Origin of the sequence: Thermus sediminis, assembly GCF_003426945.1 — a bacterium.
Classification (GTDB): domain Bacteria; phylum Deinococcota; class Deinococci; order Deinococcales; family Thermaceae; genus Thermus; species Thermus sediminis.
The window spans coordinates 605129-659692 of sequence record NZ_QURO01000004.1; the positions used below are offsets into that span (position 1 = coordinate 605129).

General features: G+C 68.8%; 54 protein-coding genes, 1 tRNA gene, 1 pseudogene and 1 riboswitch (2 of these 57 only partly in view). Of the genes and pseudogenes, 33 read left to right on the forward strand and 23 right to left on the reverse strand.

The features are described from left to right. From ATI37_RS03810 to ATI37_RS12560, 6 genes are all read right to left on the reverse strand, one after another. Positions 1 to 432: the 5' portion of a hypothetical protein gene (locus ATI37_RS03810; protein WP_117237182.1), read on the reverse strand. 93 nt of this gene lie to the left of the window's left edge; 432 of the gene's 525 nt are visible here — the first part of the coding sequence; the start codon lies at positions 430 to 432; its stop codon lies beyond the left edge, outside the window. A gap of 52 nt (positions 433 to 484) precedes the next feature. Beyond that, positions 485 to 1270: a pyrroline-5-carboxylate reductase gene (gene proC, locus ATI37_RS03815; protein WP_117237183.1), complete on the reverse strand. Its 786-nt coding sequence runs from the start codon at positions 1268 to 1270 to the stop codon at positions 485 to 487. Continuing rightward, the gene (locus ATI37_RS03820; RefSeq protein ID WP_117237184.1) at positions 1267 to 2463 is read right to left on the reverse strand and encodes an RsmB/NOP family class I SAM-dependent RNA methyltransferase; all 1197 of its coding nucleotides are present in this window, start codon (positions 2461 to 2463) and stop codon (positions 1267 to 1269) included. Before ATI37_RS03820 ends, proC begins: the two co-directional genes overlap by 4 nt. Beyond that, positions 2460 to 2732 (reverse strand): stage V sporulation protein S, encoded by a 273-nt coding sequence (locus ATI37_RS03825; protein WP_117237185.1) that lies wholly within the window; start codon positions 2730 to 2732, stop codon positions 2460 to 2462. The genes ATI37_RS03820 and ATI37_RS03825 overlap by 4 nt, the downstream gene beginning before the upstream one ends. A 90-nt stretch (positions 2733 to 2822) precedes the next feature. Beyond that, positions 2823 to 3260 (reverse strand): type II toxin-antitoxin system RatA family toxin, encoded by a 438-nt coding sequence (locus ATI37_RS03830; protein WP_117237186.1) that lies wholly within the window; start codon positions 3258 to 3260, stop codon positions 2823 to 2825. A 96-nt stretch (positions 3261 to 3356) separates the two neighbouring features. Next, on the reverse strand, positions 3357 to 3554 hold the full coding sequence (locus ATI37_RS12560) for a regulatory protein RecX (RefSeq protein ID WP_332871151.1): 198 nt from the start codon (positions 3552 to 3554) through the stop codon (positions 3357 to 3359). A 145-nt stretch (positions 3555 to 3699) separates the two neighbouring features. On the opposite strand from ATI37_RS12560, the gene ATI37_RS03840 reads away from it, so the two are divergent. The 6 genes from ATI37_RS03840 (at position 3700) to ATI37_RS03865 (ending at position 10333) form a co-directional block, all read left to right on the forward strand. Then, the gene (locus ATI37_RS03840; protein WP_117237187.1) at positions 3700 to 4386 is read left to right on the forward strand and encodes a metallophosphoesterase; all 687 of its coding nucleotides are present in this window, start codon (positions 3700 to 3702) and stop codon (positions 4384 to 4386) included. A gap of 15 nt (positions 4387 to 4401) precedes the next feature. Beyond that, positions 4402 to 5154, forward strand: a complete 753-nt coding sequence (locus ATI37_RS03845; protein ID WP_117237188.1) for an MBL fold metallo-hydrolase — start codon at positions 4402 to 4404, stop codon at positions 5152 to 5154. A 101-nt stretch (positions 5155 to 5255) separates the two neighbouring features. Next, positions 5256 to 5807, forward strand: coding sequence for a CPBP family intramembrane glutamic endopeptidase (locus tag ATI37_RS03850; RefSeq protein WP_232822441.1), 552 nt, complete (start codon positions 5256 to 5258; stop codon positions 5805 to 5807). Positions 5808 to 5905: 98 nt separating this feature from the next. Beyond that, complete coding sequence (locus ATI37_RS03855) at positions 5906 to 7918, forward strand: PrkA family serine protein kinase (protein ID WP_117237189.1); 2013 nt, start codon at positions 5906 to 5908, stop codon at positions 7916 to 7918. Further along, positions 7915 to 8958 (forward strand): DUF444 family protein, encoded by a 1044-nt coding sequence (locus ATI37_RS03860; protein ID WP_117237190.1) that lies wholly within the window; start codon positions 7915 to 7917, stop codon positions 8956 to 8958. Before ATI37_RS03855 ends, ATI37_RS03860 begins: the two co-directional genes overlap by 4 nt. Before the next feature lies 1 nt (position 8959). Next, positions 8960 to 10333, forward strand: a complete 1374-nt coding sequence (locus ATI37_RS03865) for a SpoVR family protein (RefSeq protein ID WP_117237191.1) — start codon at positions 8960 to 8962, stop codon at positions 10331 to 10333. Here the strand turns inward: ATI37_RS03865 and ATI37_RS03870 are convergent. From ATI37_RS03870 to pdo, 3 genes are read right to left on the reverse strand one after another with little or no spacing between them, the layout of a single operon-like run. Beyond that, complete coding sequence (locus tag ATI37_RS03870; RefSeq protein WP_117237192.1) at positions 10330 to 11121, reverse strand: TlpA disulfide reductase family protein; 792 nt, start codon at positions 11119 to 11121, stop codon at positions 10330 to 10332. The genes ATI37_RS03865 and ATI37_RS03870 overlap by 4 nt on opposite strands. Then, on the reverse strand, positions 11121 to 11495 hold the full coding sequence (locus ATI37_RS03875) for a rhodanese-like domain-containing protein (RefSeq protein ID WP_117237193.1): 375 nt from the start codon (positions 11493 to 11495) through the stop codon (positions 11121 to 11123). The genes ATI37_RS03870 and ATI37_RS03875 overlap by 1 nt, the downstream gene beginning before the upstream one ends. 1 nt (position 11496) lies before the next feature. Next, a complete protein-coding gene (gene pdo, locus ATI37_RS03880; protein WP_117237194.1) occupies positions 11497 to 12186 on the reverse strand; it encodes a protein disulfide oxidoreductase in 690 nt (229 codons plus the stop codon). Between the two features lie 193 nt (positions 12187 to 12379). Here pdo and ATI37_RS03885 point away from each other — a divergent pair, with 193 nt between their 5' ends. Genes ATI37_RS03885 through ATI37_RS03900 form a run of 4 tightly spaced genes read left to right on the forward strand, consistent with a single transcriptional unit; the run spans position 12380 to position 16097 of the window. Next, on the forward strand, positions 12380 to 13816 hold the full coding sequence (locus ATI37_RS03885; protein WP_117237195.1) for an MBL fold metallo-hydrolase: 1437 nt from the start codon (positions 12380 to 12382) through the stop codon (positions 13814 to 13816). Between the two features lie 19 nt (positions 13817 to 13835). Further along, entirely contained in the window at positions 13836 to 14495 is a 660-nt protein-coding gene (locus ATI37_RS03890; protein WP_117237196.1) for a rhodanese-like domain-containing protein, read from the forward strand. Beyond that, the gene (locus tag ATI37_RS03895; RefSeq protein ID WP_117237197.1) at positions 14492 to 15238 is read left to right on the forward strand and encodes a sulfite exporter TauE/SafE family protein; all 747 of its coding nucleotides are present in this window, start codon (positions 14492 to 14494) and stop codon (positions 15236 to 15238) included. The genes ATI37_RS03890 and ATI37_RS03895 overlap by 4 nt, the downstream gene beginning before the upstream one ends. Positions 15239 to 15248: 10 nt before the next feature. After that, positions 15249 to 16097, forward strand: coding sequence for a nitrilase-related carbon-nitrogen hydrolase (locus tag ATI37_RS03900; protein ID WP_117237198.1), 849 nt, complete (start codon positions 15249 to 15251; stop codon positions 16095 to 16097). On the opposite strand, the gene ATI37_RS03905 is transcribed toward ATI37_RS03900, so the two are convergent. Then, positions 16092 to 17006: a peptidylprolyl isomerase gene (locus ATI37_RS03905; protein WP_117237199.1), complete on the reverse strand. Its 915-nt coding sequence runs from the start codon at positions 17004 to 17006 to the stop codon at positions 16092 to 16094. The two genes, ATI37_RS03900 and ATI37_RS03905, sit on opposite strands and share 6 nt — an antisense overlap. A 13-nt stretch (positions 17007 to 17019) precedes the next feature. On the opposite strand from ATI37_RS03905, the gene hemE reads away from it, so the two are divergent. The 6 genes from hemE (at position 17020) to ATI37_RS03935 (ending at position 25876) form a co-directional block, all read left to right on the forward strand. Continuing rightward, entirely contained in the window at positions 17020 to 18045 is a 1026-nt protein-coding gene (gene hemE, locus ATI37_RS03910; RefSeq protein ID WP_117238508.1) for a uroporphyrinogen decarboxylase, read from the forward strand. Further along, positions 18042 to 19001 (forward strand): ferrochelatase, encoded by a 960-nt coding sequence (hemH, locus tag ATI37_RS03915; RefSeq protein WP_117237200.1) that lies wholly within the window; start codon positions 18042 to 18044, stop codon positions 18999 to 19001. The genes hemE and hemH overlap by 4 nt, the downstream gene beginning before the upstream one ends. Beyond that, positions 18983 to 20338: a protoporphyrinogen oxidase gene (gene hemG, locus ATI37_RS03920; protein ID WP_117237201.1), complete on the forward strand. Its 1356-nt coding sequence runs from the start codon at positions 18983 to 18985 to the stop codon at positions 20336 to 20338. The genes hemH and hemG overlap by 19 nt, the downstream gene beginning before the upstream one ends. A gap of 115 nt (positions 20339 to 20453) precedes the next feature. Next, entirely contained in the window at positions 20454 to 22694 is a 2241-nt protein-coding gene (locus ATI37_RS03925) for a diguanylate cyclase domain-containing protein (protein ID WP_117237202.1), read from the forward strand. 60 nt (positions 22695 to 22754) lie between these two features. Next, a riboswitch (cyclic di-GMP riboswitch) is annotated at positions 22755 to 22838 on the forward strand. A 51-nt stretch (positions 22839 to 22889) separates the two neighbouring features. Continuing rightward, positions 22890 to 23246 (forward strand): hypothetical protein, encoded by a 357-nt coding sequence (locus ATI37_RS03930; protein ID WP_117237203.1) that lies wholly within the window; start codon positions 22890 to 22892, stop codon positions 23244 to 23246. Between the two features lie 41 nt (positions 23247 to 23287). Further along, positions 23288 to 25876: a bifunctional diguanylate cyclase/phosphodiesterase gene (locus ATI37_RS03935; RefSeq protein WP_117237204.1), complete on the forward strand. Its 2589-nt coding sequence runs from the start codon at positions 23288 to 23290 to the stop codon at positions 25874 to 25876. Between the two features lie 753 nt (positions 25877 to 26629). Here the strand turns inward: ATI37_RS03935 and ATI37_RS03945 are convergent. Beyond that, positions 26630 to 26706, reverse strand: a tRNA-Met gene (locus ATI37_RS03945). 120 nt (positions 26707 to 26826) lie between these two features. After that, positions 26827 to 27939, reverse strand: coding sequence for an NAD(P)/FAD-dependent oxidoreductase (locus ATI37_RS03950; RefSeq protein ID WP_117237205.1), 1113 nt, complete (start codon positions 27937 to 27939; stop codon positions 26827 to 26829). A 71-nt stretch (positions 27940 to 28010) separates the two neighbouring features. Between ATI37_RS03950 and ATI37_RS03955 the strand changes: the two genes are divergently transcribed. Beyond that, entirely contained in the window at positions 28011 to 29501 is a 1491-nt protein-coding gene (locus tag ATI37_RS03955; protein ID WP_117237206.1) for an NADP-dependent isocitrate dehydrogenase, read from the forward strand. Here the strand turns inward: ATI37_RS03955 and ATI37_RS03960 are convergent. Then, positions 29498 to 31294, reverse strand: coding sequence for an RNB domain-containing ribonuclease (locus tag ATI37_RS03960; RefSeq protein ID WP_117237207.1), 1797 nt, complete (start codon positions 31292 to 31294; stop codon positions 29498 to 29500). The two genes, ATI37_RS03955 and ATI37_RS03960, sit on opposite strands and share 4 nt — an antisense overlap. Before the next feature lie 59 nt (positions 31295 to 31353). Continuing rightward, positions 31354 to 32088 carry a DUF3800 domain-containing protein gene (locus ATI37_RS03965; RefSeq protein ID WP_117237208.1) on the reverse strand — a complete coding sequence of 245 codons (735 nt, stop codon included), beginning with the start codon at positions 32086 to 32088 and terminating at the stop codon, positions 31354 to 31356. 24 nt (positions 32089 to 32112) lie between these two features. Between ATI37_RS03965 and ATI37_RS03970 the strand changes: the two are divergent. Both ATI37_RS03970 and truD read left to right on the forward strand, forming a co-directional pair. Then, a pseudogene (locus ATI37_RS03970) lies at positions 32113 to 33826 on the forward strand (M3 family oligoendopeptidase). Between the two features lie 14 nt (positions 33827 to 33840). Continuing rightward, the gene (gene truD / locus ATI37_RS03975; protein ID WP_117237209.1) at positions 33841 to 34884 is read left to right on the forward strand and encodes a tRNA pseudouridine(13) synthase TruD; all 1044 of its coding nucleotides are present in this window, start codon (positions 33841 to 33843) and stop codon (positions 34882 to 34884) included. Positions 34885 to 34987: 103 nt separating this feature from the next. Here the strand turns inward: truD and ATI37_RS03980 are convergent, their stop codons facing one another. The 3 genes from ATI37_RS03980 to ATI37_RS03990 form a co-directional block, all read right to left on the reverse strand. Then, a complete protein-coding gene (locus ATI37_RS03980; RefSeq protein WP_117237210.1) occupies positions 34988 to 35428 on the reverse strand; it encodes a hypothetical protein in 441 nt (146 codons plus the stop codon). 204 nt (positions 35429 to 35632) lie between these two features. Continuing rightward, on the reverse strand, positions 35633 to 35818 hold the full coding sequence (locus tag ATI37_RS12565; protein WP_332871152.1) for a hypothetical protein: 186 nt from the start codon (positions 35816 to 35818) through the stop codon (positions 35633 to 35635). Between the two features lie 99 nt (positions 35819 to 35917). Next, entirely contained in the window at positions 35918 to 36550 is a 633-nt protein-coding gene (locus ATI37_RS03990; protein ID WP_198665500.1) for an alpha/beta fold hydrolase, read from the reverse strand. 22 nt (positions 36551 to 36572) lie between these two features. On the opposite strand from ATI37_RS03990, the gene ATI37_RS03995 reads away from it, so the two are divergent. Further along, positions 36573 to 36977 (forward strand): PaaI family thioesterase, encoded by a 405-nt coding sequence (locus tag ATI37_RS03995; RefSeq protein WP_117237211.1) that lies wholly within the window; start codon positions 36573 to 36575, stop codon positions 36975 to 36977. On the opposite strand, the gene ATI37_RS04000 is transcribed toward ATI37_RS03995, so the two are convergent. Beyond that, positions 36960 to 37922 (reverse strand): dipeptidase, encoded by a 963-nt coding sequence (locus ATI37_RS04000; protein WP_117237212.1) that lies wholly within the window; start codon positions 37920 to 37922, stop codon positions 36960 to 36962. The genes ATI37_RS03995 and ATI37_RS04000 overlap by 18 nt on opposite strands. 14 nt (positions 37923 to 37936) lie before the next feature. On the opposite strand from ATI37_RS04000, the gene uvrC reads away from it, so the two are divergent. Genes uvrC through ATI37_RS04030 form a run of 6 tightly spaced genes read left to right on the forward strand, consistent with a single transcriptional unit; the run spans position 37937 to position 45244 of the window. Then, positions 37937 to 39724 carry an excinuclease ABC subunit UvrC gene (gene uvrC / locus ATI37_RS04005; protein ID WP_198665501.1) on the forward strand — a complete coding sequence of 596 codons (1788 nt, stop codon included), beginning with the start codon at positions 37937 to 37939 and terminating at the stop codon, positions 39722 to 39724. 10 nt (positions 39725 to 39734) lie between these two features. Further along, positions 39735 to 41513: an arginine--tRNA ligase gene (locus ATI37_RS04010; protein ID WP_117237214.1), complete on the forward strand. Its 1779-nt coding sequence runs from the start codon at positions 39735 to 39737 to the stop codon at positions 41511 to 41513. A 4-nt stretch (positions 41514 to 41517) separates the two neighbouring features. Beyond that, positions 41518 to 42567 (forward strand): S1C family serine protease, encoded by a 1050-nt coding sequence (locus ATI37_RS04015; protein ID WP_117237215.1) that lies wholly within the window; start codon positions 41518 to 41520, stop codon positions 42565 to 42567. Positions 42568 to 42570: 3 nt separating this feature from the next. After that, on the forward strand, positions 42571 to 43176 hold the full coding sequence (locus ATI37_RS04020) for a deoxynucleoside kinase (protein ID WP_117237216.1): 606 nt from the start codon (positions 42571 to 42573) through the stop codon (positions 43174 to 43176). Continuing rightward, the gene (locus ATI37_RS04025) at positions 43176 to 43784 is read left to right on the forward strand and encodes a deoxynucleoside kinase (RefSeq protein WP_117237217.1); all 609 of its coding nucleotides are present in this window, start codon (positions 43176 to 43178) and stop codon (positions 43782 to 43784) included. The genes ATI37_RS04020 and ATI37_RS04025 overlap by 1 nt, the downstream gene beginning before the upstream one ends. Further along, the gene (locus ATI37_RS04030) at positions 43781 to 45244 is read left to right on the forward strand and encodes a Mur ligase family protein (RefSeq protein ID WP_408646641.1); all 1464 of its coding nucleotides are present in this window, start codon (positions 43781 to 43783) and stop codon (positions 45242 to 45244) included. The genes ATI37_RS04025 and ATI37_RS04030 overlap by 4 nt, the downstream gene beginning before the upstream one ends. Here the strand turns inward: ATI37_RS04030 and trmFO are convergent. Continuing rightward, a complete protein-coding gene (gene trmFO / locus ATI37_RS04035; RefSeq protein ID WP_117237219.1) occupies positions 45198 to 46535 on the reverse strand; it encodes a methylenetetrahydrofolate--tRNA-(uracil(54)-C(5))-methyltransferase (FADH(2)-oxidizing) TrmFO in 1338 nt (445 codons plus the stop codon). The genes ATI37_RS04030 and trmFO overlap by 47 nt on opposite strands. A 54-nt stretch (positions 46536 to 46589) precedes the next feature. Here trmFO and ATI37_RS04040 point away from each other — a divergent pair, with 54 nt between their 5' ends. The 3 genes from ATI37_RS04040 to hisIE are packed head-to-tail and all read left to right on the forward strand — an operon-like array spanning position 46590 to position 48506. Then, the gene (locus ATI37_RS04040) at positions 46590 to 47123 is read left to right on the forward strand and encodes a Uma2 family endonuclease (RefSeq protein WP_117237220.1); all 534 of its coding nucleotides are present in this window, start codon (positions 46590 to 46592) and stop codon (positions 47121 to 47123) included. After that, complete coding sequence (gene hisF, locus ATI37_RS04045) at positions 47120 to 47878, forward strand: imidazole glycerol phosphate synthase subunit HisF (protein ID WP_117237221.1); 759 nt, start codon at positions 47120 to 47122, stop codon at positions 47876 to 47878. Before ATI37_RS04040 ends, hisF begins: the two co-directional genes overlap by 4 nt. A gap of 4 nt (positions 47879 to 47882) precedes the next feature. After that, complete coding sequence (gene hisIE / locus ATI37_RS04050) at positions 47883 to 48506, forward strand: bifunctional phosphoribosyl-AMP cyclohydrolase/phosphoribosyl-ATP diphosphatase HisIE (RefSeq protein ID WP_117237222.1); 624 nt, start codon at positions 47883 to 47885, stop codon at positions 48504 to 48506. Here hisIE and ATI37_RS04055 read toward each other — a convergent pair. Further along, a complete protein-coding gene (locus ATI37_RS04055; protein ID WP_157969077.1) occupies positions 48503 to 48667 on the reverse strand; it encodes a hypothetical protein in 165 nt (54 codons plus the stop codon). The two genes, hisIE and ATI37_RS04055, sit on opposite strands and share 4 nt — an antisense overlap. 35 nt (positions 48668 to 48702) lie before the next feature. Between ATI37_RS04055 and glpX the strand changes: the two genes are divergently transcribed. The 3 genes from glpX to ATI37_RS04070 are packed head-to-tail and all read left to right on the forward strand — an operon-like array spanning position 48703 to position 51027. Further along, positions 48703 to 49671 (forward strand): class II fructose-bisphosphatase, encoded by a 969-nt coding sequence (gene glpX / locus ATI37_RS04060; RefSeq protein ID WP_117237224.1) that lies wholly within the window; start codon positions 48703 to 48705, stop codon positions 49669 to 49671. A gap of 7 nt (positions 49672 to 49678) precedes the next feature. Beyond that, a complete protein-coding gene (locus ATI37_RS04065) occupies positions 49679 to 50341 on the forward strand; it encodes a glycyl radical enzyme family protein (protein ID WP_117237225.1) in 663 nt (220 codons plus the stop codon). Positions 50342 to 50352: 11 nt separating this feature from the next. Continuing rightward, entirely contained in the window at positions 50353 to 51027 is a 675-nt protein-coding gene (locus tag ATI37_RS04070) for a DUF58 domain-containing protein (RefSeq protein ID WP_117237226.1), read from the forward strand. Here the strand turns inward: ATI37_RS04070 and ATI37_RS04075 are convergent. Next, on the reverse strand, positions 50998 to 52860 hold the full coding sequence (locus ATI37_RS04075; RefSeq protein ID WP_117237227.1) for an aldehyde ferredoxin oxidoreductase family protein: 1863 nt from the start codon (positions 52858 to 52860) through the stop codon (positions 50998 to 51000). The genes ATI37_RS04070 and ATI37_RS04075 overlap by 30 nt on opposite strands. Positions 52861 to 52891: 31 nt before the next feature. On the opposite strand from ATI37_RS04075, the gene tsaB reads away from it, so the two are divergent. Beyond that, complete coding sequence (gene tsaB, locus ATI37_RS04080) at positions 52892 to 53428, forward strand: tRNA (adenosine(37)-N6)-threonylcarbamoyltransferase complex dimerization subunit type 1 TsaB (RefSeq protein WP_232822512.1); 537 nt, start codon at positions 52892 to 52894, stop codon at positions 53426 to 53428. Here the strand turns inward: tsaB and ATI37_RS04085 are convergent. Together ATI37_RS04085 and ATI37_RS04090 are read right to left on the reverse strand one after the other, a co-directional pair. Further along, on the reverse strand, positions 53425 to 54075 hold the full coding sequence (locus ATI37_RS04085) for a flavodoxin family protein (RefSeq protein ID WP_117237229.1): 651 nt from the start codon (positions 54073 to 54075) through the stop codon (positions 53425 to 53427). The genes tsaB and ATI37_RS04085 overlap by 4 nt on opposite strands. A 45-nt stretch (positions 54076 to 54120) precedes the next feature. Next, positions 54121 to 54564, reverse strand: the 3' end of a protein-coding gene (locus ATI37_RS04090; RefSeq protein WP_117237230.1) for a lipocalin family protein. 543 nt of this gene lie beyond the right edge of the window; the window shows 444 of its 987 coding nt (coding positions 544-987); its start codon lies beyond the right edge, outside the window; it ends in the stop codon at positions 54121 to 54123.

Here is a 54564-nt window from a genome sequence, read left to right on the forward strand (position 1 = left end):
GTCGGTCCCCCCCCTCTCCGTGGTGTAGGCCACCCGCACCCGGTAGGCGTTGAAGGCCCCCGCCCTGGTCCTGACCCCCTCGAGGCCCTCCACCCGGGCGGAAAGGGCCACCCTTTGGCCCTGGAACCGGGCGCTCCCCCCCCAGGCCACCCCGGGGCCTAGCTGGGCGGGATAGAGGAGGAGGGGCGGGGCGAAGGGAAAGTACCCCTCGGGAAGGCCTACCCCCAGGAGATGGAGCCCCTCCGGGCCTGCCTTGAGCTGGTCCTCCCGAAAGACCCGGCCCTCCCTCAGGTAGCGGAGGCGGTAGCCCTCGGGGGTGGGTGAAAGCTCCTGCAGGGTGCCGTCCGAGTAGGCGTACCGCCCGCCCCCCTTGGGGAAGACCTGGGCCAGGGCCAGGGGGAGGAGAAGGAGAAGGGCCACAAGCCGCCTCATAACCCAGAACCCCTCCCGAACCCCCCAGGCCCAGGCTTGGGACAGGCCGGCATCACTCCGCCTCCCCCAGCTCGTGCCCCCGCCTGGTGGCCGCCTCCACCGCCTCGTAGAAGGCGGCCCTGAGGGCCCGGGCCTCGAGGGCGTGGAGGCCGTGGATGGTGGTGCCTCCGGGGCTCGCCACCTCGTCCTTGAGCTCCGCGGGGTGGCGGCCCTTGAGGAGCTCCCCCGTGGCCGCCATGGCCTCCGCCGCCAGGCGCAGGGCCAGGCCCCGGGGCATCCCCATCTTGACCCCGGCGTCCGCCAGGGCCTCGGCCACGAGCGCCAGGTAGGCGGGAGCGGAGGCGGACATGGCGGTGAAGGGGTCAAAGAGGTGCTCGGGGATCTCGTACACGCCCCCCACGGTGGCGAAGAGGGCCCGGGCGAAGTCTAGGTCGCCCGCCTCCTTGGCCTCCCTTGGGGCGGTGAGGGCGGTGGAGCTCTCCCCGATGGCCGCCGCCAGGTTGGGCATGGCCCGCACCACCCGCCGGGTGGAGAGCCTCCGGGCCAGGACCGCGGTGGACACCCCGGCCATGATGGAGATGTACCCCACCCGCGGGTGGGCGATCTCCGGGGCCAGCTGGGGGAAGTCCCGCGGCTGGACCGCAAGGAGGACCCGCTCCGCCTGGGGGAGGGCCTCGAGGGACAGGGGCTGGATGCCGAAGGCCTCCGCCAGCTCCTGGGCCCGCCCCGGCGTGCGCCCCACCACCCCTACCTCCTCAGGGCGCAGGAAGCCCCCGCTCAAGGCCCCCCGCAGGATGCTCCGGCCCATCTTGCCCAGGCCCAGGAAGACCAGCTTCATGCCTTAGAGTCTACCTTCCGTAGGCGCAGGTAATAAAACCCGTCCAGGCCCTCCCGGGGGGCCACGTAGACCCCAAGCCCCTCCCGGAGCACCGGCAAAGGGCAGGCGAAGGGCTCGGGGCGGAACCCCGGATGCCCCGCCAAAAAGGCCCGGGCCACCCCCTCCCCCTCCTCCTCGGTAAGGGAGCAGACGGCGTAGACCAGAAGCCCCCCCTCCTCTGTGGCCCGGGCAGCGGTCTCCAGAAGCCTCATCTGGAGCTCGGCCATGGCCTTGGGGTCCCCTGGGCGGAGGCGGTAGCGGAGCTCGGGGTGGGTGCGAAGGGTGCCCGTGCCGGTGCAGGGGGCGTCCAGGAGCACCTTCCTGGCCCTCTCCTCGATGGGTTCCCTGAGGTCTTGGGTGCGGTAGGTGACCCTAAGCCCAAGCCTCTCCGCCGTCCTGGCGCCCGCCTCCTGGCGCCTTCGGTTCAGGTCGTAGGAGACCACCTCCGCCCCCTTGGCTGAGAGGTAAAAGGCCTTGAGCCCCGCCCCTCCGCAGAGGTCCAGGACCTTCTCCCCAGGCTCGGGCGCAAGCAGTTGGGCGGGGAAGAGGGAGGCCGGGTTCTGGGGCTGGAGGCCCAGGGCAGGGAAATCGGTCTTGGGGCCCTCCCAGACGTAGCTCCCCGGGACAGGGCCCGGCCTGAGGCCCACGGGGCGGTAGGCGGTGACGAAGAGGGGAGCAGGCTCGTTGAAGCCCTCGGCGAAGCCCACCTCCCCGAAAAAGCCCCGCCAAGCCTCGCAGAGCCAGTCGGGCAGGGAAAGGCGCACGCACTCCGGGGCTTCCCGAGGATGGAGGCGGCGGAGCACAGCGTTCACCAGGCCCGCCAGGGCGGGGTGGCGGCCCTTGGCCTCCTCCACCCAGGGGCTTACCCGGGCGTGGCCCGGCTTCCCGGAAAGCCACTCCAAAGCCCCTAGGCGCAGGATCCAGCGCACCTCCTTGGGCAGCCGCTCCGGGGCCTTCAGGTGGGGCTCCAGGAGGAAGTCCAGAAGCCTGAGCCGCCGGAGGACCCCGTAGACCAGGTGGGTGGCGTAGGCCTTGTCCCGCTGGGAAAAGCCCGACCGGTCCAGGGCCCGGTCCAGGAGGAGCTGGGCCCGGCCCCCGCGCTCCACCTCCAGGAGGATCCCGAGGGCCAGGTCCCTAGGGGATGCGGCCCTCAAGACTCCAGGGGGTGGGCCCTGATGCTGAACTTAAGGGCGGTCCGCTCCTCGTTCTCCAGGTCCAGCTTGACGAAGGCGGGCTTGACCACCAGGTCCAGGTTGTCGGGGGCGATGTAGCCCCGGGCGATGGCGATGGCCTTCACCGCCTGGTTCACCGCCTGGGGCCCGATGGCCTGGACCTCCACCTCGCCCTTGGTGCGCAGAAGCGCCGCAATGGCGCCAGCCACGGAGTTGGGGCGGGACTTGGAAGAGACGCGCAACGTTTCCACTTTGACCTCCTGAGAACCCCTGGGCCACCCCGCTTGGGAAGCCTTGGGCGGCTTGGGTCCATGCTAGGGCAGGAGGGGCCTCCTTGGCAACTAGGCGGCCAAAACCCGCTCCTCCAGGCCCTTGAGGAGGTTTTCCACGTTCTCCTGCATCAGCTTCTGCACCAGCTTCTGCAGCAGTCCCCCGAAGATGGGGATGGTGAGCTCGTAGGTGAGGGTGAGGACCACCCGGGTGCCCTCCCCCTCGGGCAGGAAGGCCCAGGTGCCCTCGTAGCGGTCAAAGTCCCCCTCGGGGGAGTGGAAGCGGTTCCTCAGGTTCTCGTCATCCCACTCCTCCTCCTCCAGCCAACGCACCTTCCTGCCCATGGCCATCGCCACCCACTCGCTCTTGGTGCGGTCGCCCTCCCGGGAGAGGACCCTTAGGCTCTCCACCTCCTTGAGGTAGGGCTTGAGGCCCTCGAGGTCCTTGGCCAGGGCGTAGACCTTCTCCGGGGGTGCTGGGATGTACCGCTCGGCGCGCACCTCGGGCATGGGCCCTTTTTACCCCCTTTCCTCCTCCTTGGCAAGGCGGTGGGCCTCGAGGGCCGCGGAGAGGGGAAAGCCCCACCCCTAGGGGCAGCGGACCGCCTAGGCCTTGTCCTGCCGCCTGGGGTAGGGGCGGAGGGCCCTGAGGAGGGCCCCCAACACGTCCTCCCCCTGGGGCAGGACCGCCACCTCCTCCCCCACCCCCTGGGCCCGCAGGGGCCCCCCAAGCCCCAGGGGGCCGTACTTGCGGCGCACAGCTACGAGGGTCTCGGCGAAGGCCCGGTCATCCAGGTAACCCAAGGCTTCCAGGCGCCTCAGGGCCTCCCCCCGCCGAAGCCGGCCTTGGGCTTCTCCCCAAGGCGGGCCCGGCCCAGGGCCCGCCGGGCCAGGAGGCGGAGGGCGTAGGGCAGGGCCTCGTCCATGCCTTTGGGGTACGCTAAAGCCCATGCGGGTCTTCGCCATCGCCGATCCCCACCTCTCCCGCGCGCACCCCAAGCCCATGACCATTTTCGGGCCCGCCTGGCAGGGCCACCCCGAGGCCTTTTTCCGAGGCTGGCGGCAGGTGGTGGGCCCCGAGGACCTGGTCATCGTGGCCGGGGACATCTCCTGGGCCATGCGCCTCAGCGAGGCCATCCCCGACCTTTTGGACCTTTCGGCCCTTCCCGGGAAAAAGGTCCTCCTCAAAGGGAACCACGACTACTGGTGGCCCTCCATCAGCCGCCTGAGGGCAGTCCTCCCCGAAGGGATGTACGCCCTGCAAAACGACGCCCTGGTCCTGGGCAACGTGGCGGTGGCGGGCACCCGGGGGTGGGAGTACCCCCCCAAGACCCCGGAGGACGAGAAGATCCTCGCCCGGGAGGTGGAGCGGCTCGGGCTCTCCCTGAAGGCCCTCGAGGGGAAGCCCTACCGCCACCTGGTCCTGGCCTTCCACTTTCCCCCCTTCGGCCCCGGTGGGGAGGCCAGCCCCCTTCTGGAAAAGGCGCTGGAGGCAGGACCCCAGAGCATCGTCTACGGCCACCTGCACGGGGCGGACCCTGAGCGCCTGCCCAGGGCCTACCGGGACGTCCCCCTCCACCTGGTGGCCGCAGACGCCCTGGGCTTCCGGCCCAAACTGGTCCTGGACGCAGGCTAAGGTTATACTTGGTACATGGTTTGGAAGCCGGTGGGGGAAGGGGTGGAGGCCCTCTACCTGACCACGCCCATCGGGCGGTGGGTGGGGTACGGGGTCTACGTGTACCGGTACCGGGGCCTCCTGGTGGACACGGGTCCCTCCAAGGCACGGCCTTTCCCCCCGGAGGCCGAGGCCGCCCTCCTTACCCACGCCCACGAGGACCATGCGGGCGGGGCGGCGCGGCTCGGGCTGCCCACCTATGGAAGCGCGGCCACGGCGGGCCTCCTCGCCGCCCCAAGCCCCCTGCGCCTCTACCGCCGCCTGGTCTGGGGCAACCCTGCCCCCTTGCAGGTGGCGGTGGCGGAGCGGGTGGGCCCCCTCCACCTCCTGCCCACCCCGGGCCACGCCCCGGACCACGTGGCCCTCTACGACCCCGAGAGGGGCCTCCTCTTCGGCGGGGACCTCTTCCTGGGCGTGAAGGCCAGCCTGGCCCCACCGGGCTTTGACCTAAAAGCCCTCTTGGAAAGCTTGAGGGCCGTGATCGCCCTCAAGCCCTCGGCCTTCTACTGCGCCCATGCGGGGCCCGTGGCGGCCCCCCTTCAGGCCCTGCGGGCCAAGCTGGATTTTCTGGAGAGGAAGCGGGAGGAGGCCCTTGGCCTGAAGGCGAAAGGCCTGGCCCCCGAGGAGGCGGTGCGCCACCTTTTCGGCGGGGAAAGCCCCATAGCCTACCTCTCCGGAGGGGAGATGAGCCGCCTGGCCCTGGTGAAGGCCCTTATGATGGAGCCATGATCCCCGTCCTCCTCCCCCCCCATCCCCAGGAAGGGGGTCCTGGAGGCTCCCCAGGTGGCGGTCCGTCCCCGGGGTCAAGGCGCCCCTTAGGGGTTTGAGCGGTGTCCAACCCCTGGCGTTTCCTCCTTCTCCTCCAAGGAGGCCTCCTCCTCCTGGGGGCTTCGGGGATGCTCCTCCTGGACTTTCCCCTGGGCGGGGACAGCCCCTGGACCGAGGTCCCGACAGGGGTGCTCCTCTTGCTGCTCCTGGCGGGCCTCGAGGCCCTCTTTCGCCGCCTCCTGCCCGCCTCCTTCGGGGAGGCGGAGAGGCTCCACGGGGAGCTGGGAAGGGCCCTGAAGACCTCGGGGCTTGGCCCCCCAGCCCTCCTCCTCCTGGCCCTCCTCTCCGGGGTGGCGGAGGAGGTCTTCTTCCGGGGGTTCCTGCAGAGCCTCCTCCTCCTGAAGCTTGGGACCCCGGCCGTTCTCCTCCAAGCCTTCCTCTTCGCCCTCCTCCATCCCGCCCCCAAGGCGGCCTGGGCCTACACCCTGTACACCGGGGTGGCGGGCCTCCTCTTCGGCTTGGCCTACCTTTTGACGGGAAGCCTTCTTCCTGGAATCCTGGCCCACACCCTCCACAACGCCCGGGGTTTCTACCAGGCTTGGCGCGGCGCTTAGCCCAACGCCCACGCCCGGCAAGGAGAAAGGGACTACATTGTCCCCCGGTCCCGTGCTAAAATATGGCGAGCAGAGGTTATCCCAGCGAGGCCTATGATATGGGAGAGCTGGACTTCATCCGCCAGCGCCAGGATGTGGAGGCCTACCGGGCCCTAAGCTGGGAGGGTCCCTTCGCCGACTACCTCCGCCTTCTCACGGAGGACCCCCGGCCCCTCAGGACCAGCTTCCAGCGGGCCCACGACATGATCCTGGCCTATGGGGTGGAGGAGTACACCCTCTTTCGGGAGAAGCTGCTCCACTACCATTTCTTTGACGATCCCTTTGAAGGGGGGAAGGACGCCATCTTTGGCCTGGACAAGCCCCTCATGCGCCTGGTGGCCACCCTGAAAGCGGCAGCCCACCGCCTGGGGCCGGAAAGGCGCATCCTCCTCCTCCACGGCCCTGTGGGCTCGGCCAAGAGCACCATCGCCCGCCTCCTCAAGAAGGGCCTCGAGGCCTACAGCCGCACCGAGGAAGGAAAGCTCTACACCTTCTACTGGAAGACCGAGGATGGCCCCCTCCCCTGCCCCATGCACGAGGAGCCCCTCCACCTCCTGCCCCCGGAGATGCGCGAGGCCTTCCTCAAGGAGCTCCGGGCCCTCCACCCCGACTACCCCTACCCCCTCGAGGTGGAGGGGGACCTCTGCCCCGTCTGCCGCTTCATGATGCGGGAGGCCTTGGGGCGGCACGGGGGGGACCTGGCGGCGGTGCTGGAGAAGGAGATCGTGGTCAAGCGCCTGGTCCTTTCGGAGAAGGACCGCATCGGCATCGGCACCTTCCAGCCCAAGGACGAGAAGAACCAGGACTCCACCGAGCTCACCGGGGACATCAACTACCGCAAGGTGGCCCTTTACGGCTCCGACTCCGACCCCCGGGCCTTCAACTTTGACGGGGAGCTCAACATCGCCAACCGGGGCATCGTGGAGTTCATCGAGATCCTCAAGCTGGACGTGGCCTTCCTCTACGACCTCCTCACGGCGAGCCAAGAGCACAAGATCAAGTCCAAGAAGTTCGCCCAGACGGACATCGACGAGATCGTCTTGGGCCACACCAACGAGCCAGAATATAGGAAACTTCAGGCCAACGAGTACATGGAGGCCCTCCGGGACCGGACCATCAAGATCGACGTCCCCTACATCCTCCGGGTCTCCGACGAGGTCAAGATCTACCGCCGGGACTTCGCCAAGGTGCGGGCCAAGCACATCGCCCCCCACACCCTGGAGATGGCCGCCACCTGGGCGGTCCTCACCCGCCTCGAGGCCCCGAGGCGGGCGGGCCTCACCCTCATGCAAAAGCTCAAGCTCTACGACGGCCGGCTCCTCCCGGGCTGGACGGAGGAGGCGGTGCGGGAACTCATGGGGGAGGCCAAGCGGGAGGGCTTGGAGGGCATCAGCCCCCGCTACATCCAGGACAAGATCTCAAACGTCCTCGTCACCAGCGAGGAGCCCTGCATCAATCCCTTCATGGTCATGAACGAGCTAGAGGAGGGCCTCAAGCACCACTCCCTCATCTCTGACGAAAAGACCAAGGAGCGGTACCGGGCCCTCCTCCAGGAGGTGAAGGCCGAGTACGCAGAGATCGTCAAGAACGAGGTGCAAAGGGCCATCGCCGCCGACGAGGAGGCCCTAAACCGCCTCTTCCACAACTACATTGACCACGTCAAGGCCTACGTCCTGGGGGAGAAGGTGAAGAACCCCTACACCGGGACCCCCGAGCCCCCCAACGAAAGGCTCATGCGTTCGGTGGAGGAGCGGATCGAGATCCCCGAGTCCCGCAAGGACGACTTCCGCCGGGAGATCATGAACTACATCGGGGCCCTGGCCCTGGAGGGGCGGCAGTTCACCTACAAGGACAACGACCGCCTGCGCCGGGCCCTGGAGCTCAAGCTCTTTGAGGACCAGAAGGACAGCATCCGGCTCTCCGCCCTGGTCTCGGGCACGGTGGACCCCGAGACCCAGGCTAAGATTGACGTGGTCAAGGCCAGGCTCATTAGGGACTACGGCTACTGCGAGCACTGCGCGGGCGGCGTCTTGGAGTTCGCCGCCTCTCTCTTCGCCCGGAGCGAGCGATGAGGCCGGTTGAGCGCGACCTCCTGCGCTTCAAGGAGATCGTCCGGGGGGAGGTGAAAAAAAGGGCCCGGGAGTTCCTGACCCGGGAGGAGCTTTTGGGCCAGATGGAGGGGCGGGTGGTCTCCATCCCCCTCCCCCAGCTGGAGGTGCCCAAGATCGTTTACGGGGAGCCCTGGGGCGAGGGCCTCCTGGGCGGGGGGCCGGGGGCGGAGGGCCTGGGCCCGGGGGGGCACATCCCCGTGGCCGAGCTGGAGCTGGAGGAGTTCTTGGACCTCATGGGGGAGGCCCTCAAGCTCCCCCGCCTCAGGCCCAAGGGGGAGGGGGAGGTGACGGAGGAGGCCTTCCGCCATACCACCATCGCCCGGAAAGGCCCCAGGGGCCTCCGCCACGTGCGCCGCACCCTCAAGGAAAGCCTTAAGCGAAGCCTCTTTTCGGGAGAGTACCGGGAGGAGGACCCGAGGCTTGTCCCTGAGCGGGAGGACCTCCGCTACAAGGCCCCAAAGGCCAAGCCCCGGCCCCACGCCCAGGCGGTGGTCCTCTTCGCCCTGGACGTCTCGGGAAGCATGCGGGAGGAGGAGCTGAGCCTGGTGAGAACCCTCTCCTTTTGGATCACCCTCTGGATCCGCCGCCACTTCCCCAGGCTGGAAAGGCGCTACCTCCTCCACGACGCCGAGGCCTGGGAGGTCTCCGAGGAGGAGTTCTTCAAGGCCCGGGAAGGAGGGGGAACGAGGCTCTCCAGCGCCCTCCTCCTGGCGGAGGAGATCCTCAAGGCCTACCCCGAGGCCTTCTACAACCGCTACCTCTACCACTTCTCCGACGGGGAGAACTGGCACGGGGACACCCCCGTGGCCCTTGAGGCCCTAGGCCGCCTCCTCCCATCCCTGGCCCTTTACGGCTACGCCCAGGTCCAGGGCCCCTACGGCCAGGGGCGTTTCCTAGAGGAGGTAGAGGAGGCCCTGGGGGAACGGGAGGAGCTGGCCGCGGTGGAGGTGCGGGGCCGGGAGGACCTGGCGTTGGCCCTAAGGCGGCTTTTGGGAGGGTAAAGTGCGGAAGGAGCTGCAGGACTGGGCCCTCCGCCTGCGGGAACGGGCGGAAGCGGAGGAGCTTTCCTTTCCTCCTGTGCTCTTTGAGGAGGTGGGGCCCGAGGAGATGGCCATGCTGGCCGCCTACGGGGGGTTTCCCCGCCGCTACCCCCACTGGCGCTTTGGGAGCGAGTACCTGCGCCACCGGGAGGTCTACCGCTATGGCCTTGGGCGCATCTACGAGCTGGTGGTGAACACCGCCCCTGTGCACGCTTACCTCCTCAAGGGAAACACCCTCCTTGCGCAGAAGCTGGTCATCGCCCACGTCTACGCCCACGCCGACTTCTTCCAGAACAACCTGGCCTTCCGCCCCACCCCCAAGGACATGCTAGAGGAGATGGCCCACCACGCCGCCTTCGTGGAAAGGGCTATGGAAAAGCATGGGGCCAGGAGCGTGGAGGAGTTCTTGGACATGGCCCTCTCCCTGGAGAACCTCATTGACCCCCACACCCCCTACATCCAAAGGCCCCGGGAGGTGGAGGAAAAGCCCGAGTCCCCCAGGCTTAAGGTGCGCCCCTACCTGGACCCCTACGTGAACCCACCCCCCGAGCCCCCCAAGGAGGCGGAGGAGGGGGCGAGCCTGAAGCCCCTTCCCCCGAGGCCGACCCGGGACATCCTGGGCTTCCTGGCCCAATACGCCCCCTTGGCCCCTTGGCAGAGGGGCATCCTGGAGATCATCCGGGAGGAAAGCCTCTACTATGCCCCCCAGGCCGCCACCAAGATCCTCAACGAGGGCTGGGCCACCTACTGGCACACCCGGCTCCTCCTCCCCCTTCTCTCCCCCGAGGAGGCCTTGGAGTTCGCCGAACTGCAGGCAGGCCTCCTCGCCCCTCATGGCTTCAACCCCTACCGCCTGGGCTACCTCCTCCTGAAGGAGGTGGAGGAGAGGTGGGATAAGGGACGGTACGGTCCCGAATACGAGGCCCTTCCCCTAGGGGAAAGGCTCCGCTACGAGAGGCCCACGGGGGAAGGGAGGAGGAAGCTCTTCCAGGTGCGCACCGTACACACGGACATCTCCTTCCTGGAGGAGTTCCTCACCCCCGAGTTCGCCCTGCGCCAACGCCTCATTGCCCCCGAGGACCTGCCCCGGTTCCAGGGGGCCAAAAGGGCCCTCCTCTTCCGCCTCACCAACATGGGCTACCCCATCGTAGAACTGGTGGACGCCAACTACGGTAACCGGGGGGAGCTCTACCTGGAGCACCTTTACGAAGGCGTGGAGCTGGACCAAAGAAAGACCAAGGCGGTGTTGCAAAACCTCCACCGCCTCTGGGGCCGCCCCGTCCACCTGAAGACGGTGGCCAACGGGAAGGAAACCCTCCTCTCCGCGGGCGCCTAGCGCAGGACCCGGAGGTAGCCCAGGAGGAGGGCCTCGGAGAGCTCCCCCAAGTGCCGGCTCACAAGCTGCCCCTCCCGGTCAAAGAAGAAGGTGGTAGGAAGCCCCTGGATGCCCAAGGCCTGGGAGAGGCGGGTCTCGGGGTCCAGGAGGACCCAGTCCACCACCAGGCCTTCGCTCTCCAGGAAGCGCCTCACGGTCTCCGGGCCCTCTCCCTGGCTCACGAAGACGAAGTAGATCTCAGGGTTCTCCCGGCTCAGGCGCATCATCATGGGCAGCTCACGCCGGCAAGGGGGGCACCAGGTGGCCCAGGCGTTGAGGACCACGGGCTTGCCCTTGAACTGGGCTAGGGAAACCTCCGTGCCCCCCAGGGTATAGAGGGTCAGGGCGGGAAGCTCCTGCCCCTCCGTCTCCCGGCCCCGGGTCAGGAGGAGGCCCGCCACCAACAAAGCCGCCATCCCCGCTCCCAGGGCGTACCGCCAAAGGCGCTTGGGCAAGGTCATGAGCGTGTACCCTCCTCCTGCCAGGATACCCCATAAGGGGTCAAACCCCCCCTGCCAGACGTAGAGGGCGCTGAGGGGGTCCTTGGCGTAGACCGAGGCGTTTTGCAAGACGAAGCCGAGCCTGGCCCCGAGGAGCCCCACCAGGATGGCGTTATAGGCCCAAGGGGCGAGCCTCCTGTCCACCCGCCGGGCCAGGACTTCGGCCACCACCACCATGGCCAAGAGGGCCAGGGCCACCTGGACCCTGGCCCAGGGCAGGGCGAAGGGGCCCACCTGCAGGGCATCCATCAGCGGACCAAGGGGAACCCCGCCCGCTCAATGGCCAGCACCCCGCCCTCCAGGTTATAGAGGTTGGTGTACCCCTTCCGCTTCAGGTACTCCGCCGCCTGGCGGCTGCGGTTGCCGCTTCGGCAGTAGAGGTAGACGGGCTTGTCCTTGGGCAGGGTGTCCGCCCAGCGGGCCACCTCCTCCACGGGAAGGTTCACCGCTCCCGGCACGTGGCCTGCGGCATACTCCTGGGGGGTACGCACGTCCACCACCAGGGCCCCCGATCCCAAGGCCCGGTAAAGCTCCTCCGGGCCCACGTTCTGGTAGCTCCCCTTGGACCCGCAGGCGGCCAGGACAGGGAGGAGGAGAAGGGCGAGGAAGGCCCGCCGGTTCATGCTAGGCCTTCACCCCCACGGCCTTCCTGATGGCCTGGAGGAACTGGGAGAGGGGCTGGGCCCCCAGCACCCGCTCCTTGCCGCCGTTGATGATGGTGTCCGGCACCCCGTGGATGTGGTAGCGGTTAGAAAGCTCGGGGAACTCGTTGGCCTCGATCATCTCGCCGAAGACCTTGGGGGAGGCGTAGGCCAGGCGGTGGGCGGTGCGGACCGCCTGGGGGCAGTAGGGGCAGGTGGGGGTGACGAAGACCTGGAGGACCACCTCCTCGGGGAGGTTGTTGAGCTCCTCCACCACGTTCTCGGGGAGGCCGTGGCCGTCCCGGCCGAGCATCTCTATGTCCTCCAGGAGGCTTGCGAACTCGTAGCCCGCGGGGATCCCCCGGTAGCGGAGGTTGATGGCCTCCGAGCCCTTTTCCCGGAGGATCAGGGTGGGGGCCGCCTCCACCTTGTAGGCCTTGGCCGCCTCCCGCCCCTCCGGGGCGGCCAGGTCGTAGACCACGAGGTGGAGCCTATCGGAGAGGGTCAAAAGCTCCTCCAGAAGCTGCTTGGTCTCCTTGCAGTACATGCAGGGCTCCTTGCCCGGGGCGATCAGGGTGGAGGTGTCGGTGAAAAGGACCATCTCCACGTCCCGGGTCAGGCCCGAAAGCCGCTCGCGCACGATCTCCTGTTCCTTGGGTCCCAGTAGCGCCATGTTCCCTCCTGGATACCCCCGTAGGGGTAGGTCCTTCAACAACTATAGCAGACGGAGAGGGAATGTGCATAGAGGTGGCGAGGCATCGGGGGCCCTAGACCCCTGGCGGGCGACCCCGGTCTTGACACCCCTTACCCCGGTAGGGTATATTGAGGCCCGTTAGGGACAAAGGTCCCAGCAGGGAGGGAAAACCATGGTCTTTCGGCAGATCTACGAAGAAGGCTTGGCCCAGATGAGCTACCTCCTGGGTTGCGCTGCCACCGGGGAGGCCTTGGTGGTGGACCCCAAGCGGGACGTGGACACCTACCTGGAGCTGGCGGAGAGCCTGGGCCTCCGCATCACCGCCATCGCCGAAACCCACATCCACGCCGACTACCTCTCCGGGGCCCGGGAGCTGGCCAGGGCCACGGGGGCCACCCTCTACCTCTCCGACGAGGGGGACGAGAACTGGAAGTACGGGGGCCTCGAGGGCTTCTCCTACGTCCTCCTCAAGGACGGGGACGAGTTTAGGGTGGGGAACATCCGGGTGAGGGCGGTCCACACCCCCGGCCACACCCCCGAGCACCTCTCCTTCCTGGTGGCCGACGGGGCGGTGACGGAGGAACCCCTCCTCTTCCTCACCGGGGACTTCGTCTTCGTGGGGGACGTGGGGCGGCCCGACCTCCTGGAGGAGGCGGCGGGCCTCAAGGGCACCGCCATCCCCGGGGCCCGGCGCCTGTTCCGTAGCCTCAAGGAGAAGTTCCTGACCCTCCCCGACCACGTCCAGGTCTGGCCTGGGCACGGGGCGGGCTCCGCCTGCGGCAAGGCCCTGGGGGCCCTCCCCGCCACCACCGTGGGCTACGAGCGCCGCCACGCCTGGTGGGCGGAGTACCTGGAAAGGGACGATGAGGAGGGGTTTGTGAAGGCCCTCCTGGAGGGCCAGCCCGAGGCCCCCACCTACTTCAAGGAGATGAAGCGCCTGAACCGGGACGGGATGCCCATCCTGGGGGGTATCCCCCACCCGGGCCGCCTCACCAAGGCCCAGTTTGACCGCCACCTGGCCCAAGGGGCCATCCTGGTGGACACCCGGGACAAGTTCGCCTTCGCCGGGGGGCACATCCCGGGGAGCGTCAACCTCCCCGCCGGGAAGAACTTCTCCACCTGGGCGGGCTGGCTCCTCCCCTACGACCGGCCCCTCATCCTCCTGGCCCATCCCTCGGAGGTGGAGGAGCTGACCCGGGCCCTCATCCGCATCGGCCTGGACGAGGTGGTGGGCTATATCCCAAGCCTCCAGGGCTACGCTGAGGGCGAGCTGGAAACCGTCCCCCAGATCACCGTCAAGGAGGCCAAGGAGCTCTGGGAGTCGGGGAAGGCCCTCATCCTGGACGTGCGGGCCCGGGACGAGTACCTCTCGGGGCACATCCCCGGGGCCCTGAACCTCCACGCGGGCCGGGTGCTGGCCCACCTGGACCGCCTGCCCAAGGACCGGCCCCTCATCGTCCACTGCGTGGGCGGGGACCGCTCCAGCACCGCCATCTCCGCCCTCCTCGCCCACGGCTTTAGGAACGCCCTGAACCTCACCGGGGGAATCCGGGCCTGGCGGGAGGCGGGCTTCCCCGTGGTGAAGGGCGAGGAGCTGGTGGAGGCCTAACACCAAAGGAGACAGCGCCATGTACGAGACCCAGGTCCAGAACCTCTCCCCCGAGGAGGCCAAGCGCCTCTACGACGAGGGCGTGCCCTTCATTGACGTGCGGGAGGTGGAGGAGTACGCCCAGGCCCGCATCCCCAAGGCCTCCCTCCTCCCCCTCTCCGAGTTCATGGCCCGCTACGGGGAGATCCCCAAGGACCGGCCCGTGGTCCTCTACTGCCGCACGGGGAACCGCTCCTGGCAGGCGGCGGCTTGGCTGGCCTCCTTGGGCTACGACCAGGTGCTGAACCTCGAGGGGGGCATCGTCCAATGGTACCGGGCGGGCCTCCCCGTGGACACCACCCCGGTGGAGGTGGGCTATGGGGCCACCCCCTTCCAGGAGGTGGGCCCCCACGAGGCCCAGACCCTCCTGGGGGAGGCCTTGGTGGTGGACGTGCGCGAGGCCTGGGAGTACGGGGAGGGCCACCTGCCGGGGGCCATCAACATCCCCCTCTCCAGCCTGCCCCAGAGGCTTTCGGAGCTTCCCAAGGACCGCCCCATTCTCCTCGTCTGCAACTCGGGGAACCGCTCGGGGGTGGCTGCCGACTTCCTGGTGGCCCAGGGCTTCCCCGGGGAGAGGGTCTACAACCTGGAGGGGGGCACCCACGCCTGGATGGCCTCTGGCCTCCCCATTGAGCGATGACCCTGGCCCTTCTCGGCGCCCTCCTCATCGGCCTTTCCCTGGGGCTATTGGGCTCGGGGGGGTCCATCCTCACCGTACCCGTGCTGGTCTACCTCCTGGAGGTACCCCCCAAGCAGGCCATCGCCGAAAGCCTCCTCATCGTGGGGGGGATCGCCCTCCTGGGAGCCATCCCCTACGCCCTGAGGGACCTGGTGAGCTGGCGCAACGTCCTCCTCTTCGGGCTTCCCGGCATGGCGGGGACCTACCTGGGGGCCTGGCTCTCCCAGTTCGTCTCCGGGGAGACCCAGCTCCTCACCTTCGCCCTGGTCATGCTCCTGGCCGCCTACTTCATGGCCCGGCCTGCCCCCTTGCGGCCCGCCTCCCACAAGCGCCAGGCTTGGAAGATCGTCCTCGAGGGGACGGCGGTGGGGGCCCTCACCGGCTTCGTGGGCGTGGGCGGGGGCTTTTTGATCGTGCCCGCCCTGGTCCTCCTGGGAGGGCTTCCCATGCACCTGGCCGTGGGCACCAGCCTCCTCATCATCGCCATAAAGTCCTTCGTCGGCTTCTACGCCTACCTCCACCTCCTCCCCGCCCTAGGGCTTTCCGTGAACCTCTCCACCGCTGGGCTTTTCATCCTGGCAGGGGCCTTGGGAAGCCTCCTTGGAGGGAGGCTGGCCCTGAGGCTTCCCCAGGAGGCCTTGAAGCGGGGCTTCGCCCTCTTCCTGGTGGGAATGGGGGCCTACATCGTGGTCCAGAACCTGTAAACTCTAGGGCGTGCCCTTCCGCACCTTCTTGGCGGTCCAGGCCGAGGCCAGGCCGGAGGCCTACTGCACGGAGGGGGCCTTCCGGGAGCGGGTCTTCGCCCTCCTCAAGCCCCTGGAAGGCACCCCAGCCCCCAGGCTCGCCGCCTTCCCCGAGCTCTTCGGCCTCCCCCTCCTCCTCCACCTGGGGGGGGAGTTCCGCCCAATGGAACTCCTCCGGGACCCCCTCCTCCCTTGGCGGCGGGCCCGGCGGGCCTACGGGGTCTTCCACCGGGTCATGGCCGAGGCCGCCCGGGCCTTTGGCACCTACCTCCTTTCAGGCACCCTCCTCTCCCCTCCCTACGAGGAGGAGCTTTCCCGGGGGCGGTTTGCCCGCACCTTCCTCTTCCAAAACCTGGCCCTCTTCTATAACCCCGAGGGCCGCCTCCTGGCCCAGGTGCCGAAGATGGAACGCACGCCTCCCGAGCGCTGGCTGAGGCCCGGGCGCTTCGGCCCCCATCTGGTGGAAACCCGGGCCGGGCGGGTGGGCCTCCTGATCTGCCTGGACGGCTTTTTTGAGAAGCACCTCTCTCGCCTGGACGCCCTGGGGGCGGAGGTCCTCCTCCAACCCTCCGCCAACCCCGCCTCCTGGGAGAGGCCCTGGCCCTGGGACCCGGGCCGGAAGGAGGGGGAGGTCTGGCTGGCCTCGGCCCGGGAGAGGCTTCTAGGCCGGGAGAACCTCAAAATCCTTCTCAACCCCATGCTGAACGGCAGGATCCTCTCCTTTTCCTTTGAGGGGCAAAGCGGGATCTACGCCCCCGGGGAGGCCCTTCGCCTGGCCCAAAACCCCAGGGGGGACGAGGCCCTCCTCCTCACCCTATAGGCGTAGGCGCTCGGGAAAGAGCCGAATGGGGATGGAGCGGACGAGGGCCTGGGCCAACTTCTCCCAGGCCTTGGCCTTCAGGAACCTTTCCAACTCGGGGGCCACCTGCTCCAAGGGGTAGCGGCCCGGGGGGAGAACCCTTTCCAGGAGGATCAGGTGGAAGCCGTACTCGGTCTTCACCGGAGCGGAAACCTGGCCGGGCCTCAGGAGGAGGGCCCTTTCAAAAGCGGGGATGTAGGTGCCCTCGGGCTCGCACCCCAGGTCCCCACCCGCCTCCTTGGAGCCCGGGTCCTGGGAAACCTCCTGGGCCACCTTGGCGAAGGCCTCTCCCCCATTCAGGCGGGCCAGGGCAGCCTCGGCCTCCTCCAGGGTGGGCAGGAGGATGTGCCGGGCGCAGTAGAGGGTCCCGTGCCGGTACTCCGGGGAAAGGAGCCAGAGGATTTTGAGGGCGGCAGGGGACACAGCCAGCTTGGCCTGGTAGTGGCCCTCGAGGGCCTCCAGGGCCATGGCCTCGCTCAGGAGGGCACGGTAGGCGGGGAGGTCCGGCACCCCCGCCCCCTTGAGGGCCGAAAGGAGGGCCTCCTCGCTGGGGAAGGCAGCCTTGAGCTCCCCCACCCGGGCCTCCACCCGGTCGGGGCGGGGCCAAAAGCCCTGGGCCCGGGCCACCTGAAGGAGGGCCCGCTCCTCCGCCAGGGCCTCGAGGTAGGGGGCCCGGTACTGGGCCAGGAGGCTGAGGGTTTCCTCCGACTCGGAGAGGCCGAGCTGCCTCAGGGCGCCCTTGGCGAAGAGGCCGAAGCGGAGGTCAAACTGGCTTCGGGTGACGGCCTCCTCCCCCACCTGGGCCACCACGGGGTCCTCCTGGGCCAGGGCGGGAAGGCCCAGGGCCAGGGCCAAAAAAAGGGCGCGCATGCCCCATGCTAGCATGGAGGGCGTGAACGACCTCATCCTGCGGGCGGCCCGGGGGGAGCCCACCCCCAGGCCCCCCGTCTGGTTCATGCGCCAGGCGGGCCGCTACCAGAAGTCCTACCAGGAGATCCGGAAGCGCTACACCCTGCCCGAGATCGTGCAGAACCCCGAGGTGGCGGCGGAGGTCACCCTGCTGCCCGTGCGGGAGCTTGGGGTGGACGCCGCCATCCTCTTCGCCGACATCACCACCCCCCTTTACGGCATGGGGGTGGACCTGGACCTGGTGGAGGGCAAGGGGCCCGTGATCCACCGCCCCATCCGGGACCGGGAAGGGGTGGAGGCCCTGAGGCCCCTGGAACCGGAGGAGGACGTGCCCTTCGTCCTGGAGGCCATCCGCCTCCTAAAGAAGGAGCTGGAGGTCCCCCTCATCGGCTTCGCCGGGGCCCCCTTCACCCTGGCGAGCTACCTCGTGGAGGGGGGGCCAAGCCGCCGCTTCTTGGAGGTCAAAGGCTTCATGTACCGGGAAGAGGCCCTGTGGCACCAGCTCATGGAAAAGCTCACCGAGGCCATGGCCCGCTACCTGAGGGCCCAGGCGGAGGCGGGGGCCGACCTCCTCCAGGTCTTTGACTCCTGGGTGGGGGCGCTTTCCCCCGCGGACTACCGCCGCTACGTGAAGCCCCACATGGGGAGGCTCTTCCAGGCCCTGAAGCCCCTAGGGGTCCCGGTCATCCACTTCGGCGTGGGCACCATGGGCTTCCTCCAGGAGATGCGGGAGGCAGGGGGGGACGTCCTGGGCCTGGACCACCACACCCCCCTCCCCTGGGCCCGGGAGGTCTTGGGGAGGACCCCGGTCCAGGGCAACCTGGACCCCGCCGTCCTCTTCGCCCCCAAGGAGGTGATAAGGCGGGAGGTGAGGCGCATCCTGGAGGAGAACGCCGGCCGAGCGGGGCACATCTTCAACCTGGGCCACGGGATCCTGCCCGGAACTCCACACGCCCACGTGGCCTACGTGGTAGAACTCGTGAAGGAGGTAGCGGCGTGAACGTGCTCCTGATGGCTTACGGCACCCCCTACATTCCCGAGGAGATCGCCCCCTACTACACGGACATCCGCCGGGGCAAGCCTCCGCCGGAGGAGCTTTTGGAGGAGCTCTCCGGGCGCTACGAGGCGATCGGCAAAAGCCCTTTGAACGAGATCACCCTGGTCCAGGCCATGCGCCTCCAGGCCCTTTTGAACCTCGAGGCCCCCCCCTACCCCAAGCGCCTCCAAGGCCCCTTCGGCCCCCGCACCCCCCAGGGCCCAGCCCGGGTCTACGTGGGCACCAAGCACTGGCTCCCCTCCATCGGGGAGGCCGTGGCCGCCATGCACGAGGACGGGGTGCGGCGGGCGGTGGCCATCGTGGCCGCCCCCCACTACTCCCTAAGGAGCGTGGCCGAGTACCAGGAGAAGGTGGAGGCCGCCCTCAAGGCCCTCCCCGAGCCCATAGACTTCCTCTGGGTGGAGAGCTACGAGGCCCACCCGGGCCTCATCGCCGCCTACGCCCGGCGGCTGGAGGAGGCCATCTGGCGGCTCAAGGACCCCAGGCGGGCCGCTTACGTCTTCACCGCCCACTCCATCCCCCTCCCCGCCGTGGAGCGGGGGGACCCCTACCCCAGGCAGGTGGAAAGGACGGCGGAGCTCATCGCCAAGAGGCTCTCCCTGCCCCGCCACTTCGTGGCCTACCAGTCGGCGGGAAGGACCCCCGAGCCCTGGCTTGGCCCCGACATCAACGAGCTTTTGCGGGAGCTTAGGGAACAGGGCTTTGAGGAGGCCGTGGTCCAGGCGGTGGGCTTCCCCGCCGACCACCTGGAGGTCTACTACGACCTGGACCTCGAGGCCCAGGCCACGGCAGGGGAGGTGGGGCTGCGCCTCCTCCGGGCCCGGAGCCTCAACGCCGATCTGGACTACATCCAGGTCCTCAAGGACCTGGTGGAGGCCGCGTGGCTCAGGCCGTTGTGATCGGCGGAGGGTGGGCGGGGCTTGCCGCCGCCTTGGCCCTGGGGGAGGCCGGGGTGGACTTCCTCCTCCTGGAGGCGGCCCCCAGGCTTGGGGGCAAGGTGCGCACCCTGGGACAGGGAGGGTTCCTGGTGGAGGGGGGGCCCGACGCCAGCGTCCGCTACAAAGGGGAGGTCCTGGAGCTGGCCCAAAGGTTTGGCCTGGAGTCCATCGGCACCCTGCCGCAAAAGCCCTCGGCCCTCATCCTGAAGGGGGGAAGGGCCCATCCCCTCCCCGAGGGGCTCATGCAGGTGATCCCCGGGGACCTCAAGGCCCTGGCCAGGACCCCGCTCCTCTCCCTCTCCGGGAAGCTCCGGGCCCTTATGGACCTCGTGCTTCCCCGGGGGAAGAAGGAGGACGAGAGCCTAAGGGAGTTCGTGGAGCGCCGCCTGGGCCCCGAGGTCTACGCTGCCCTGGTGGCCCCCCTGGCGGGGGGAATCTACGGGGGCGAGCCCGAGGGGCTTTCCATGAAGGCCGCCTTCCCCCAGCTCCTGGAGCTGGAAAAGGGGCACCGGAGCCTCCTCCTGGGGGCCATGCGGGCGAGGAAGGCCCGGGGAAGCCGGGAGGGGGGAAGCCTCTTCTTCTCCTTCCCCAAGGGGCTTTCCGCCCTCACCCAAAGGATGGCCGAGGCCCTGGGGGAAAGGGTCCGCCTCCTCTCCCCGGTGGTGGGGGTGGAGCCCGTGGGGAGCCGGTACCGCCTCCACACCCCCAAGGGGGCCCTGGAGGCGGAGGCGGTGATCCTCGCCACCCCCGCCCCCCAGGCGGCAGCCCTCCTCAGGCCCTTCCTCCCCGAGGCCACCGCCCTTCTAAAGGGCATCCCCCACACCCAGGCAGCCACGGTGAGCCTGGCCTTCCCCGAACCCCTACCCGTGGTGGGCCACGGCCTCCTCATCGCAAAGGGGGAGGGCTTTCGGGTCAGGGGCTTCACCTGGGCCCACCAGAAGTGGCCGGGGCGGGCCCCCGAGGGGCATAGCCTGGTCCGGGCCTACCTCTCCGGGGAGGCGGCCCGGCTTGCGGAGGCCGAGCTGGCCAAGGTCGCCCTGGAGGACCTCCGCCGCTTCCTGGGTCGGGAGGTGCGCCCCAGCCACACCTTCGTCTTCCGCTTCCCCGAGGGGATGCCCGCCTACCAGGTGGGCCACCTGGAGCGGCTTGGCCGCCTGGAGATGGCCCTCCTGAAGGCCCCGGGGGTCTTCCTGGCGGGGAACTACCTGGAGGGGGTGGGCCTCCCCGAGGTGGTGCGCTCGGGGAAGAGGGCAGCAAGCCGGGCCCTGGCCCACCTGGCCCTGGCCCCCACCCCTTAGGGGGGTCCCGGAGCCCGACCAGGAGGCGGGCCCAACCCCTCGGGGAGGGGCGTCGCCACCGGCCCAGGGGGGAGCAGGGACCGGGCCAGGGGCGGGGCAGCATAGAATAAGCCGGATGTCTATATCCTATCCGGCCATCGCTCTGGCCTCCTTCCTGGTGGGGGTGCTGATGGGGCTTCTGGGCTACGCTAGCGCCCACATCCTCCCCTGGTTTATGGTCTCCGTGGCCCTCGTGGCTAGCCTCTACGGCCTTCCCTGGGGACTCCTGGCCATCCTTCCCGCCACCCTCATCCTCCTCTATTTTCCCGGCTTCAACCTGGTGGCCCTGGCCCTCCTCCTCCTCTCCGCCCTCCTGGCCCACGGGGTGGGGGAAAGCCTCAGGCGGGCCCACCGGAGGGCCAAGGCCCTGGCCAGGAGCCTGCGCCTCATCGCCATGGCCCTCGAGGCCCTCCCCCAGGCCGAAGGCCGGGAGGCCCTCCTCCAAAGCCTTCCGGAGCGCCTGGCCGCCCTAGGGGAGGGAGGGCACGTGGGGGTCTGGGTCCCCGCCCCCGGGGGCCTTAACCTCCTTGCGGCCCATCCCCCCATGAGCCTCTCCTGGATCCCCGATAGCGGCGTGGTGGGCCGGGCCTACCGGGAAGGCCAACCCCTCCACATCCCCGACGTGAGGAAGGAACCCAGCTACATCCCAGACCCCGCCATCCCCACCCTCTCCGAGCTGGCCCTGCCCCTTTGGGAGAGGGGGGAGGTGGTGGCCGTCCTCAACCTGGAACGCCCCGGGCCCTTCCTCCCCGAGGAGGTGGAAGGCCTGATCCGCTTCGCCCAGGCGGCGAGCCTCCACCTGGACCGTCTGGCGGACCTGCAGGAAAGGGCCCTCCTGGCCGGGCTTTCAGAGAAGCTGCAAAGCGCCAAGACCCTGGGGGAAGGGGCGCAGAAGGCCCTGGCCTTCCTGGTGACCGCCTTGGGCCTTCAGGCTGGGGCCCTCTGGGAGGCCCGGGGGGGACGGATGGGGGCCCTGGCCCACTTCGGGGTGGAGGAGGAAAGCCTGAAGCGGGTCCTAGAGGAGGGCCTTCCCTACGGCGTGGGCCTGGCCTGGCGGGTCTACGAGACGGGAAGCCCCCTCTTCACCGCCCGCTACGCCGAGGAAAGCCAGGGGGTTCCTGCCCTCCAGGCCCTGGACTGGCGCACCCTCGCCGCCCTGCCCGTTCCCTCCCCGGGCGCCCCGAGAAGCCGGAGGGTCCTGGTCCTGGGCCAGCGGGAGGCGCGCCCCTGGCGCAGGGCGGAGGTGGACCTCCTCCTCTCCGCCTGCCGCACCCTGGCCCTGGGGCTTGAACGCCTCCAGGAGAAGGCCCGGCACCAGGCGGTGAACCGCCTCTTCCTGGAGCTTTTGGAAAGGCCCCCGGAGGGACTCTACCAGGAGGTCCTAGAGGAGGCCATCCGCCAGGTTCCAGGGGCAGAGGCGGGAAGCCTCCTTGTCCTGGAGGAGGGGACCTACCGCTACCGGGCGACGGCGGGGTACGACCTGGAAAGGCTCCGGGAGGTGGCCTTTAGCGCGGAGGGCCAGCTCCTCTGGTACGGCTTGGACCAGGAGGGGGCCAGGAGGGGGGAGCCCAGGATCCTCAGCGCCGAGGCCCGTCCCATCGCCGAGATCAGCCACCAGACCGCCCCGCCCGAGGTTATGGACGCTGCGGGAAGGGCCCGGGAGATCCAGGCCAACCTCTGCCTCCCCATCCCCTACAAGGGGGAGGTGCTCGCCTACCTCAATCTGGACAACCTCCACGATCCCCGGGCCTTCGGGGAGGACAGCCTCGAGGCCGCCCGCTTCTTCGCCGCCCCCCTGGCCACCCTCCTCCACGAGGCCAGGACCCGGAGGCTCCTGGAGGAGGCCGCCTTCACCGACCCCCTCACGGGCCTCCCCAACCGCCGGGCCTTTGACAGGGCCTTCCTGGAGGAGCTAAGGCGGGCCGAGCGCTACGGCTACCCCCTCTCCCTGGCCGTCTTGGACCTCAAGGGCTTCAAAGCCATCAACGACCGCCTGGGCCATGCCCAAGGGGACCTGGCCCTCATCCGCGTGGCCCAGGCCCTCTCCAAAGAACGTCGCAACGGGGACCGGGTCTTCCGTTGGGGGGGCGACGAGTTCGCCGCCCTCTTCCCTCACACGGGGAGGGAGGGGGCCATCAGGGCCGCCTTCCGCTACGCCCGGGCCATTGAGAAAATCTGTCTGGAGGGCCTTTGCCTAGGGGTGAACATCGGGCTCGCCAGCTACCCCGAGGACGGGCAAAGCCCAGACGAGCTCCTTTCTGTCGCCGACACCCGCATGTACGGGGCCAAGGCCCAGGGGGTCACGGTCCTCGCCTGAACCCCTTGCCCAAACCCCTTTCGGGGTGTACCCTTGAGCTAGGGACGGTAAAGTTCCCACAGGCACCTCGGAGGCGAGGAAGCCCGTCCTGCAATCTGGGCGCCTGGGACGGGTGGAGCCAGTGGCGCAACCGGCCGGACGCCATAGCTCGGCTATGCCGCCGACCCTTGCGCCACCTCCCCCAAGGAGGTGGGCATGCGGCCGTGGATCCTAGCCCTCTTGATCCTCGTAGGGGGCGTGGCCCTGGCCCAAAGCGCCGCCAGCGTGGGCGTGGGCATCCGCATCCCCGCGGTGGTGGGGCTCCGCCTGGCGGAGGCGGGAGGGCCCTTGGTCCCCACCCTGGAGCTTGGGCCCGGGGTCCACACCCTAAGGCTCGTGGCCAACACCCGGTGGGAGCTTCGGGTGGAGGTGGAAGGCCAGGCCTTCCTGGCCTCTTTCCCGCTCCAGGCGGGCAGGCACGTCTTCTCTGGCCGGGGGGGACTGACCTTTACCCTGGAGGTATCCCCGGGAGGCCGGGTGCGCCTCGAGGTGGGCCTGCCCGGAGCTCCCTAGAACCCCGACCCCTTAGGGTGTAGACTAGAGGGGATTCGGTCATGGACCGGGCCCAGATCCTCCCGTGGTCCGCCCCTGTCCTATCCCTCCTGCGGCGGGGCCTCTCGGGGCTTCCCGAGGCCCTTGGGGCCCTGGCCGAAGCCCTAGAGGCCCACCGCGCCTACCTCTTCCGCCTGGAGGAGCGGGAGGGGCGCTGGTACACCTCCCAGCTGGCGGAGTGGGCGGGCCCCGGAGTGACCCCCCAGATCCAAAACCCGAGCCTCCAGAACGTGCCCATGCGGGAGGCGGGCTACGGCCGCTGGCTGGAGGCCTTTCTGCGGGACCAGGCCATCGGGGGACCGGTGCGCTCCTTCCCTGAGGAGGAAAGGCCCCTCCTCCAAGCCCAGGAGATCCAAAGCCTCCTGGCGGTCCCCATCTGGGTGGAGAGCAGGCCTTGGGGCTTCCTAGGGGTAGACGATTGCGAGCGGGAAAGGGCCTTCACCCCCGAGGAGGAGGGCCTCCTCCGGGGGGTAGCCGAGGTCCTGGCCCGCACCCTGGAACTCTTTGAGGTCCACCGCTTTACGGAGCGCCTCCTGGAGATTTCCCCCTTCTACGTGGCCCGGCTGGACCCAGAAGGCAGGCTCCTCTGGACTAACGCGGCCTTCAAGGGGGCCTTCCCTCAAAGGGTCCCCTTCCCCCTGGAAGAGGCCTTGGCCCAGCCTGGGCGGCCCATCATGGCCACCACCTCTGGGGAAGCCCCGGCGGAGTGGACCCTCCTGGCCGTGCCTGGCCCGGGAGGGGAGGCCCTGGAGATCCTGGCCTTGGGCCTGGACCTCAGGGAACGCCTTCGCGCCCAGGATCAGGAGGCCCGCTGGAGCGCCTTCCGCAAGAACCTCCTCCGGGTCTACGAGACCCTAATGGCCGAGGGGTTTTCCGACTCGGTCTTCAGCCTCATCCTCGAGGCCGCCTTGGACACAGTGCCCGCAGCCCAGGCGGGGAGCGTCACCGTGCTCAAGGAGGACGGCTACTACCACTTCGTGGCCGCCAAGGGGTACGACCTGGAGGCGCTGCGCCAGATCCGCCTTCACCCAGAAGAGCCCCTCTCCCTCACGGGGCACAAGGAGGCCCAGGTCTTCACCCAAGGGGACCTGGAGCGCTTCAACCAGGGCCTGGACCCCAAACGGAAGGAGGTGATGGAGGGAGCGAGGCGGGTGAGGGAGATTCGGGCCGTCCTGGCCGTGCCCGTCTACCTCTCCGGGGAGCGCAAGGCCTTCTTGTACCTGGACAACCTGGAAAGGGAGGATGCCTTCGCCCCCTTGGACCTGGAGTTGGCCCAGGCCTTCGCCAGCCAGCTGGGCCTCCTCCTGAGGCGGCTGGAGCTGGAGGGGCGGCTAACCCACCTGGCCTACCACGACCCCTTGACCGGCCTGCCCAACCGCCTCTTCTTCCTGGAGAAGCTGGCCCAGGCCCTCAAGGAGGACCCCAGGCTGGCCGTGCTGTACCTGGACCTGGACGGGCTGAAGCTGGTGAACGACCTGGAGGGCCACGCCCTTGGGGACGAGGTCATCCGCGCCATCGGCGCTCGGCTCCGCGCCGCCCTGAGGCCCCGGGACCTGGTGGCCCGCCAGGGCGGGGACGAGTTTCTGGTCCTCCTCACGGGAATCCGCAGGGCGGAGGAGGCCATCCAGGTGGCGGAAAGGCTTCTGGAGGTGGTGCGCCTTCCCCTGCCTCTGGGCGAGCGGGTCTACCGCCTCACCACCTCCATCGGCATCGCCCTGGGTGAAGGGGGGCTCTCCCCTGGGGAACTCCTGCAGCGGGCCGACCTGGCCCTCTACCGGGCCAAGGGCGAGGGCAAGGACCGCCTGGCCTTCTACGAGCCCAAGTTCCAGGAGGCCTTGCGCCGGGAGATGGCCCTGGTGGAGGCCCTGCGGGAGGCCCTGGCCCGGGAAGAAGAGGGGCTTACCCTCTTCTACCAGCCCCTTGTGGACCTGGGCACGGGAAGGCCTGTGGCCCTCGAGGCCCTGATCCGCTGGCCCGAGGCCTCCCCGAAGGAGTTCATCCCCATTGCGGAGCGGCACCGCCTCATGCCTGAGCTCGGGGCCTGGGTCCTGCGCCGCGCCTGCCGGGAGCACTCCCGCCACGGCCTCCCCGTGCACGTGAACGTGAGCCCCCAGGAGCTCCTCCATCCCAGCTATCCCAGCCTGGTGGCCCAGGCCTTGGAGGAGGCGGACTGCCCCCCGGAAGCCCTGGTTCTGGAGGTCACGGAAACCGCCCTGATCCCCGACGAAAGGGGGCGGGACGCCACAGAAACCGTACGGGCCTTACGGAGGCTTGGGGTTAGGGTCTTCCTGGACGACTTCGGCACCGGATACTCCAGCCTGGAGCGCCTGGCAGCCCTCCCCGTGGACGGGCTCAAGCTGGGCCAGGCCTTTACAAAGGCCCTGGGAAGCCCCCCGGACCCCCAAAGTCCCCCCGCCCGGCTGGTGGCCGCCGTCTTGGCCCTGGCCCAGGCCTTGGGGCTCGCTGCCGTGGCCGAGGGGATAGAGGACGAGGCCACCCTGGCCTACCTGCGGGGCCTGGGGTTCACCTTGGGGCAGGGCTACCTCCTTGGCCGCCCAAAACCCCTGGGCTACCGTGGGGGGCAAGGGTGAGCCTTAGCGCCGCCGGGAAGATCACCCTAGCTTGCGCGCTTTCCTCCCACTCCTTCGCATGCCACTTGATCTGGGCTCCTGGGGTGTGAGAAAGGAGGGAGTGCTATGCGTCTAGGGGGCAACCACCCCCAGAACATGGCCTTCGGCCAACCTACCACCCCGGCGCACAGGGCCTCGTTAAGCCGCGCGAACGCGCACCTTGGGGCCACCTGCCCACCCAGGCTACCCAAGGCCCCCTCCTTGCCCCACCCCTCCCCTTTCTGCAGGGTCCTCCCAGGGTCCTCCAAAGGGCCCGCCCGGCGGTGCACCTCTCCGGGGCAAAAGGCCTTCTGCAAGGGGTGGACTTCAAACCCATCCCCCTGGTTCACGGCCACCGGGTCCACGGCCTCAGCCACAGGCTACGGGCTCCGCCCGCGACCCTCGAGGCCGCCGTGGGGTAGGCCCCCTGGGCGCCCTCGGCAGGTGCGCGCCCATGCGGGGGACGAAGGAGGATACGCCGAAGGGCAGTCCGTTGGGTCCGGTCGGAGCGGGAGAAGCCCGCTCCCCCCTGGGGCCCGGTGGCCCGGGCGAACCCCATCTCGCTGGTCCACAAGCCCGTTCGGAGCCGGGTCTTGCCCAGGATGGCCGGACCGGAGTTATGGGGTAGCACACGGAGGGACCTTTTCGCCCCCCTTCCGGCCCCTGTACCCCAGGACGGCCCAAACGGCGAAAAAGACGATGGGAAAGGGCCCTTATGCCCTTTCCCATCCCCCCTGGTGGCGGCGGTGGGACTCGAACCCACGACACCACGATTATGAGTCGTGTGCTCTGACCACCTGAGCTACGCCGCCCAGCGCCAGGCAAAGCCCATCATAGGAGAGAAGGGGCTAAGGGTCAAGGTTCAACCCGATGCCCATCCCGCCCCAGACGTCCCCCTCCTCGCCCGCGCAGGCCCGGCCGAAGGGGTGGACCTAGACAATGCTCCGCTCCCCGATGAGGCTTCCCCTATGGAAGCGCTCCAGGCGAAAGGGCGTGATGTCCAGGCTCTTGGCCCGGCCGAAAAGGACCTCCTCCGCCAGCAAGCGGCCCACCATGGCCGCTTGCTGCACCCCGTGGCCGGAAAAGCCCGCCGCCAAAAGAAGCCCCTCCCCCACGAAGCCCAGGATGGGGTTGTGGTCCGGGGTGACCTCGTAGTAGCCCCACCAGCTGGCCCTCCGGTCTAGGGAAAGCCCCTCTAGGAAGGGAAAGCGGGCGAGGCCCGCCTCGAGGGTGGGCCCCAGCCAGGCCCAATCCATGCCCTCCCGGAAGCCGGGGGGCTCATGGGGGTTGGAGCGGCCAAAAAGGAGGCGCCTTCCCTCGGAGCGCAGGTAGAAGCCCGTCCCCAGGTCAACGGTGAGGGGAAAGGCGTGGGGGAAGGGCGCGGGGGCGGTGGCAAAGACCATGCGCCGCACGGGCCAGATGGGGATCTCCAGGCCAAGCGTCTTCCCCACTTCCCCCGTCCAGGCCCCCGTGCAGAGGAGAAGGAAGGGGGCCTCGTACCACCCCTTGGGGGTCTCCACCCGCCACAGGCCCCCTCGGCGCTCAGCGAAGAGAAGGGGTTCGGAGAAGCGCACCTCGGCCCCAAGCCGCCTGGCCTCCCTGAGGTAAAAGGCCGTGGCCCCGTGGGGGTCCATGACCCCGTCCATGGGGCCAAAGGTGGCGAAGGCGAGGCCCTCCTCCCTGAAGGGCACCTTCTCCCTGGCCTCCCCCAGGGTGAGCCGCTCCACGGGGACCCCCAGGGACCTTTGCGTCCTCAAGGCCTCCTCCTGATCCCCGGCCAGGGCCTCGGGGACCAGGAAGAGGTAGCCGATGGGCCGGTAGCCCGCCTCGGGGATCCCCTGGTATTCCAGGATGGAGTGGTAGGAGAGGAGGATGTTGAGGGGCTCGGAGAACTGCACCCTTACCCCTGCGGCGCTCCTGCCCGTGGACCCTTGGGCGAAGGTGGCCTCCTTCTCTAGGACCAGGACCCCTAGCCCCGCCTCCGCCAGGCGGTAGGCCGAGGCCGCGCCTAGGATCCCTGCCCCCACCACGATGGCCCGGGCCACGCCCTGAGTCTACCAGGCCTTCGACGTGGTGTAGTGTAAAAGAGGGTGTCCCTACCCCAGGAGGTGAGGCCATGCCCTTGATCACCACGGAAACCGGCAAGAAGATGCACGTCCTCGAGGACGGGCGCAAGCTCATCACCGTGATCCCCGGAGACGGCGTCGGCCCCGAGTGCGTGGAGGCCACCCTGAAGGTATTAGAGGCGGCCAAAGCTCCCCTAGCCTACGAGGTACGAGAGGCGGGGGCCAGCGTCTTCAAGAAGGGCATCGCCTCTGGGGTTCCCCAGGAGACCGTGGAGTCCATCGGCAAGACCCGGGTGGCCCTTAAGGGTCCCCTGGAGACCCCGGTGGGCTATGGGGAGAAGAGCGCCAACGTCACCCTGAGGAAGCTCTTTGAAACCTACGCCAACGTGCGCCCCGTGCGAGAGTTTCCCAACGTCCCCACCCCCTACGCGGGCCGGGGGATAGACCTCGTGGTGGTGCGGGAGAACGTGGAGGACCTTTACGCCGGGATTGAGCACATGCAGACCCCCGGCGTGGCCCAGACCCTGAAGCTCATCTCCTGGAAGGGCTCGGAGAAGATCGCCCGCTTCGCCTTTGAGTTGGTCCGGGCCGAGGGTCGGAAGAGGGTCCACTGCGCCACCAAGTCCAACATCATGAAGCTCTCCGAAGGGACCCTGAAGCGGGCCTTTGAAAAGGTGGCCCAGGACTACCCCGGGATCGAGGCCCACCACATCATCGTGGACAACGCCGCCCACCAGCTCGTGAAGAGGCCCGAGCAGTTTGAGGTGATCGTCACCACCAACATGAACGGGGACATCCTCTCGGACCTCACCTCGGGGCTCATCGGCGGCCTGGGCTTCGCCCCCTCGGCCAACATCGGGGACGAGGTGGCCATCTTTGAGGCCGTCCACGGCTCCGCCCCCAAGTACGCCGGGCAAAACGTCATCAACCCCACCGCGGTCCTCCTCTCCGCGGTGATGATGCTCCGCTACCTGGAGGAGTTCGCCACCGCTGACCTCATCGAAAACGCCCTCCTCTACACCCTCGAGGAGGGCCGGGTCCTCACGGGGGACGTGGTGGGCTACGACCGAGGGGCCAAGACCACGGAGTACACCGAGGCCATCATCCAGAACCTGGGGAAGATCCCAAAAAGGGCCCGGGTGCGGGAACACAAGCCCTTCCGCCTGCCCAAGGTGGACGGGGCCATCGCCGCCGTCGTCCCCAAAAGCCGCCGGGTGGTGGGGGTGGACGTCTTCGTGGAGACCGACCTCTTGCCCGAGCCCCTGGGGAAGGCCTTGGAGGCGTTGGCGGAGGGCACCCCCTTCCGGCTCAAGATGGTCTCCAACCGGGGCACCCAGGTCTACCCGCCCACCGGGGGGCTGACCGGATTGGTGGACCACTACCGCTGCCGCTTCCTCTACCGGGGGGAGGGGGAGGCAGGGGACGAAGAGATCCTGGACCTGGTCCGCCGCGTGGCCAGCCGCTTCCGTTGGATGCACCTGGAAAAGCTCCAGGAGTTTGACGGCGAGCCCGGCTTCACCAAGGCTCAGGGGGAGGACTAGACCAGGGCGAAGCGGGCCTCGAGGGCAGGCAGGTCCGCCTCCAGGAAGCGGAGGCGGGCCTCGGCGTTTAGGGGAAGGGGCCGGGAGAGGGCCGCCTGGGCGCTGAGCCCGAGCTCAGGGAGGAGGAAGACCCCCTGCCCCCCCCGCCTCTCCACCAGGACCCCGGGACCCTCGTACCCCTTCTCCAGCAGGTAAAGAAGGGTCCAGTGGAGCTTGCTCCGCCTCTCCCCCTCCCGCACCAGGTCGGCCACGGCCTCCGCCGCCCCCACCCGCTCCAGGACCTCCCCTTGGGCGAGGGGCCTCTCCCCCTTGAGCCAGGCCCTGAGCTGCTGGTGGGCCACCAGGTCCAGGTAGCGCCTCAAGGGGCTCGTCACCTGGGCGTAAAGGGGAAGGCCTAAGCCCTTGTGGGGGGCGGGGACCGCCTTGAGCTGGGCCCGCCGGAGGGCCTTCCTCTGCTCCCACATGGCGGCCAGGCCCTCCCCCTCGGCCCGATGGGAGGGGGCCTCCTGGGTGGCGAAGGGGAAGGGGAGGCCCTCCCTCAGGGCGAGGTGGGCGGCGGCGTAGCCCGCAAGGAGCATGGCCTCCCGCACCCAGACCCGGCTCGCGTAGGGGGGAAGGGGGGTGATCCGGATCTCCTCCCCCTCCACCCGCACCTTCACCTCGGGGAGGCTGAGGTCCAGGGCCCCTTGGGCCAGGCGCCTCTGGAGGAAAACCCCCGCCAGCTCCTTGAGGGGGGCGAGGGCCTCCACCCCTAGGGCCTCCCGGTAGGTGAGGCGCCCCACCCGCACCCAGGAGGGGAAGACCCTCTCCTCCAGAAGCTCCCCTCCTTCGGAAACCAGGAGTTCAAAGGTAAGGGCCGGGGAGACCTCCTTCAACCCCAGGCCCAGGGCTTCGGTGACCGCCGGGGGAAGCATGGGCACCGTGCCCTCGGGCAGGTAGAGGTTGGCCCCCCGGCGGAGGGCCTCCCCGTCCAAGGGGCTTCCTGGGGCCACCAGCGCGGCCACGTCCGCCACGTGCACCAGGAGGCGGAAGCCCCCCTCCACCCTTTCGGCGTAAAGGGCATCGTCCGGGTCCTGGCTCCCCTCGTCGTCGATGGCGAAGGCAAGGAGGTGGGTGAGGTCCACCCGTTCCTCCTCCGGAAGGGGGGGTACGGGGAGGTCCGGAGGAGCCAGGGGGAGCCCAAGCCGCCTGGGATGGGGGTTTTCCCGCCGCCAAACCCCAAGGCGCAGGAGAAGGGCGTGGGCGGCCTCGGGGGTTTCGGGAAGGCCCAGGGCCTTCAGGACCTGGCTCTCCCGCCGCTCCCCATAGGCCAGGGCCTCCACCTCGGCGAGAAGGGGGCGGTCCTCGAGAAGGGGCCTCCCCTCCCGAAGGCGCCCCAGGGCCTCCCCGAAGGCCCGCTCCCTCTCCTCCTTGCGCCTCCTGGCCTCCTCCAGAAGGGCCAGCTCCTCCCGGGTGCGGGCCCGGGCCTCGCCCCCCTCCAAGACGAACCTCTCCCCCTTCTGGGCCAGGAGGTAGGCCCCATAGGCGGCCTCAGGGGTATAGGCGCCATAGACCAGCTCGGCAAGCTCCCGGAGGCTCACCCTCTGGCCCTCCAGAAGCTCCCAGGCCGCCTCCTCCTCCCCCTCGAGCACCCTCAGGTCCAGGCTAGCGGGGCCGGGGTGGAGGAGGAGCACATCCTTGGGGCGGACCTTGAGCCTCTCCCCCCCTTCAAGGGTGAGCTCCAAGCGGTCCCCCTTTTCCTCCGCCAGAGCGGGCTTGCCCTTGTAGACGACCAAGGCTTTCTTGACAAGCATGGCACTCCTTTGCTACGGTAAAGCTACCAGGCCGGGAACTGCGTAGCGGGTCCCCGGCCCTACCTTTTTGGAAACACCACTAAACCATACCCCAGGTACCCGTCAGGCCCTCGGCGGAGCTTTTGGGCGACAATCCCCCAATCTACCTTTGCGGGCTTACCCAAGTATCGTCGGCCTATAGGACTCGCCACCAGGTCAGCCGGCTGAACCCCAGCTTCGTTATCCCACTTCTTCCTGAAAATCAGGCCCTCCACCCGTCCCCGCAACCTCTGAGCCCGCACATAATCCGTACCCTTTTCAATAAGACTTTCCCAAGTCCTTCTCAGGCGCTGGTCCAGACTAGCATTGCGGCTTTCGGCAATGATTCTCGCTCTGGCTCTTCGCTCCTCCGAAAGAAAAACCGGGCGCTCCACCAAAAAGCCCAGGGAAAGGTCGTATGGATCCCAAGCAGAACTTCCGTAGACCTCCAGAAGCCTACGCTTGTCCACGACCACGCTCAAAACCGTGTAATCCCAGCGCTGCATTGCGGCGTTGAGCTCCCGATAGAACCTGGCCCGGAACCCGGGGTCTTTAAGACCCTCAAACCCGTTGCGATTCCGGGTTATGTCCGCCGTGCGCAAAACCAGGTCCGGCCTGCCAAAAAGCCTTCGCTTGAGCTCTTCCATTTCCGGCTGGATCACGGAGGTATAGTGGCCCTCCTCCACCACCACCCCCGCCAGCACAAAGATGGGATAGTTGGGATCACCTCCCCCAAGAATGTGGTCCCCGGATTCGTCCAGAAAGCACAGCAACATCCCCAGGCAGTATACTAACCACCCATGGAGTGGGACCTTTCCGACCTCTACGCCTCCCCCGAGGACCCCAGGCTTTTCCAAGACCTCGAGGCCGCCCTGGCCCTGGCCCAGGGCCTGGACCCCAAGGACCTCCTCACCCCGGAGAAAGCAGGGGACCTCCTCGCCCGCTACGAGAAGGCCTTAGAGCTCGCCTATAGGCCCCTGAACTACGCCAGCCTCCACTTCGCCACCCGCACCCAGGACCCCGGGGCCAAGGCCCTCTTGGACCGGGTCAGGAACCGCTTCACCGAGGTAAGAAACCGCCTCGTCCCCCTGGAGGTGGCCCTGAGAAAGCTCCCCGAGGAGGCCTTCCAGGTCCTCCTTGCCCACCCGGGCCTTTTGGACCTCCGCCACTTCCTGAAGAGGCAGCGGGCCTACGCCCCCCACACCCTTTCGGAGCGGGAGGAGGAACTCCTAAACCTCAAGGGGCTGGTGGGCAAAAGCGCCTGGAGCCAGTTCTACACGGAGTACACGGGCCGCTTCCGCTTCCACGTGGGGGGAAAGGAGCTCACGGAGATGGAGGTGCGGGCCCTGAGGCGGGACCCCAGCCCCGAGGTGCGCCGGGAGGCCCACCGAGCCCTTTACGGGAAGCTCCTTGAGGAAGCCCCCACCCTAAGCGCCGTCTTCAACGCGGTCTATCTGGACTACCTACAGGACCTCCGCCTTAGGAACTACGGGAACCCCCTGGAGCCCGTGGCCCTAAGGGACGAGGTGGAGGTAAGGGACATCGAGGCCCTCCTTTGGGCCACGGAGGCCTTCTACCCCCTGGTGGCGCGCTACTACCTCTGGAAAGCCAAAAGGCTCGGCCTGGACAAGACCCCAAGCCAAGACCTCCTCGCCCCCCTAGGGGGGAAGCCCAAGGTGCCCTTTGCGGAGGCCAAGGAGATGGTCCTCGAGGCCTTCCGCCGCTTCTCCCCCGAGGTGGAGGCCATCGCCCGAGAGTTCTTTGAGAGGCGCTGGATAGACGTCTACCCAAGGCCGGGCAAGCGGGGCGGCGCCTTCTGCTCGGGCGGGCTTCCCTCCACCCACCCCTACATCCTCCTCAACCACACGGATGACCTGGACAGCGCCCACACCCTGGCCCACGAGCTGGGGCACGGGGTGCACTTCTACCTGGCCCGGGGCCAGCGCCTCCTCAACTTCGGGGCCTCCACCCCTCTGGCGGAGACCGCCAGCGTCTTCGCCGAGATCCTCCTGGACGACCTCCTTCTGGAAAGGCTCTCCGACGAGGAAAGGACCCTCCTCCTGGCGGAGCGGGTGGAGGACGCCATCAACACCCTCTTCCGCCAGGTGATGTACACCTTCTTTGAAAGGCGGAGCCTCCTAGCCCGCCAAGAAGCCGCCCTCCCCCCCGAGGCCTTCCACCGGATCTGGCAGGAGGAGCAGGCGCGCCTTTACGGGGAAAGCGTGGCCTGGACGGAACTGGACCAAGCCGCTTGGGCCGGCATCCCCCACTTCGTCCACTACCGCTTCTACACCTTATAGCTACGCCTTAGGCTACCTGGTGGTCCTGGCCCTCTACGGCCGCTACCGGGAGGAGGGGAAGGCCTTTGTGCCTAAGTACCTGGAGGTGCTAAAGGCGGGGGAAAAGGCGAGTCCCAAGGAGATCCTGGCCCAAGCGGGGGTGGAGCTCGCCTCCGAGGCCTTCTTCCGCTACGGGTTCGGGGTCCTGGAGGACTGGATCAAGGCCCTTCCCTAGGCAAGAATAAGGGGATGGACCTGGTCTTTCGCCCCGAGCGCTACCCCTTCCTGACCGCCGGGCTTCCCGGGGTGGGAGGGGTGATCCGCCTCCACCCCCAGGACTTCCAGGTGGAGGAGGTTCCCGCCTACTTGCCAAGCGGAGAGGGGGAGCACCTCTACCTCCTCCTGGAAAAGGAGGGCCTCACCACCCGGGAGGTCTTTGAGTTCCTGAGGGACGAGCTGGGCATACCGGAAAAGGAGATCGGGGTGGCGGGCCTCAAGGACAAGCACGCCCGCACCCAGCAGTGGTTCTCCATCCCGAGGCGCCACGAGAACGCCCTCTGCCTTCTGGAAAACCTAAGGGGGGTGAGGCTCCTCCACGCCGACCTCCACACCAACAAGCTCAGGACCGGCCACCTCAAGGGGAACCGCTTTAGGATCCTCATCCGGGAACCCCAAGGAGGGAAGGCAAGGGCGGAGGCCATCCTAAGGGCCCTGGAGCAAAGGGGCGTGCCCAATTACTACGGCCCCCAGCGCTTCGGCCTGGGGGGGGTGAACCCCGCGCGGGGGTACGAGCTGGTGAAAGGGGGCAAGGGCCGGGGAAGCCCCTGGCTGAAGCGCTTCCTGATCGGAAGCCTCCAAAGCCTCCTCTTCAACGACTGGGTGGCCCTAAGGATGGAGCGGGGCCTCTACGACCGGGTGATCCCCGGGGACTGGGCCAAGAAGCACGCCACAGGCGGGGAGTTTCTGGTGGAGGACCAGGGAGAGGCGGAAAGGGCCCTCCGCCTGGAGATCAGCGCCACCGGGCCCCTCTTCGGCCGGAAGTACCCCGAGGCGAAGGGGGAGGCCCGGGCCCTGGAGGACGAAATCCTGGCGCGCTACAACCTCGCTCGGGAAGAGTTTAGGGCCCGCCGGGGAGCCAGGCGGCCCATCCGGGTCCCCCTCTCCGAATGGCGGGTGGAGGAGGCCCCCAAAGGGCTCTGGCTTTCCTTCTTCCTCCCCAAGGGGAGCTACGCCACAAGCCTCCTCCGGGAGGTGATGAAGCAGGAGGTGGAAGCCCCGGAGGAAGAGGAATAATACCACCCAGCAGAGGGTTCCTGGGAGGCTTTTCTAAGCTGGCAGAGCGAAGGAAAAGGGTATAACCCCCCGCCCCAGGGGGCGGGGGGCTCCGCCTCCCAGCCTAGAAGCGGTAGCCCAGCTTGAGCTGGGCTGCCAAGGTGTTTCCAGCGAGGCCCAGGTCCCCGCCCAGGAAGAGGGGGCTACCCAGGGCGGCCTTCAGGTCGTACTCCAGATCGGCCCGGAAGTAGAGCTGGACATTGCCAAAGTTAAATCCCGGAACGCTCACTCCCAAGCCAGCCCCCGCCTTTAGCTCCTCGGCCAAGGGGTAGAGGTAGCGGAGAAGGAAAGCGCCGTTGAAATTTCCATTGACGTCATAGGCCAAGTCCAGGGCCGGGCGCACCTCCCCCACCGGGAGTTGGAAAAGCTGGCAGTGCCAGGAGATCTCCACCCCAAAACCCTGGGTACCGCCGATGGCTGCCAGGGAGGGCTTCAGGTCCTCCACGGCGAACTGGGCCGAGGCCATACCAAAAACGAGAAGGACCGCTGCCAATAGCTTCCTCATACCTCACCTCCTGATTCCAAGTTACCATGACGCAACAGATTTGACAAAGTTTCTGATAACTCCCCCTCCGTGGGGAGGATCCTAAGACCCATGGCCTCGAGGTGGGGTCCAGGGCCAGCCCTACCCCCCAGAGGAGAGCTGGAGGGTGCCCCAGGTTCGGCATGACCACGAAGGCGGCCACGTACGCGGCCATCTCCTCTGGGCTCATGGCAGGCCCCCCGTGCGGCCAAAGCCGGGGAGGTCCAGGAGGTAAAGGGTGTAGGGCGCCTCAAGCCCCTCCACCTCCGACCAGCGGGAGGCCTCCTCGGCCAGGAGGAGGATGGGGGGGCCCTTCCCCACCCTATGAAAGACCAGATTGAGGCCGTAAAGGTGGATGAAGCCCCGCCTCATACCCTTTCTTCCTGTTTCCTTCGCTCGGCCAGCTCAGAAAGGCCTCCCAGGAACCCCCTGCCAGGGCCCCATGCTGGCTTGGGCCAGCATGGGGTGCTCTCATAGGGCGATCCCTCCGGGAAGGGGCTTGAAGGCTTCTCCCAGGAGGAAGTCCGCCACCAGGTCCCGAACCTCCAACGGGGCCTCCCAGGGGACCAAGTGGCCCGCTCCCTCCAGGGCAAAGCGCAGGGCCTCCCCCTTGGCGAAGTCCACCGCCTCCTTCCCGTAAAGGGGCGGGGTAAAGGCGTCCAGGGCCCCCTGGACCACCAGGACCCGGGCCTCGGTGCCCCTTAGCCAGCGCCGCTCGTCGCCCAGGCCTTCCATAAGGTCCAGCCAGGCCCAAAGGCCCTCCTCGCTGAGCCCCTCCTTCCAGGCGGCGAAGATTTCCTCGCTCCCCACGCTTAGGGGCCCGAAGAAGAGGGCCCGCCCCACCCGGGCGAACCCCTCCACCCCTCCCCTTTCTAGGCCGAAGCGGAGGGCAGAAAGCCGAGCGGCCAGGAAGGCGTCTTTGCGAAGGATGGGGGAAAGGAGGACCAGGCTCCTCGCCCCCTCCCGGAAGGCGGTCTTCAAACCCTCCAGGGCCCCTTCCCCAAAGGCGATCAGGTGAAGCCCCTCCTCGGAAGGAAGCCCCTCCAGGAAGGAAAACCCGGCGGGAGGGGCAAGGAGCCCCGGGAAAAAGCGCACCTCTCCCACGCCCCCCTTTATACTCCAGGGCATGGACAAGGAAACCCTTCTGGCCAAGGAGACCCTGGACCAGACCCTGGGGGTGCACTACCTGAAGCTGGCAAAGGAAGAGGTGGTGGCCGAACTGGAGGTCTCCCCCAGGGTCCACCAGCCCTTTGGCTTCCTCCATGGCGGGGCCACGGTGGCCCTGGCGGAGAGCGTGGCCAGCCTGGGGGGGTTCCTGAACTGCCCCCCAGGGCACGCCGCCTTCGGCCTGGAGATCAACTGCAACCACATCCGAAGGAAGCGGGAGGGCACCCTCCGGGCCGTGGGCAAGCCCCTCCACGTGGGCCGCACCACCCAGGTCTGGGAGGTAAAGGTCTACGATGAAGAAGAGCGGTTGGTGGCAGCGAGCCGCTGCACCCTGGCCGTGGTCCCCCTAGAACCAGGCACGTAGCCAGGAAAGCCAGTTCCCGCCCAGAAAGCCCTCATCCCCTAGGGCCCAGAGGTCCCGGTGCCGGTCCAGGCCCTGGGGGAGGGCCTCGAGGCCAAACCCCCCATCCCAGTCCGTGCCCAGGCCCACCCCCCTTGGGCCTAGGAGGGCCTCGGCGTGGGCCTTGTGCCTTAAAAAGGCGGCGAGGGAAAGCCTCGCCATCCCCCGCTTCCAGGCGGGGTCCAGAAAGGCGTTGAAGGGGACGAGGCCCAAGACCCCGCCCCTTTGGGCCAGGGCCAAAAGGGCCTCATCGGAAAGGTGGCGGGGCGTGGGGGTGAGGGCCTGGCAGTTGGCGTGGGTGGCGCAGACGGGCCCCCCGTAGGCCTCGAGGGCGGGAAAGAGGGCCTCGTCGGCCAGGTGGGAGAGGTCCAGGGCCACCCCTAAGGCCTCCATCCCCTCAAGGAGGGCGAGGCCCTTCTCGGTCAGGGGGCCGGGCTCGGCGTTCCCCCCGGCGTAGGCGTTCCCCGTGGCCCAGGTGAGGGAGAGGAGCCTCAGGCCCCTTTCCCGAAGGGGGCGGAGGTCCTCGGGATGCGGCAAGGGGTGGGCCCCCTCCAGGAGGAGGACGAGGCCCGGGACCCCGTCCTCTGGAAAGCGCTCCAGGTGGGCCTCTAGATCTTTCCCCTCCCTCAGGATCCGCACCAGGCCCCGCCGCTCCCAGGCCTCGTAGAGGGCGAGCTGGGCGTGAAGGGCCTCTTCCCAAGCCTCCAGGTGCCCCTCCCGGGGGTCCACGAAGAGGGTGGCGAAGGCCACGGCCACCCGGGCCTCCCCAAGGGAGGGAAGGGTCACCAGGGGGGTGTCAGGGTGGGGATCGCGCTGGCGGAGGACCTCGAGGGGCAGGGTCAGGTCCTGGCCCAAGACCAAGGCGTTATGGGCCAGGTCCAAATGGGCGTCCACTAGGAAGGCGGGCATGGGAGGAGTCTACAATGGGAGGCGTGCGGCCTGAGGACCTCCCTCCCCTCCCCGAAGCCCCTGGGGTCTACCTCTGGAAGCGGGGAGAGGAGGTGCTCTACGTGGGCAAGGCCAGGAGCCTCAGAGCCCGGGTGCGGAGCTACTTCCACGCCGAAGGCAAGGCCCGGCGCACCGCCGAGGAGGCCACGGCCCTGGACTTCATCGCTACCCGGGACGAGGTGGAGGCCCTCCTCCTGGAGGCCAACCTCATCAAGGCCCACCGCCCCCCCTACAACGTCCTCCTCAAGGACGACAAGCACTACCCCTTCCTCAAGCTCACCAACGAGCCTTTCCCTACCCTCCTCGTGGTGCGGCGGGTGGAGGAGGACGGGGCCAAGTACTACGGGCCCTTCCCCGAGGCCGGGGCCCTGAGGCGCATCAAGACCCTTATTGACCGCCTCTTCCCCCTAAGGAAGAACTCGGGCTACCCCATGAGGAGGAGGCGCTTCCCCTGCCTCAACCATAGCCTGGGCCGCTGCCTCGCCCCTTGCGTGGGCCTGGCGGACCCCGAGGCCTACGGGGAGGCGGTGCGCCAGGTGGAGGCGGTCCTCGAGGGCCGGGTGGAGGGGCTTCTGGAGGAGCTTGAGGCCAAGATGCGGGAGGCCGCCAGGAGGCTTGAGTTTGAGCGGGCGGCGGAGATCCGCGACCAGATGGAGGCCCTAAGGGCCTTCTTCTCCACCGCCCAGCAGGCCTTTGATCCCGAGCTTGGCGACCTGGACTTCCTGGGCATGGCCCGGGCGGGGGCCCTCGCCGTGGTCCAACTCTACCAGGTGCGCTCCGGGCGCATCCTGGGCCGGATCAGCCGGGTAGTGGAGAAGGAGGAGGCCACGGACGAGGAGATCCTCTGGGCCTTCCTAAGGGACCACTACCTGGAGGCCTCCCCCCTCCCCCCCCTCATCCTCCTCCCCTTCCCCCTGGAGGACCTGGAGGGCCTGGCCGAGCTCCTAAAGCGGCGGGCGGGGAGGCGGGTGGAGCTTCGGGTTCCCAAGCGGGGGGAGAAGCAGAGGCTCCTTGAGCTGGCGGAAAAGAACGCCAGGCTGGCCCTGGAAAGCGAGCTCAAGCTTCTGGAAAGGCGGGGGGACCACCCGGGGCTTAAGGCCTTGCAGGAACTCCTGGGGCTTTCCCGGCGGCCTTTCCGCATAGAGGGCTACGACGTGAGCCACCTTCAGGGCCAAGCCCGGGTCTTCTCCATGGCGGTCATGGAGGGGGGAAGGCCCAAAAAGGCCGAGTACCGCAGGATGCGCCTTAAGGCGGGAAACGACGACTACGCCGCCATGGAGGAGGGGGTCTTCCGCCGCTTCACGGGAAGCCTCAAGGAGATGCCCCTCCCCGACCTCCTCCTCATCGACGGGGGCCTGGGCCAGGTGCGGGCAGCCCTAAAGGCCCTGGAGCGGGCGGGCCTCTCCCTCCCCCTGGTGGGCCTGGCCAAAAGGGAAGAGGTCCTCATCACCCCGGAAGGGCGGGAGCTCCGCCTCCCCCTCACCCACCCGGCCCTCCAGCTCCTCATCCACCTCCGGGACGAGGCCCACCGGAATGGCCTCCGCTACCACCAAAGGAAGCGGCAGGAGGAGGCCTTCAAGGTCCTGGAGGGCATTCCCGGCATCGGAGAGGTGCGGAAAAGGCTTCTTCTGGAGCGCTACGGGGGGCTCAAGGCCCTGGAGGAGGCTCCCCTGGAGGAGCTGGCCCGCCTGCCTGGGATGAACCGAAAAGCGGCCCAGGCCCTCAAGGAGGGCCTCAAAGAAGGTACGCCCAATCAGATATGATGGCCCCCTGATGGTGCGCCGCGCCCTGGAAGAGGCCATCCACCACGCCCTCATGGAGATGGGCCTGGACCTCCGCCTCAAGGTGGCCAAGGCCCCCAAGGACAAGCCCGGGGACTACGGAATCCCCCTCTTCGCCCCCGCCAAGGAGCTAAGGAAGCCCCCCCAGGCCATCGCCCTGGAGCTCAAGGCCCGCCTCAGGCTTCCCCCCTTCGTGGAGGAGGCCATCCCCGTGGGGGGGTACCTCAACTTCCGCCTGCGTACGGAGGACCTCCTCAAAGAAGCCCTGCGCCCCAAAGGCCCCTTGCCCAGGCGGGAGGGCCTGGTCCTCATTGAGCACACCTCGGTGAACCCCAACAAGGAGCTCCACGTGGGCCACCTCAGGAACATCGTCCTGGGGGACAGCCTGGCCCGCATCCTGGCCTTTTCGGGGCGGGAGGTCCTGGTCCTCAACTACATTGACGACACTGGCCGCCAGGCGGCGGAAACCCTCTTCGCCCTCAAGCACTACGGCCTCACCTGGGACGGGGAGGAGAAGTACGACCACTTCGCCGGCAAGGCCTACGTGCGCCTCCACCAGGACCCGGACTACGAGGGGCTTGCCGAGGGGATTGAGGAGGTCCTCCACGCCCTGGAACGGGGGGAACTCAGGGAGGAGGTGAACCGGATCCTCCTGGCCCAGCTCGCCACCATGCGCGCCCTCGCCGCCCACTATGACCTTTTGGTCTGGGAGTCGGACATCGTGCGGGCAGGCCTTCTGGGGAAGGCCCTGGCCCTCCTGGGGCGGAGCCCCCACGTCTTCCGGCCCACGGAGGGGAAGTACGCCGGAGCCCTGGTGATGGACGCTAGCCCCTTCATCCCGGGCCTCGAGGACCCCCACTTCGTCCTGGTGCGCTCCGGCGGGGCCGCCACCTACTACGCCAAGGACATCGCCTTCCAGTTCTGGAAGATGGGCCTCCTGGAGGGCCTGCGCTTCCGGCCCTACGAGAACCCCCACTACCCGGGCCTCCGGACCAGCGCCCCCGAGGGGGAGGCCTACACCCCGAGGGCCAAGGAGACCATCAACGTCATTGACGTGCGCCAAAGCCACCCCCAGGCCCTGGTGCGGGCCGCCCTGGCCCTGGCGGGGCACCCGGAGCTGGCCGAGAGGGCCTTTCACCTGGCCTACGAGACCGTGCTCTTGGAAGGCAAGCAGATGTCCGGGCGGAAGGGGCTTGCCGTGAGCGTGGACGAGGTCCTGGAGGAGGCCAGGAGGCGGGCCCTAAGGGTTATAGAGGAGAAGAACCCCGAGCACCCCGACAAGGAGGAGGCCGCCCGGATGGTGGCCCTGGGGGCCATCCGCTTCGCCATGAGCAAGGCCGAGCCCAAAAGGCAGATAGACTTCCGCTACGGGGAGGCCCTCTCCTTTGAGGGGGACACGGGGCCCTACGTCCAGTACGCTCACGCCCGGGCCCACGCCATCCTGCGCAAAGCGGGGGAGTGGGGCCCCCCGGACCTGGCCCAGGCCACCCCCTACGAGAGGGGCCTGGCCCTGGCCCTTCTGGACTTTGAGGAGGCGGTCTTGGAATCGGCCGAGGAGAAGAGCCCCCACATCCTGGCCCAGTACCTCCTGGACCTCGCCGCCTCTTGGAACGCCTACTACAACGCCAAGGAGGAGGGCCGCCCGGCCACCCCCGTGCTCACCGGCCCGGAGGGCCTTAGGGAGCTCCGCCTGGAGCTGGTCAAGAGCCTCCAGGAGACCCTGAAGACCGGCCTCGGCCTCTTGGGCATCCCCGCCCCTGAGGTAATGTGAGGGTATGGGCCGCCCACTCCTCCTTGGCCTCCTTCTCGCCTTGGCCCTGGTCCTGGGCCAGCGCCTCACCGCCCCCGAGGAGATCGCCCGGAGCCAGGTCATCCAAAGGGCCCTCCCCGCCGTGGTGCGCATCCAGGGCACCGCCCCCACCAGCGAAGGAGGGGCGGTGGGTACGGGCTTCTTCGTGAGCCCCTTTCGGGTGGTGACCAACTACCACGTGGTCCAGGACCTCACCGACCTCACCGTGCGCCTTCACGACGGACGCACCTTCCCCGCGGAGCGCTTCGCCGTGGACCCGGGGATTGACCTGGCCCTCCTCACGGTGAGAGGGGTGCAGGCCCCTGGGGTCCTCGGTTTCAGCAGGGTGCCGGCCGCCAGCCTTCCCTTGGGGATGGGGGTCATCCTGGTGGGGTTCCCCTTCGGCCAGGGTCCCCTGGCCTCCTCCGGCATCCTGGCTGGGGTGGGCCCCCTCGAGGTCCCCACCCCCGACCCCAGCATCGGGGCCGAGGTGGGGGAGTACCTCTTCACCGACGCCCCCCTGACCGTGGGCAACTCGGGAAGCCCCCTCATGAGCCTCCAGGGGGAGGTGATTGGGGTAGTGGCGGACATGATCGGGGGGCCTTCGGGGTTGGGGGGGATCGGGGCCGCCATCCCTGCGGAGCTTTCGGCCCAGAGCGTGCAGGACCTGGAGCGCTTCGGCATCCCGCAACGGGGCTGGCTAGGGGCGAGCCTGGTCTCCTTGGAGGAGCTCCCCCCCGTTCTCCTCAGGGCCGTGGGCCTCACCACCACGCAAGGGGCCATGGTGGACCGGGTGGAACCGGGTAGCCCCGCCGCCCGGGCGGGCCTGAGGGGGGCGCAGCGGGACCCCCAGGGCCGCCTGGTGGCCCTGGGGGACGTGATCCTGGCCATCAACGGCAAGCCGGTGAAGGACAAGGCCGAGGTGGTGCGCCAGATCGCCCGCTTCCGCCCCGGGGACCGGGTGCGCCTCACGCTCTGGCGGGAGGGGCGGAGGCTGGAGGCCACCCTGGTCATGATGGCCCGCCCGAGGAGGTGAGGGGTGTACCTGGCCGTGGAAGGCCCCATCGGGGCGGGCAAGACCACCCTGGCCCGGCTCCTTTCGGAGGCCCTGGGGGCTGAGCCCCTTCTGGAGGTGGTGGAGGAAAACCCCTTCCTCCCCCTCTTCTACCAGGACCGGCGGCGCTACGCCTTCAAGGCCCAGGTCTTCTTCCTCCTCTCCCGCTTCCGCCAGCTCGCCCCCTTGAGGGAGAGGCCCCTCTTCGGCGGGGTGGTGGCCGACTACCTCCTGGACAAGGACCCCATCTTCGCCAGCCTCAACCTCGAGGGCCCGGAGTGGGACCTCTACCTGGAGCTCTACCGGGAGCTGGCCCCCAAGGTGCCCCCGCCCGACCTCACGGTCTACCTAAAGGCCCCGGTCCCCGTCCTCCTGGAGCGCATCCAAAGGAGGGGGCGGCCCTTTGAGAGGGGGATGGACCCCGCCTACCTGGAGGCCCTCTCCGAGGCCTACGAGCGCCACTTCGCCCGCTACCCCCATCCCCTCCTCGTCCTGGAGGCGGAGGGGCTGGACTTCAGCCCAGGAGGCCCCCACCGGGAGGAGGTGGTGGCCCTGGTAAGGGCCCACCTGGCCAAGGAGGGAAGGCCCTGATGTACGTCGCTATCGCCGGCAACATCGGCAGCGGCAAGAGCACCCTCACCGCCCTCCTCGCCGAGGCCTTTGGCCTAAAGCCCGTCTACGAGGCGGTGAGCGAAAACCCCTATCTGGAGGACTTCTACCGGGACATGGGGGCCTACGCCTTCCACTCCCAGGTCTTCTTCCTGGCCCGGCGGGTGCGCCAGCACCTCCTGGAGGTGAACGGGAACCCCCGCGTGGTCCAGGACCGGACCGTCTACGAGGACGCCTTCGTCTTCGCCCGGAACCTCTACCGGGAGGGCTACCTCTCCGAGCGGGACTGGCGGACCTACATGGACCTCTTCCAGAGCGTCTCCCCGGCCCTCAGGAAGCCTGACCTCCTCATCTACCTCAGGGCAAGCCTCCCCACCTTGAGGGCCAGGATCCTAAAGCGGGGCCGCCCCTTTGAAAAGGGCATCCCCGACCGCTACCTCCTCTCCCTGAACGCCCTCTACGAGGAGCTGATGGCCTCCTGGGAACTATGCCCGGTGGCGGTGGTGGAGGCGGACCGGGTAGACTTCGTGGAGAGGGAGGAGGATCGTAAAGCCCTCCTGGAGGCCCTAGGCCGGAGGATCTGCCCGTGACGCTAAAGGAACTCTTCGCCCCCTTCGGGAAGGAAGCCCCGCCCCTTCCCGTGCGGGGCCTCACCCAGGACTCGAGGCGGGTGGAGCCGGGCTTCGTCTTCGTGGCCATCCCCGGTGTCCCCCTCCCCCACCGCAAGCCCCTGGACGGGCACGCGTTCATCCTCGAGGCCCTGGGGCGGGGGGCCATCGCCGCGGTGGGGGAGCGGGACCTCACCCTCCCCGTCCCCTATCTGAGGGTGGCGGACAGCCGAGAGGCCCTGGCCCTCCTCTCCCGGCGCTTCTATGGGGAGCCGGACCGCTCCCTCACCCTCTTCGGGGTCACGGGCTCCAAGGGGAAGAGCACCACGGCCTTCCTCCTCCACCACCTCCTGGAGGAGGCCGCCCTCCTTTCCACCGTGGGCCTGCGGCTGGGGAAGGAGGCGAGGCCTCCCGTGGGCCACTTCACCACCCCCGAGGCCCCCGAGGTCTACGCCTTCTTGCGGGAGGCTTTGGACCGGGGGCTCAAGAGGGCGGTGCTGGAGGTTTCCAGCCACGCCCTGGCCCTCAAGCGGGTGGAGGGGCTCACCTTCGGGGTGGGGGTGTTTGTGAGCTTCTACCCCGACGACCACCTGGACCTCCACGGCACCCCCGAGGCCTACTTCCAGGCCAAGGCCCTTTTGGTGGAGCGCTCGGAGCTGGCCATCCTGAGCGCGGGGCTTCCCCACCTGGACCGCCTCCGCAGGAGGCCCCACCTCCTCTTCGGCCCCGGGGGGGAGGTGTGGGCGGAAGGGGTGCGGGAAGGGGCGGAGGGCCTCCGCTTCACCCTTCACACCCCCTGGGGCAAGGGGGAGGCCTTCTTGCCCATGCTGGGGGTCTACAACGTGGAAAACGCCCTGGCCGCCAGCGCCGCCGCCCTGGCCCAGGGAACGCCCCTGGAAAGGGTTTTGCAGGGCCTGGCGGGCTTCCCCGGGGTGCCAGGGCGGATGGAGGTGGTGCAGGAAAAGCCCTTCCGGGTGGTGATAGACTTCGCCCATACGGGGAAGAGCCTCGAGGCCGCCCTCAAGACCCTGAGGGCCACCACCCAAGGGCGGCTTCTCCTGGTGGTGGGGGCGGCGGGGGAAAGGGACCCTAGGAGACGGGAAGATCTCGGCCGGGTGGCGGCCCGCCTGGCGGACAAGGCCTTCTTCACCGAGGAGGACCACCGCACGGAGGACCTTTGGGCCATCCTGGAGGCCCTGGCGGAGGCGGCCAGGGAGGAAGGCGGGGTTTTTGAGCTCGTCCCCCAGCGGGTGGAGGCCATCCTCAGGGCCATCCTGGAAGCCCAAGAAGGGGACACGGTACTCCTGGCGGGCAAGGGGCACGAGGGCACCCTGGAACGGGGAAGGGAGGCCCTTCCCTGGGACGAAAGGGAGGCGGCCCTGAAGGCCCTAAGGCTCAGGGCACAGGCTGAAGGCTCCTCACCCCGGGAAGGGGAGGCCTGAGGGCGGAAAGCCACCCGGCGAAGGCCTCTAAACCCCTCCGGTACATGGCCTGGCGCTTCTCCCTCTTGCCCATCCGCCCCTCTAGGGGTGGCACCAGGCCCCAGTTGGCGTTCATGGGCTGGAAGTTCTCCGGGTTGGCCGTGGCCAGGAAGCGGACCAGCCCCCCCAGCATGCTCGCCTCAGGGGGAGCAGTGGGCTCCAGGCCTAAGGCGCGCCGGGCGGCGTTTAACCCCGCCAAAAAGCCGGTGGCGGCGCTTTCCAGATACCCCTCCACCCCCGCCAGGACCCCGGCGGCGAAGAGGCCCTCGGCCTCCTGGAACTCCAGGGTCTCCCGGAGAAGCCTCGGGGCGTTCAGGTAGGTGTTCCGGTGCATCACCCCGTAGCGGACGATCTCGGCGTTCTCCAGGCCGGGGATCATCTGGATGAGGCGCCTCTGCTCGGGCCACTTGAGCCCGGTCTGGAAGCCCACCAGGCTCCACATCCGCCCCGCCTTGTCCTCCTGGCGAAGCTGGACCACGGCGAAGGGCTCCTTTCCCGTCCTAGGGTCCACGAGCCCCACGGGCTTCATGGGGCCATAGAGGAGGGTCTGGTACCCCCTCCTGCCCAGCTCCTCCACGGGCACGCAGGCCTCAAAGAACTGGAGGTTCTCCCACTCGTGGGGGGTGTGCCGCTCCGCCGAAACCAGGGCCTCGTGGAACCGGCGGTACTCCTCCTCGGTCAGGGGGCAGTTGAGGTAGTCGGCGCTCTGGCCGTAGCGCCCGGCGCGGAAGCACTTGGAGAGGTCTATGCTCTCGTAGAGGACGATGGGGCTTGCGGCGTCGTAGTAGGCGAGGAAGTGGTCGCCAAAGCGCCCCCTTAGGGCCTCGGCCAGGCTCTCGGAGGTGAGGGGCCCCGTGGCCAGGACGGTGATCCCCTGGGGGATCTCCCCCGCCTCCTCCCGCACCACCTCGAGGAGGGGATGGGCCAGAAGCCTTTCCGTGATGCCCTGGGAAAAGAGCTCCCGGTCCACGGCCAAGGCCCCGCCCGCGGGCACCCGGGCCTCCTCCGCCGCCTCCATGACCAGGCTCCCCAAAAGGCGCATCTCCGCCTGGAGGAGGCCCTTGGCCTGGGTCTCCCCTTCCCCCCCTAGGGAGTTGGAGCAGACGATCTCGGCGAGGCGGTCCGTGGCGTGGGCCGGGGTCATGCGCTTAGGGCGCATCTCGTAGAGGCGCACGGGGATGCCCAGGCGCAAAAGGGTCCAGGCGGCCTCGCTCCCAGCGAGGCCCCCTCCCACCACGTTCACCCGTTCCATCCTCCAGATGGTAGCACCAGGAGGCCCTTGGGAAAAGTGGTCTATAATGGCCCCATGGCGGTGCGGCACCGGTTCCGGGTGGAGGAGGTCCTGGCCCTGGCCAGCCTCCACCCCGAGGCCCGCCTGGAGCTTCTGGACGGCGAGGTCTACGAGATGGCTCCCCCTTCCAGCCAGCACGCCGGCCTCCTGGACTGGCTCCTCCACGCCCTGGCTCCCAAGGTCCAGGGCCTGGCCCAGATCCGGGTGCAAAGCCCCCTCTACCTCTCCGCCCACAGCCTGCCCCTCCCCGACCTCCTCCTCCTAAAGCCCCGGGAGGACTTCTACACCCAGGACCACCCCCGCCCCAAGGACGTTCTCCTCCTGGTGGAGGTGAGCCTCTCCACGGAGGCCTGGGACCGGGAAAAGAAGCTTCCCCTCTACGCCGAGGCCGGGGTTCCCGAGGTCTGGCTCCTCACCCGGGAGGCCCTTCAGGTCTTTAGGAGGCCGGAAGGGGGGGCTTACGGGGAGAGCTTTTCCGTGCTCAGGGGGGGAAGGGTAACCCCCCTCCTCCTCCCCCAGGCCGAGCTCCTTTACCATCCCCCCTTATGAGCCTGGCCAAGCGCATCATCCCCTGCCTGGACGTCCACAGAGGCCGCGTGGTCAAGGGGGTGAACTTCGTGAACCTCAAGGACGCGGGGGACCCCGTGGAGGCCGCCCGGGCCTACGACGAGGCGGGGGCGGACGAGCTCGTCTTCCTGGACATCTCCGCCACCCACGAGGAGAGGGCCATCCTCCTAGAGGTGGTGGCCCAGGTGGCGGAAAGGGTCTTCATCCCCCTCACCGTGGGCGGGGGGGTGCGCTCCCTGGAGGACGCCAGGCGGCTCCTCCTGGCTGGGGCGGACAAGGTGAGCGTGAACTCGGCGGCGGTGCGGCGCCCCGGGCTCATCGGGGAGCTCGCCGACCACTTCGGCGCCCAGGCCGTGGTCCTGGCCATAGACGCCAGGTGGCGGGGGGAGTTCCCCGAGGTCTATGTGGCGGGGGGGCGGATCCCCACGGGCCTCCACGCCGTGGAGTGGGCGGTGAGGGGGGCGGAGCTGGGGGCCGGGGAGATCCTCCTCACCAGCATGGACCGGGACGGGACCAAGGAAGGCTACGACCTCCGGCTCACAGAGCTGGTGGCCCAGGCGGTGAACGTCCCCGTGATCGCCAGCGGGGGGGCGGGGAGGATGGAGCACTTCCTCCAGGCCTTCCAGGCGGGGGCCGAGGCCGCCTTGGCCGCCAGCGTCTTCCACTTCGGGGAGATCCCCATCCCAGAACTCAAGGCCTTCCTGGCGGAAAAGGGCCTCCACGTGCGGCTAGACTAGGGGCATGGACCTTTCGGCGGTGCGCTTTGACGAAAGGGGCCTGGTGCCGGTGGTGGTCCAGGACGCCCGCACGGGGGAGGTCCTGACCCTGGCCTACGCCAACCGGGAGGCCCTGGAGGAAACCCTGAGGACGGGGCGGAGCGTCTTCTATAGCCGAAGCCGCCAAGCCCTCTGGCGCAAGGGGGAGACCTCGGGGCACACCCAGGAGGTGGTGGAGGTCCTCCTGGACTGCGACGGGGACGCCGTGGTCTACCGGGTCCTCCCCCAGGGCCCCGCCTGCCACACGGGGGAGAGGACCTGCTTCCACCGCCCCCTTCTTTCCGGCAGAAAGGACCTGGGCTTTGTCCTGGGCCAGGTCTACGCCACCATCCAGGAGAGGCTTAGGACGCTTCCCCAGGGGAGCTACGTAGCCCGGATGCACCAGATGGGCCTGGACCGCATCCTGAAGAAGATCGGGGAGGAGGCGGGGGAGGTGATCCTCGCCGCCAAGAACCAAGACCCCAGGGAGGTCCGCCACGAGGCCGCAGACCTCCTCTTCCACCTCCTTTTGGTCCTGGGGGAGATGGGCCTCACCCTCGAGGACCTGGCGGAAACCCTCTGGGAGCGGCACCGGCCCAAGGAGGGCTAGCGGGAAAGCCAAAGCCGCCGAAGGAGCCGGCCCTCGAGGAGGCCCAGGCGCAGGAGGCCGAGGAGGTAGGGGAGAATCCCCCTCCTCCTCAGGCGGCGCAGGTACCTCTTCCGGAGGAGCCTGGCGTGGGCCTCGGGCCCCCCAGCATGAAGGGCTTCCATGCCCCTGGTGTAAAACATCCCAGTATAGTGGAAACATGGAAATTGAGCGCCGCTTGGTCCTGGAGGTGGTGCGGGTCACGGAGCAGGCCGCCCTGGCGGCGAGCCGCCTAGCGGGCAAGGGGGACAAGGAGGCCGTGGACGAGGCGGGCACCCAGGCCATGCGCCGGGTGCTCAACGAGCTTCCCATAAGGGGCACGGTGGTCATCGGCGAAGGGGAGATGGACGAGGCCCCCATGCTCTACATCGGGGAGGTCCTGGGGGAGGGGGGCCTCGAGGTGGACATCGCCGTGGACCCGGTGGAGGGGACCACCACCGCCGCCAAGGGCCTGCCCAACGCCGTCACCGTGATCGCCATCAGCGAGAGGGGCGGGCTCTTCCACGCCCCGGACATGTACATGGAGAAGCTCATCGTTCCCCCGCCCGCCGCCGGGCTCGTGGACCTCACCTGGCCCGTCTCCGCTAACCTCAAGGCCCTGGCCCTGGCCCTGCAGCGGGCGGTGGAGGACCTGGTCATCGTGGTCCTGGACCGCCCCCGGCACGAGCGGCTCATCCGGGAGATCCGGGAGGCGGGGGCCCGGGTCAAGCTCATCTCCGACGGGGACGTGATCGCCGCCCTGGCCGCGGCCATCCGGGGCACGGGGGTACACGCGGTCATGGGCATCGGCGGGGCCCCGGAAGGGGTCCTGGCGGCGGCGGCCCTCAAGTGCCTGGGCGGGGAGATCCAGGCCCGCTTCACCCCGCAGAACGAGGAGGAGCGGGAGCGCCTCAGGGCCATGGGGGGGGAGGAGGGGCGCATCTACCGCACGGAGGACCTGGCCCCAGGGAGGGAGATCGTCTTCGCTACCACCGGCATCACCGACGGGGACATCCTCCAAGGGGTGCGCTTTTTCGGCGGGGGTGCCCGGACCCACTCCATCGTCATGGGGTATGCCACCCGCACCGTGCGCTTTATAGACTCCATTCACCTGTTTGAAACGGGCGCCCGGGTCACCATCCGGGTATAGTGAGGGCGTGCCCAGGCGCCCCCACCTCGAGGCCGAGGCGGAGAGGCTAGCCCTAGACTTCCTGGGGGGCGAGCTTCGGGCCTCGGTCTTCCCAGGGCGCTACGGCCTTGGGGACCAGGAAGGAATCCCGGAGGCCACCCCGGAGGAGGCCCTGACGCTCACCCCCTCCGACGCCCACCCCGAGCTTTCGGACTCCCTCCAGGCCAAGACCGGCCCCGCCCGGAGCAGGGTCCGCCGCGCCAACATCTCCTTGGGGGCCACGGAGGCTTTCCTAGGGGCCGCCCTGGCGGACAAGCCCCGGGGGCTCCGCTTCCCCACCCCCAAGGAGGAGATCCGGGCCGAGGAGGCCTGGGAGGCCCCGGTGGCGGCCGCCTGGGAGGGCGCCGAGCCCGGCCTCCCCTTCTGGGACCCCATCCGCACCTGGACCAAGGCCCGGTACGGGGGGATGGAGGTGGTGGGGGTGAGTGTCTGCGGGGAGGTGCCCATGGAGGCCTATAGGGCCTGCAACCATGCGGACCAGAGCACCTCCTCCACGGCGACCCCCCCCCGGGAAACCCCCAAGGAGGTGGGGGAAAGGTTCTTCCTCACCGCCTTCCGGGAGGGAAGCCGGGTGGAGGTCACGGAGCCCCTGCTCCCCTTGGGGGCCTGCACCTTCTGCCAAACCGCCTGAGCCCGCGAGAGATGACCCGCTACCGCATCGCCTCCAGGCCCTACCTCCCCTACCCCGGGGAAAGGCTCGCCCGCAGGAAGGGCCTGGGAGGGGAGTTTTACGAGCTCAGGCCCTACGCAGAGGGGGACGAGATCCGCCGGGTCCACTGGCGGGCCTACGCCAAGACGGGGAGGCTCTACACCCGCCTAGAGACCGCCCCAGAGAGGGCCCGCTTTCGCCTCTTTCTGGACGAAAGCGAGAGCATGCGCCTCCACGGCAAACTCCCCTACGCGGAGCGGGTGGCGGCCATCCTCCTCAAGATCGCCCGGCAGGAGGACCCCAGGGCCCGCCTGGAGCGGGGCCGCCCCCAGGACCTCCGCCCAGGGAAAGGGGTCCTGGTCCTGCTCACCGACGGCCTAGACCCCCTCCCCTGGGCCCAGTTCCTCCCCAAGAGGGTGGTCCTGGTGCAGGTCCTCTCCTCCCTGGAGCTGGACCCTCCCCTGGAGGAGGCCCTCCTCAAGGACGTGGAGACCGGGGAGGCCCTTCCGGTGGGGAAGGAGGAGATCCTGGCCTATAAGAAAGCCTTGGCCGAATACCTAAAGGCCCTCCGCCTCTTGGCCCTCCTCCGGGGGCGGTACGCCCTCCTCCGGGTGGGGGAGGCTCCCCTGCCAAGCCTCCTACGCCAGGGCGTTCTGGAACTCCTCTAGCCCAAGGGTCCTAAGCCGCTTTGGGTCCACGCCCTCCTCCCAGCCCGCCAGGCGGCGGTAGGCCTTCAGGGCCTCCCCGAAGGCCTCCTTGTCCAAGCGGGCCTCGGGGTTCCCCCGGCGGAAGGACTGGAAGAAGCGTTCCGGCAGGCGGTCCTCCTCGGGAGAAATCCCCTCCCGCAGGTTGAAAAGCCGGGTGAGCTGGAGGGTCCTCTCCCCCACCGCAAGCATCTCCTCGGGAGTAAAGCGAAAGCCCGTGGCGGCGTAAAGGGCTTCCCGCCACTCCTCCGGGGTCCAGGGGACGAAGTCGCAGAGGACCAGGCTGTTCACAAAGCCCCGTTCCTGGGTCTTGGTCCAGAGCATGCGCACCTTGGCCTCGGAAAGGTCCTCCACGGGTAGGGGGGTAAAGGCCTCCCCGTAGAAGCGAAGCTCCGAGAGGGCCTTTCCCTCCTTGGCGTAGGCGGTGTCGTGGAGGTTGTGGTTGTGGTCCGCCCCCGTGGGGCTCACCGCATAGCCCACGCCCAAGGCCCGCTTGTACCGGGGGTCGTGCATGGGCACCTCCTGCCCCTTCACGTGCATGGCGAGCTCCGGGTGGCCGATGGCCTCCGCCAGGCGCCTGGCCCCGAGGGCCATGAGGGCCCCAAGCCGCCCCTCCTTCCGGGCCAGGCGCTCGATGGCGGCGAGAAGGGCGTCGCCGTTCCCGAAGCGGAGGCCTAGGCCCTCATCGTCCAAAAAGCCCTTTTCCACCGCTTCCATGGCGCAGGCGATGGTCACCCCCACCCCGATCACGTCCAGGCCGTACTGGTTGCAGAGGGTGTTGGCCTTGGTGACAGCGTAGGGGTCGGTGACCCCGCACGTGGAGCCCAAGGCCCCCAGGCCCTCGTACTCCGGCCCCCCGTACTCGGGGCGGACGTCGTACCGGCCCGTGCCCTCGATCTTGACCACCTGCTTGCAGCGGAGGGCGCAGGCGTAGCAGGTGTCCCGGCCGATGCGGATGCCGAGGGCGTCCAGGCTGGTGCCATCCAGGGCCTCTGCCCCCTCGAGGAAGCCATCCAGGAAGTTGTGGCTGGGGAGGATCCCCCGGAGGTTGAAGGGCCGCACCGTGCCCACGGTGCCCATGGTCACTAGGCCCGCCGCCCGCTCCATGCGCTCCTTGGCCATGCGCCGGGCGAGCTCCTTGAGGAGGGCCGGATCGTGGTAGGGGGGAAGGGTCTCCTTCTTGGCCCGGGCGGAGACCGCCTTGAGCCCCTTGGCCCCCATGACCGCCCCCAGGCCCCCCCGCCCGGCGAAGTGGGCCAGGTCGTGGATCACGTTGGCCAGGAGGACCCCGTTCTCCCCGGCCAGGCCGATCTGGGCGATGCGGGTTTGGGACCCGTGGACCTCCTTGATGAGGGCCTCCACCTCGAGGGGGTCCTTCCCCCAGAGGTGGGAGGCGGGGTGGATGGCCACCTCCCCCCCCTCCACGTGGAGGTAGACGGGGCCCTCCGCCCTCCCCAGGACCACCAGGGCATCGAGGCCAGCGTTCTTCAGCTCGGCCCCGAAGAAGCCCCCACCCTCCGCGTCCCCGTACCCCCCGGTGAGGGGGCTCTTGGCGGCCACGGTGTTGCGCCCCGAGCCGGAGATGGGGGTCCCGGTGAGGACCCCGGGGGCGAAGACCAGGGCGTTCTCGGGGCCCAAGGGGTCCGCCCCCTTGGGCACGTGCCTCAGGAGGAGGTAGGCGGAAAGGGCCCGTCCCCCCAGGTACTTCCGCCAGAAAGCCTCCCCGTAGCTCTCGTACCAGACCTCTCCCCGGGAAAGGTCCACGAAGGCCACCCGGTCGTGGTATCCCTTGGGCATGGGGCCAGTATACCCTTCAAAATGGGTGGACGTGTGGACCCTCACCCTGGACACGGCCACCCCTTACCTGGCCCTGGGCGTCTTCCGCAGGGAGGAAGGCCTGGGGCGGGTGGTGCGGGTGGAAAGGCGGCACGAGGAGGTGCTCTTTGGCCTCCTGGAGGAGGTCCTGCGGGAGGTGGGGGTAAGGGGGGAGGAGATCGGCGCCCTGGTCCTGGGGGAAGGCCCGGGTTCCTACACCGGCCTCCGCATCGCCCTGGCCGCAGGGCTCGGGCTGAGTCTAGCCCTGGGGGCGAAGGTCTACGGGATAAGCTCCCTCCTGGCGGCGGCCTGGCCCTTTCTGGAGGAGGGAAAGCCCCTCACTCCCCTCTTCACCGCCAGGAACCGCCTCTACTACGGGGCCACTTACCTGAAGGAAGGGGGCCGGCCCCGGGAGGTGGCACCCCCTAGGAGGATGCGCCCCGAGGAGCTTCCCCAAGAGGGGCTTCTCCTGGACGCTCCCCCCGACCCCAGGGCCCTCTATGAGCTCCTCCTCTTCGCCCGAGAAGGGGCGGAACCCCTCTACCTCTAGTCGGCCGCCACCCTAGGGTTGGATAGGGGCAGCGGGTAGCTGGGTAGGGGCTCCTGGAAGGGGGCCCCTTTCAGCCTCTCGGCCATGAGGACCAGGTTCTCCCCGGCGACGCGGGCGTCCTCCAGGACCTCGAGGTCCCCCTTCAGGCTGAGCTGCCCTCTGCGGTGGGCGTAGACCAAGCCCAAGGGGGCTAGGACGAAGCCCATGTAGCTAAGGGGCAGGAGCATCTGACCCAGGGCTCCCGAGGCTCCCTCCTCCTCGGCCACGGCCAGGAGGGCCATGGGCTTGCCCAGGTTGAGGAGGCCGTGGTTTTCCATGGAGGTCATCCGCTCCAGGAGGGCCTTCATCCGGGCGGAGACGCTGAACCAGTAGACCGGGGTGGCGAAGACCACAGCGTCGGCATTGAGGATCCGCTCCGCTATCTTGCCGAACCCGTCCCAGGGTCCCTGGACGCAGGTCTCGGGGCCGCAGGAGGCGGGGTCCAGGGAGTAGTTCCCCGCGCAAAAGGGGAAGGGGTGCCTCACCAGGTCCAGGCGCTCGCTGCTAGCCCCCTTGCGCCTGGCCGCCTCCAGGACCTCATCCAGAAGTTCCGCCGTAAATCCATCCGTTCGTGCCGATGCGTTGACGCCGAGCACGCGTAAGCCCATAAATATCACCCAGGCACTAAACCGCTTTTAGTATAGCATGCGCAGTTAAGGGCGAAAGGGCCCGGCCACAAACTCCCCCATCCCCCGGGCCCGTACGGGGTAACCTCCGTAAAAGCCTTCCCCGGCCACCGGGCCCTCCCAGTAGGCCACCCAGGTGGTGCGGGAGAGGATCTCCCCCTCCTGGAAGAGGGGCCTGAGGACGAGGTCTAGCTCTGGGCCCTTCAGCCGCCAGGCCAGGGTGTAGGTGCGCCCGGAGGGGCTCTCCCAGGCCTCGAGGGGGATGAAGACGAGCTCCACCGCCTCCACCCGCCCCAAGGGGTCCACCCGGCTCCCCAGGACCTGGACCACCCGCCCCTCCCGGTCCTTCACCTGGTAGGCCATGAGCTCAGACCCATCAGAGAGGTGGAGGCCGAACCAGTCCCAAGTGGCGGAAAACCCGGAAAACTGCTCCCCCCACTGGTGGTCTAGCCAGGCCTCCCCCTCCACCTC

Bases quoted from the DNA above. Each gene is read 5' to 3' on its own strand.
- truD (WP_117237209.1), top strand. From the start codon at position 33,841: ATGGACCTGGTCTTTCGCCCCGAGCGCTACCCCTTCCTGACCGCCGGG.
- ATI37_RS04025 (WP_117237217.1), top strand. From the start codon at position 43,176: ATGTACGTCGCTATCGCCGGCAACATCGGCAGCGGCAAGAGCACCCTC.
- ATI37_RS03895 (WP_117237197.1), top strand. From the start codon at position 14,492: ATGACCCTGGCCCTTCTCGGCGCCCTCCTCATCGGCCTTTCCCTGGGG.
- ATI37_RS03925 (WP_117237202.1), top strand. From the start codon at position 20,454: ATGTCTATATCCTATCCGGCCATCGCTCTGGCCTCCTTCCTGGTGGGG.
- ATI37_RS04075 (WP_117237227.1), bottom strand. From the start codon at position 52,860: ATGCCCAAGGGATACCACGACCGGGTGGCCTTCGTGGACCTTTCCCGG.
- proC (WP_117237183.1), bottom strand. From the start codon at position 1,270: ATGAAGCTGGTCTTCCTGGGCCTGGGCAAGATGGGCCGGAGCATCCTG.
- trmFO (WP_117237219.1), bottom strand. From the start codon at position 46,535: ATGGAACGGGTGAACGTGGTGGGAGGGGGCCTCGCTGGGAGCGAGGCC.
- ATI37_RS03885 (WP_117237195.1), top strand. From the start codon at position 12,380: ATGGTCTTTCGGCAGATCTACGAAGAAGGCTTGGCCCAGATGAGCTAC.
- ATI37_RS03960 (WP_117237207.1), bottom strand. From the start codon at position 31,294: ATGCTTGTCAAGAAAGCCTTGGTCGTCTACAAGGGCAAGCCCGCTCTG.
- ATI37_RS04000 (WP_117237212.1), bottom strand. From the start codon at position 37,922: ATGCCCGCCTTCCTAGTGGACGCCCATTTGGACCTGGCCCATAACGCC.
- ATI37_RS03845 (WP_117237188.1), top strand. From the start codon at position 4,402: ATGGTTTGGAAGCCGGTGGGGGAAGGGGTGGAGGCCCTCTACCTGACC.
- ATI37_RS03860 (WP_117237190.1), top strand. From the start codon at position 7,915: ATGAGGCCGGTTGAGCGCGACCTCCTGCGCTTCAAGGAGATCGTCCGG.
- ATI37_RS03890 (WP_117237196.1), top strand. From the start codon at position 13,836: ATGTACGAGACCCAGGTCCAGAACCTCTCCCCCGAGGAGGCCAAGCGC.
- ATI37_RS03980 (WP_117237210.1), bottom strand. From the start codon at position 35,428: ATGAGGAAGCTATTGGCAGCGGTCCTTCTCGTTTTTGGTATGGCCTCG.
- ATI37_RS04015 (WP_117237215.1), top strand. From the start codon at position 41,518: ATGGGCCGCCCACTCCTCCTTGGCCTCCTTCTCGCCTTGGCCCTGGTC.
- hemE (WP_117238508.1), top strand. From the start codon at position 17,020: ATGGAGGGCGTGAACGACCTCATCCTGCGGGCGGCCCGGGGGGAGCCC.
- ATI37_RS03995 (WP_117237211.1), top strand. From the start codon at position 36,573: ATGGACAAGGAAACCCTTCTGGCCAAGGAGACCCTGGACCAGACCCTG.
- hisIE (WP_117237222.1), top strand. From the start codon at position 47,883: ATGGACCTTTCGGCGGTGCGCTTTGACGAAAGGGGCCTGGTGCCGGTG.
- ATI37_RS04010 (WP_117237214.1), top strand. From the start codon at position 39,735: ATGGTGCGCCGCGCCCTGGAAGAGGCCATCCACCACGCCCTCATGGAG.
- uvrC (WP_198665501.1), top strand. From the start codon at position 37,937: ATGGGAGGCGTGCGGCCTGAGGACCTCCCTCCCCTCCCCGAAGCCCCT.
- ATI37_RS03870 (WP_117237192.1), bottom strand. From the start codon at position 11,121: ATGGATGCCCTGCAGGTGGGCCCCTTCGCCCTGCCCTGGGCCAGGGTC.
- ATI37_RS03830 (WP_117237186.1), bottom strand. From the start codon at position 3,260: ATGCCCGAGGTGCGCGCCGAGCGGTACATCCCAGCACCCCCGGAGAAG.
- ATI37_RS03965 (WP_117237208.1), bottom strand. From the start codon at position 32,088: ATGTTGCTGTGCTTTCTGGACGAATCCGGGGACCACATTCTTGGGGGA.
- ATI37_RS03875 (WP_117237193.1), bottom strand. From the start codon at position 11,495: ATGAACCGGCGGGCCTTCCTCGCCCTTCTCCTCCTCCCTGTCCTGGCC.
- ATI37_RS03930 (WP_117237203.1), top strand. From the start codon at position 22,890: ATGCGGCCGTGGATCCTAGCCCTCTTGATCCTCGTAGGGGGCGTGGCC.
- ATI37_RS03855 (WP_117237189.1), top strand. From the start codon at position 5,906: ATGGGAGAGCTGGACTTCATCCGCCAGCGCCAGGATGTGGAGGCCTAC.
- hisF (WP_117237221.1), top strand. From the start codon at position 47,120: ATGAGCCTGGCCAAGCGCATCATCCCCTGCCTGGACGTCCACAGAGGC.
- ATI37_RS04055 (WP_157969077.1), bottom strand. From the start codon at position 48,667: ATGGAAGCCCTTCATGCTGGGGGGCCCGAGGCCCACGCCAGGCTCCTC.
- ATI37_RS12565 (WP_332871152.1), bottom strand. From the start codon at position 35,818: ATGAGGCGGGGCTTCATCCACCTTTACGGCCTCAATCTGGTCTTTCAT.
- pdo (WP_117237194.1), bottom strand. From the start codon at position 12,186: ATGGCGCTACTGGGACCCAAGGAACAGGAGATCGTGCGCGAGCGGCTT.
- glpX (WP_117237224.1), top strand. From the start codon at position 48,703: ATGGAAATTGAGCGCCGCTTGGTCCTGGAGGTGGTGCGGGTCACGGAG.
- ATI37_RS03935 (WP_117237204.1), top strand. From the start codon at position 23,288: ATGGACCGGGCCCAGATCCTCCCGTGGTCCGCCCCTGTCCTATCCCTC.
- ATI37_RS03905 (WP_117237199.1), bottom strand. From the start codon at position 17,006: ATGCGCGCCCTTTTTTTGGCCCTGGCCCTGGGCCTTCCCGCCCTGGCC.
- ATI37_RS03955 (WP_117237206.1), top strand. From the start codon at position 28,011: ATGCCCTTGATCACCACGGAAACCGGCAAGAAGATGCACGTCCTCGAG.
- ATI37_RS04040 (WP_117237220.1), top strand. From the start codon at position 46,590: ATGGCGGTGCGGCACCGGTTCCGGGTGGAGGAGGTCCTGGCCCTGGCC.
- ATI37_RS03840 (WP_117237187.1), top strand. From the start codon at position 3,700: ATGCGGGTCTTCGCCATCGCCGATCCCCACCTCTCCCGCGCGCACCCC.
- ATI37_RS04085 (WP_117237229.1), bottom strand. From the start codon at position 54,075: ATGGGCTTACGCGTGCTCGGCGTCAACGCATCGGCACGAACGGATGGA.
- ATI37_RS04070 (WP_117237226.1), top strand. From the start codon at position 50,353: ATGACCCGCTACCGCATCGCCTCCAGGCCCTACCTCCCCTACCCCGGG.